Source organism: Duganella hordei (assembly GCF_040369125.1).
Classification (GTDB): Bacteria; Pseudomonadota; Gammaproteobacteria; order Burkholderiales; family Burkholderiaceae_D; genus Rugamonas; species Rugamonas hordei.
Genome location: NZ_BPWI01000010.1, coordinates 57672 through 112490, shown reverse-complemented (window position 1 = coordinate 112490; position 54819 = coordinate 57672). Strand labels below are relative to the sequence as shown.

The 54819-nt window shown below is 64.3% G+C and carries 55 protein-coding genes (2 of these 55 running past the window's edge); 34 read left to right on the top strand and 21 right to left on the bottom strand.

Translation table 11 applies throughout. The features are described from left to right. Positions 1 to 1979, top strand: the 3' portion of a protein-coding gene (locus tag ABWW33_RS21985; RefSeq protein WP_353403766.1) for a hybrid sensor histidine kinase/response regulator. Its footprint begins 898 nt before the window's first position; only the last 1979 of its 2877 coding nucleotides appear in the window; its start codon lies beyond the left edge, outside the window; the stop codon is at positions 1977 to 1979. A 74-nt stretch (positions 1980 to 2053) separates the two neighbouring features. Further along, positions 2054 to 3445 (top strand): MFS transporter, encoded by a 1392-nt coding sequence (locus ABWW33_RS21980; RefSeq protein ID WP_176651367.1) that lies wholly within the window; start codon positions 2054 to 2056, stop codon positions 3443 to 3445. A 1-nt stretch (position 3446) separates the two neighbouring features. Here the strand turns inward: ABWW33_RS21980 and ABWW33_RS21975 are convergent, their stop codons facing one another. Continuing rightward, positions 3447 to 4529, bottom strand: a complete 1083-nt coding sequence (locus ABWW33_RS21975) for a flavodoxin family protein (protein ID WP_176651368.1) — start codon at positions 4527 to 4529, stop codon at positions 3447 to 3449. Between the two features lie 143 nt (positions 4530 to 4672). Between ABWW33_RS21975 and ABWW33_RS21970 the strand changes: the two genes are divergently transcribed. Then, positions 4673 to 4876 (top strand): hypothetical protein, encoded by a 204-nt coding sequence (locus ABWW33_RS21970; RefSeq protein ID WP_353403764.1) that lies wholly within the window; start codon positions 4673 to 4675, stop codon positions 4874 to 4876. Positions 4877 to 4898: 22 nt separating this feature from the next. Here ABWW33_RS21970 and ABWW33_RS21965 read toward each other — a convergent pair whose 3' ends face one another. Further along, positions 4899 to 8024 carry an NAD(P)-binding protein gene (locus ABWW33_RS21965; protein ID WP_353403763.1) on the bottom strand — a complete coding sequence of 1042 codons (3126 nt, stop codon included), beginning with the start codon at positions 8022 to 8024 and terminating at the stop codon, positions 4899 to 4901. Between the two features lie 127 nt (positions 8025 to 8151). Here ABWW33_RS21965 and ABWW33_RS21960 point away from each other — a divergent pair, with 127 nt between their 5' ends. From ABWW33_RS21960 to ABWW33_RS21950, 3 genes are all read left to right on the top strand, one after another. Then, entirely contained in the window at positions 8152 to 8793 is a 642-nt protein-coding gene (locus ABWW33_RS21960) for a phosphohydrolase (RefSeq protein ID WP_353403762.1), read from the top strand. 101 nt (positions 8794 to 8894) lie between these two features. After that, on the top strand, positions 8895 to 9293 hold the full coding sequence (locus tag ABWW33_RS21955) for a hypothetical protein (RefSeq protein ID WP_176651372.1): 399 nt from the start codon (positions 8895 to 8897) through the stop codon (positions 9291 to 9293). 383 nt (positions 9294 to 9676) lie between these two features. Further along, complete coding sequence (locus ABWW33_RS21950) at positions 9677 to 10582, top strand: PAS domain S-box protein (protein WP_353403761.1); 906 nt, start codon at positions 9677 to 9679, stop codon at positions 10580 to 10582. 253 nt (positions 10583 to 10835) lie between these two features. On the opposite strand, the gene ABWW33_RS21945 is transcribed toward ABWW33_RS21950, so the two are convergent. After that, a complete protein-coding gene (locus ABWW33_RS21945; protein ID WP_353403760.1) occupies positions 10836 to 11054 on the bottom strand; it encodes a hypothetical protein in 219 nt (72 codons plus the stop codon). Positions 11055 to 11231: 177 nt separating this feature from the next. Between ABWW33_RS21945 and ABWW33_RS21940 the strand changes: the two genes are divergently transcribed. Together ABWW33_RS21940 and ABWW33_RS21935 are read left to right on the top strand one after the other, a co-directional pair. Continuing rightward, the gene (locus ABWW33_RS21940; protein WP_353403759.1) at positions 11232 to 11822 is read left to right on the top strand and encodes a chromate transporter; all 591 of its coding nucleotides are present in this window, start codon (positions 11232 to 11234) and stop codon (positions 11820 to 11822) included. Next, positions 11819 to 12406 carry a chromate transporter gene (locus ABWW33_RS21935; RefSeq protein ID WP_353403758.1) on the top strand — a complete coding sequence of 196 codons (588 nt, stop codon included), beginning with the start codon at positions 11819 to 11821 and terminating at the stop codon, positions 12404 to 12406. The genes ABWW33_RS21940 and ABWW33_RS21935 overlap by 4 nt, the downstream gene beginning before the upstream one ends. Here ABWW33_RS21935 and ABWW33_RS21930 read toward each other — a convergent pair whose 3' ends face one another. The 7 genes from ABWW33_RS21930 to ssuE form a co-directional block, all read right to left on the bottom strand. Beyond that, positions 12407 to 14182, bottom strand: coding sequence for an amidohydrolase (locus ABWW33_RS21930; protein WP_353403756.1), 1776 nt, complete (start codon positions 14180 to 14182; stop codon positions 12407 to 12409). Between the two features lie 89 nt (positions 14183 to 14271). Then, on the bottom strand, positions 14272 to 14838 hold the full coding sequence (locus ABWW33_RS21925) for a YceI family protein (RefSeq protein ID WP_176651377.1): 567 nt from the start codon (positions 14836 to 14838) through the stop codon (positions 14272 to 14274). A gap of 167 nt (positions 14839 to 15005) precedes the next feature. Further along, entirely contained in the window at positions 15006 to 15809 is an 804-nt protein-coding gene (locus ABWW33_RS21920; protein ID WP_353403755.1) for an ATP-binding cassette domain-containing protein, read from the bottom strand. Between the two features lie 14 nt (positions 15810 to 15823). Then, entirely contained in the window at positions 15824 to 16606 is a 783-nt protein-coding gene (gene ssuC / locus ABWW33_RS21915) for an aliphatic sulfonate ABC transporter permease SsuC (RefSeq protein WP_353403753.1), read from the bottom strand. Continuing rightward, complete coding sequence (ssuD, locus tag ABWW33_RS21910) at positions 16606 to 17748, bottom strand: FMNH2-dependent alkanesulfonate monooxygenase (RefSeq protein WP_353403824.1); 1143 nt, start codon at positions 17746 to 17748, stop codon at positions 16606 to 16608. Before ssuD ends, ssuC begins: the two co-directional genes overlap by 1 nt. A 16-nt stretch (positions 17749 to 17764) precedes the next feature. After that, a complete protein-coding gene (locus ABWW33_RS21905; protein WP_353403752.1) occupies positions 17765 to 18724 on the bottom strand; it encodes a sulfonate ABC transporter substrate-binding protein in 960 nt (319 codons plus the stop codon). A 21-nt stretch (positions 18725 to 18745) separates the two neighbouring features. Then, positions 18746 to 19333, bottom strand: a complete 588-nt coding sequence (gene ssuE, locus ABWW33_RS21900) for an NADPH-dependent FMN reductase (RefSeq protein ID WP_353403751.1) — start codon at positions 19331 to 19333, stop codon at positions 18746 to 18748. A 195-nt stretch (positions 19334 to 19528) separates the two neighbouring features. Between ssuE and ABWW33_RS21895 the strand changes: the two genes are divergently transcribed. The 5 genes from ABWW33_RS21895 to ABWW33_RS21875 are packed head-to-tail and all read left to right on the top strand — an operon-like array spanning position 19529 to position 24441. Further along, positions 19529 to 20731, top strand: a complete 1203-nt coding sequence (locus ABWW33_RS21895) for an acyl-CoA dehydrogenase family protein (protein ID WP_353403750.1) — start codon at positions 19529 to 19531, stop codon at positions 20729 to 20731. Next, positions 20731 to 21543 (top strand): methionine ABC transporter ATP-binding protein, encoded by an 813-nt coding sequence (locus ABWW33_RS21890; RefSeq protein WP_176651384.1) that lies wholly within the window; start codon positions 20731 to 20733, stop codon positions 21541 to 21543. The genes ABWW33_RS21895 and ABWW33_RS21890 overlap by 1 nt, the downstream gene beginning before the upstream one ends. Next, complete coding sequence (locus ABWW33_RS21885) at positions 21536 to 22216, top strand: methionine ABC transporter permease (protein WP_176651385.1); 681 nt, start codon at positions 21536 to 21538, stop codon at positions 22214 to 22216. Before ABWW33_RS21890 ends, ABWW33_RS21885 begins: the two co-directional genes overlap by 8 nt. 12 nt (positions 22217 to 22228) lie before the next feature. Next, positions 22229 to 23071: a MetQ/NlpA family ABC transporter substrate-binding protein gene (locus ABWW33_RS21880; protein WP_353403749.1), complete on the top strand. Its 843-nt coding sequence runs from the start codon at positions 22229 to 22231 to the stop codon at positions 23069 to 23071. Then, complete coding sequence (locus ABWW33_RS21875) at positions 23071 to 24441, top strand: LLM class flavin-dependent oxidoreductase (RefSeq protein ID WP_353403748.1); 1371 nt, start codon at positions 23071 to 23073, stop codon at positions 24439 to 24441. Before ABWW33_RS21880 ends, ABWW33_RS21875 begins: the two co-directional genes overlap by 1 nt. Before the next feature lie 114 nt (positions 24442 to 24555). Here ABWW33_RS21875 and ABWW33_RS21870 read toward each other — a convergent pair whose 3' ends face one another. Both ABWW33_RS21870 and epsC read right to left on the bottom strand, forming a co-directional pair. Continuing rightward, positions 24556 to 25206 carry a hypothetical protein gene (locus ABWW33_RS21870; protein WP_353403746.1) on the bottom strand — a complete coding sequence of 217 codons (651 nt, stop codon included), beginning with the start codon at positions 25204 to 25206 and terminating at the stop codon, positions 24556 to 24558. Between the two features lie 76 nt (positions 25207 to 25282). Further along, on the bottom strand, positions 25283 to 26206 hold the full coding sequence (epsC, locus tag ABWW33_RS21865) for a serine O-acetyltransferase EpsC (protein WP_176651389.1): 924 nt from the start codon (positions 26204 to 26206) through the stop codon (positions 25283 to 25285). A 136-nt stretch (positions 26207 to 26342) separates the two neighbouring features. Between epsC and ABWW33_RS21860 the strand changes: the two genes are divergently transcribed. Further along, on the top strand, positions 26343 to 27524 hold the full coding sequence (locus ABWW33_RS21860) for a multidrug effflux MFS transporter (RefSeq protein ID WP_176651390.1): 1182 nt from the start codon (positions 26343 to 26345) through the stop codon (positions 27522 to 27524). Positions 27525 to 27527: 3 nt separating this feature from the next. On the opposite strand, the gene ABWW33_RS21855 is transcribed toward ABWW33_RS21860, so the two are convergent. Further along, positions 27528 to 27779: a hypothetical protein gene (locus tag ABWW33_RS21855; RefSeq protein ID WP_353403745.1), complete on the bottom strand. Its 252-nt coding sequence runs from the start codon at positions 27777 to 27779 to the stop codon at positions 27528 to 27530. Between the two features lie 73 nt (positions 27780 to 27852). On the opposite strand from ABWW33_RS21855, the gene pdxR reads away from it, so the two are divergent. Next, positions 27853 to 29286 (top strand): MocR-like pyridoxine biosynthesis transcription factor PdxR, encoded by a 1434-nt coding sequence (pdxR, locus tag ABWW33_RS21850; protein WP_353403744.1) that lies wholly within the window; start codon positions 27853 to 27855, stop codon positions 29284 to 29286. A 59-nt stretch (positions 29287 to 29345) separates the two neighbouring features. After that, entirely contained in the window at positions 29346 to 29795 is a 450-nt protein-coding gene (locus ABWW33_RS21845; RefSeq protein WP_353403743.1) for an RrF2 family transcriptional regulator, read from the top strand. Positions 29796 to 29803: 8 nt separating this feature from the next. On the opposite strand, the gene ABWW33_RS21840 is transcribed toward ABWW33_RS21845, so the two are convergent. Then, entirely contained in the window at positions 29804 to 30466 is a 663-nt protein-coding gene (locus ABWW33_RS21840) for a GntR family transcriptional regulator (RefSeq protein ID WP_176651394.1), read from the bottom strand. Between the two features lie 130 nt (positions 30467 to 30596). Here ABWW33_RS21840 and ABWW33_RS21835 point away from each other — a divergent pair, with 130 nt between their 5' ends. Genes ABWW33_RS21835 through ABWW33_RS21790 form a run of 10 tightly spaced genes read left to right on the top strand, consistent with a single transcriptional unit; the run spans position 30597 to position 39656 of the window. Further along, a complete protein-coding gene (locus tag ABWW33_RS21835; RefSeq protein WP_176651395.1) occupies positions 30597 to 31613 on the top strand; it encodes a TRAP transporter substrate-binding protein in 1017 nt (338 codons plus the stop codon). Beyond that, positions 31610 to 32173, top strand: coding sequence for a TRAP transporter small permease (locus ABWW33_RS21830; protein WP_353403741.1), 564 nt, complete (start codon positions 31610 to 31612; stop codon positions 32171 to 32173). Before ABWW33_RS21835 ends, ABWW33_RS21830 begins: the two co-directional genes overlap by 4 nt. After that, the gene (locus ABWW33_RS21825) at positions 32170 to 33519 is read left to right on the top strand and encodes a TRAP transporter large permease (protein WP_176651397.1); all 1350 of its coding nucleotides are present in this window, start codon (positions 32170 to 32172) and stop codon (positions 33517 to 33519) included. The genes ABWW33_RS21830 and ABWW33_RS21825 overlap by 4 nt, the downstream gene beginning before the upstream one ends. Beyond that, positions 33519 to 35171: a malonate decarboxylase subunit alpha gene (mdcA, locus tag ABWW33_RS21820; protein ID WP_353403739.1), complete on the top strand. Its 1653-nt coding sequence runs from the start codon at positions 33519 to 33521 to the stop codon at positions 35169 to 35171. The genes ABWW33_RS21825 and mdcA overlap by 1 nt, the downstream gene beginning before the upstream one ends. A gap of 10 nt (positions 35172 to 35181) precedes the next feature. Beyond that, entirely contained in the window at positions 35182 to 35493 is a 312-nt protein-coding gene (gene mdcC, locus ABWW33_RS21815) for a malonate decarboxylase acyl carrier protein (RefSeq protein WP_176651399.1), read from the top strand. Continuing rightward, complete coding sequence (locus ABWW33_RS21810) at positions 35493 to 36395, top strand: biotin-independent malonate decarboxylase subunit beta (RefSeq protein ID WP_353403738.1); 903 nt, start codon at positions 35493 to 35495, stop codon at positions 36393 to 36395. Before mdcC ends, ABWW33_RS21810 begins: the two co-directional genes overlap by 1 nt. Positions 36396 to 36399: 4 nt before the next feature. Beyond that, positions 36400 to 37116, top strand: a complete 717-nt coding sequence (mdcE, locus tag ABWW33_RS21805; RefSeq protein ID WP_176651401.1) for a biotin-independent malonate decarboxylase subunit gamma — start codon at positions 36400 to 36402, stop codon at positions 37114 to 37116. Next, complete coding sequence (mdcG, locus tag ABWW33_RS21800) at positions 37100 to 37807, top strand: malonate decarboxylase holo-[acyl-carrier-protein] synthase (RefSeq protein ID WP_353403737.1); 708 nt, start codon at positions 37100 to 37102, stop codon at positions 37805 to 37807. Before mdcE ends, mdcG begins: the two co-directional genes overlap by 17 nt. Next, positions 37807 to 38733 (top strand): triphosphoribosyl-dephospho-CoA synthase MdcB, encoded by a 927-nt coding sequence (gene mdcB / locus ABWW33_RS21795; RefSeq protein WP_353403736.1) that lies wholly within the window; start codon positions 37807 to 37809, stop codon positions 38731 to 38733. Before mdcG ends, mdcB begins: the two co-directional genes overlap by 1 nt. A 2-nt stretch (positions 38734 to 38735) precedes the next feature. Continuing rightward, entirely contained in the window at positions 38736 to 39656 is a 921-nt protein-coding gene (locus ABWW33_RS21790) for an ACP S-malonyltransferase (RefSeq protein ID WP_353403735.1), read from the top strand. Here ABWW33_RS21790 and trxC read toward each other — a convergent pair whose 3' ends face one another. The 6 genes from trxC to ABWW33_RS21760 all read right to left on the bottom strand — a co-directional run bounded on the left by trxC (position 39657) and on the right by ABWW33_RS21760 (position 46196). Continuing rightward, positions 39657 to 40115 carry a thioredoxin TrxC gene (gene trxC / locus ABWW33_RS21785; RefSeq protein WP_353403734.1) on the bottom strand — a complete coding sequence of 153 codons (459 nt, stop codon included), beginning with the start codon at positions 40113 to 40115 and terminating at the stop codon, positions 39657 to 39659. A 116-nt stretch (positions 40116 to 40231) separates the two neighbouring features. Next, positions 40232 to 40819 (bottom strand): phasin family protein, encoded by a 588-nt coding sequence (locus tag ABWW33_RS21780; RefSeq protein ID WP_353403733.1) that lies wholly within the window; start codon positions 40817 to 40819, stop codon positions 40232 to 40234. 230 nt (positions 40820 to 41049) lie between these two features. Next, a complete protein-coding gene (locus ABWW33_RS21775; protein ID WP_353403732.1) occupies positions 41050 to 42630 on the bottom strand; it encodes an ABC transporter permease in 1581 nt (526 codons plus the stop codon). Next, complete coding sequence (locus tag ABWW33_RS21770; protein ID WP_353403731.1) at positions 42627 to 43505, bottom strand: ABC transporter ATP-binding protein; 879 nt, start codon at positions 43503 to 43505, stop codon at positions 42627 to 42629. Before ABWW33_RS21770 ends, ABWW33_RS21775 begins: the two co-directional genes overlap by 4 nt. 88 nt (positions 43506 to 43593) lie before the next feature. Next, positions 43594 to 45228 (bottom strand): OFA family MFS transporter, encoded by a 1635-nt coding sequence (locus ABWW33_RS21765; RefSeq protein WP_176651408.1) that lies wholly within the window; start codon positions 45226 to 45228, stop codon positions 43594 to 43596. 89 nt (positions 45229 to 45317) lie between these two features. Beyond that, positions 45318 to 46196, bottom strand: coding sequence for a transporter substrate-binding domain-containing protein (locus ABWW33_RS21760; RefSeq protein WP_353403729.1), 879 nt, complete (start codon positions 46194 to 46196; stop codon positions 45318 to 45320). 128 nt (positions 46197 to 46324) lie between these two features. Between ABWW33_RS21760 and ABWW33_RS21755 the strand changes: the two genes are divergently transcribed. The 8 genes from ABWW33_RS21755 (at position 46325) to ABWW33_RS21720 (ending at position 53813) form a co-directional block, all read left to right on the top strand. Then, positions 46325 to 46651 (top strand): flagellar basal body rod C-terminal domain-containing protein, encoded by a 327-nt coding sequence (locus ABWW33_RS21755; RefSeq protein WP_353403728.1) that lies wholly within the window; start codon positions 46325 to 46327, stop codon positions 46649 to 46651. A gap of 48 nt (positions 46652 to 46699) precedes the next feature. Beyond that, a complete protein-coding gene (locus tag ABWW33_RS21750; protein WP_353403727.1) occupies positions 46700 to 47857 on the top strand; it encodes an acyl-CoA dehydrogenase family protein in 1158 nt (385 codons plus the stop codon). After that, the gene (locus tag ABWW33_RS21745; RefSeq protein ID WP_353403726.1) at positions 47854 to 49386 is read left to right on the top strand and encodes a class I adenylate-forming enzyme family protein; all 1533 of its coding nucleotides are present in this window, start codon (positions 47854 to 47856) and stop codon (positions 49384 to 49386) included. Before ABWW33_RS21750 ends, ABWW33_RS21745 begins: the two co-directional genes overlap by 4 nt. Positions 49387 to 49417: 31 nt before the next feature. Further along, on the top strand, positions 49418 to 50557 hold the full coding sequence (locus ABWW33_RS21740) for an ABC transporter substrate-binding protein (protein WP_444551010.1): 1140 nt from the start codon (positions 49418 to 49420) through the stop codon (positions 50555 to 50557). A gap of 6 nt (positions 50558 to 50563) precedes the next feature. Next, positions 50564 to 51436, top strand: a complete 873-nt coding sequence (locus ABWW33_RS21735; RefSeq protein ID WP_353403724.1) for a branched-chain amino acid ABC transporter permease — start codon at positions 50564 to 50566, stop codon at positions 51434 to 51436. Between the two features lie 71 nt (positions 51437 to 51507). Next, entirely contained in the window at positions 51508 to 52419 is a 912-nt protein-coding gene (locus ABWW33_RS21730; protein ID WP_353403823.1) for a branched-chain amino acid ABC transporter permease, read from the top strand. Beyond that, a complete protein-coding gene (locus tag ABWW33_RS21725) occupies positions 52403 to 53116 on the top strand; it encodes an ABC transporter ATP-binding protein (protein WP_353403723.1) in 714 nt (237 codons plus the stop codon). The genes ABWW33_RS21730 and ABWW33_RS21725 overlap by 17 nt, the downstream gene beginning before the upstream one ends. Beyond that, entirely contained in the window at positions 53109 to 53813 is a 705-nt protein-coding gene (locus ABWW33_RS21720) for an ABC transporter ATP-binding protein (protein ID WP_353403722.1), read from the top strand. Before ABWW33_RS21725 ends, ABWW33_RS21720 begins: the two co-directional genes overlap by 8 nt. Positions 53814 to 53908: 95 nt before the next feature. On the opposite strand, the gene ABWW33_RS21715 is transcribed toward ABWW33_RS21720, so the two are convergent. Further along, on the bottom strand, positions 53909 to 54819 hold the final stretch of the coding sequence (locus tag ABWW33_RS21715) for a hypothetical protein (protein WP_353403721.1). The gene runs 1483 nt beyond the window's last position; the window shows 911 of its 2394 coding nt (coding positions 1484–2394); its start codon lies beyond the right edge, outside the window; it ends in the stop codon at positions 53909 to 53911.

Below are 54819 nucleotides of genomic sequence, written 5' to 3'. Positions count from 1 at the left end.
TCTTCCTCAGCTACGCGCACACCATCGCCACCATCGTCATCTCGATCTGGATGACGATGGCGCTGGTCAGCGGCATCGTCGTCTGGCGGCGCGGCTACTATCCGGCGCGCTTCTTCGTGCTGGGCTTCGTGGCGCTGATGGTGCCCGGCCTGTTCATCCTGCCGGCCAACGTCGGCCTGATCCCGGCGCTGGTCACCAACGCCCAGCTGTTCACGCTGCTGGGCGGCACCTTGGACGGCGTGCTGCTGGCCTTCGCGCTGGCCGACCAGATCCGCCTGCTGCGCAACACCCTGGAGCAGCGCGTGCAGGAGCGCACCGCCCAGCTGAGCGAAGCCAAGGAACATGCGGAAATCGTCAGCCGCCACCGCATCGATTTCCTGTCGGCGATGAGCCACGACATCCGCACGCCGCTGGCCGGCGTGATCGGCATGATCAAGTTCGCCATGCGCGACCAGTCGGTGAACGGCAGGACCGAGGAGTATCTGCGCATCGGCCTGCAGAACAGCGAGTCGCTGCTGGCCATCCTCAACGACATCCTCGATTTCTCCAAGATCGACGCCGGCCGCCTGTCGATAGAAACCGTGGACTTCGACCTGATCGCGCTGGTCGACGACGCCATCGGCATCCTGCAGGGCCAGGCCGACGCCAAGAGCCTGCTGCTGCGCTGCGACCTGGCGCTGGACCTGCCCCGCTACGTGCGCGGCGATCCGACCCGGCTGCGCCAGATCCTGCTTAACTTGATGGGCAACGCGATCAAGTTCACCGACCGCGGCGAAGTGCGGCTGGACGCCTCGTCGCTGCAATCCGTCGACGGCCGCACCAGCGTCAGCTTCGACATCAGCGACACCGGCCCCGGCATCCCGGCCGACTCGTTGCCGCGCCTGTTCCAGAAGTTCGAGCAGGCCGACCATTCGACCACCCGCCGCTACGGCGGCACCGGCCTGGGCCTGGCCATCTGCAAGGAGCTGGTGGAGCTGATGGGCGGTTCGATCGCGGCCGAAAGCCGGGTCGGCGTCGGCTCGACGTTCAGCTTCACGCTGCCGCTGGCGCCGGGCATCGCGCCGGTCATCGATCCGGCCAGCCTGCCGCGCAAGGACCATCACGCCTACCGCCTGCGGGTGCTGTGCGCCGAGGACGTGCGCACCAACCAGATCATCGTCAGCACGCTGCTGGAGAACATGGGCCACGATATCCGCGTGGTGGAAAACGGCCTGCAGGCGTTGCACGCGCTGAGCACCGCCGCCTACGACCTGGTGCTGATGGACGGCCGCATGCCGATGATGGACGGCGAACAGGCCGCGCGCCTGATCCGCAGCGGCGGCAGCGAGGACTACCGCGTGCTCGACCCGGGCATCCCGATCATCGCGCTGACCGCCAACGCCAGCGACCATGACCGCGCGCGCTACCTGGCGGTGGGCATGGACGGCTTCCTCAGCAAGCCGGTCGACGAGCGCCTGCTGTACGACCAGATCGAGAAGACCATCGCCCAGCACCTGAGCCGCGGGCGTCCGCTGCGCCCGACCGACGCCGCGCGGCTGGCGGCGGCGCGCAGCGAGGCGCTGGACCAGCAGTTCGGCGTGGCGCCGTCCGCCGACAAGCGCGCCGACCCGTCGACGGTGCAGATCATGCCGCTGGCCGGTCTGTCGTACGCGCACATGCAGCGCATCACGCAAGCCTTCCTGGACGAGGCCCCGCGCCGGCTGGAGACGGCGCGCGCCGCCATCGGCGCCGGCAACTCCAGCGCGGCGGCGGCGGCGATCCACGCGCTCAAGGGCAGCGCCGGCTACCTCAGTTCCACGCATCTGCACACGCTGTGCGCGGAACTGGAAAAGGCGGCGGCGGCCGGCGACCTGGCCGGCGTGGTCGACATGCTGCCGGGCGTGGAAGCGGCGCTGGACAAGGCCTGCAACGACCTGCGCCGCGCCGCCATCGATAACGGCGGGGACGGCGACGCGCCGCAGCGCGCATCGGCCGGCTGACCCGGGCCGCCGCCAGCAGACTCCGGCGGTTTACGGGACAATGACAGTCTAGGTCATCATCTCCCCGTAACCATATGTCGACAGCCAGCATCGCAGATACCGCAACCACCCTGGCCGAGCGCGACGGCTTGCCGCCCGCCGCGCGCCGCCTGGCCATGTTGTCGGTCGCCATCGGCGTCGGCATGACCGCGCTGGACACGTCCATCGCCAACACCGCCCTGCCCGCGATGGCCGAGCAACTGCGCGCCACGCCGGCGGCCTCGGTCTGGATCGTCAACGTATTCCAGCTGGCGATGGTGGCCACGCTGCTGCCCTTCGCCGCGCTGGGCGAGGCGCTGGGCTTCCGCCGCGTTTTCGTCTTCGGCCTGTGCCTGTTCACCGCCGCCTCGCTGGCGTGCGCGCTGGCCTGGTCGCTGCCGTCGCTGGTGGTGGCGCGCCTGCTGCAGGGCGTCGGCGGCGCCGCGCTGATGAGCGTCAACACCGCCATGCTGCGGGCGATTTATCCGGCCAGGCTGTTGGGACGCGGCTTCGGCGCCAATTCGCTGGTGGTGGCCGTGTCGTTCGCCGTCGGACCGACGGCGGCCTCACTGATCCTGTCGGTCGCGCCGTGGCCCTGGCTGTTCGCCATCAACGTGCCGCTGGGCGTGTTCGCCGTCTGGCTGGGCCGCAGCGCGCTGCCGCTGACGCCGCGCTCCGGCCACAAGATCGACGCCCTGACCGCCGTCTACAACGTGTTCGCCTTCGGCTTGCTGATCCTGACCTTCGGCGAAGGCGCGCACCTGGAGAGCTGGCAAAAGCTGGTGCCGGAGCTGGCCGCCACGCTGCTGTTCTTCTGGCTGCTGCTGCGCCGCCAGGCCGGCCACGCGGCGCCGATGCTGCCGGTCGACCTGTTCCGGCGGCCGCTGTTCACGCTGTCCGCGATGACGGCGGTGTGCACCTTCGCGGCGCAGGGGCTGGCCTTCGTCTCGCTGCCGTTTTATTTCGAGACCACGCTGGGCCGCTCGCCGATAGAAACCGGCTTCCTGATGACGCCGTGGGCGGCGCTGGTGGCGGTGATGGCGCCCATCGCCGGCCGCCTGAGCGACCGCTATTCGCCCGGTGCATTGGGCGGCATCGGCCTGGCCTTGCTGTCGTCGGGACTGGTGGCGCTGCTGACCATGTCCACCGGCGTCACCGCGTTCGACATCGCCTGGCGCATGGCCTGGTGCGGCATCGGCTTCGGCTTCTTCCAGGCGCCCAACCTGAAGGCCATCATGGGCAGCGCCCCGCCGCACCGCGCCGGCGGCGCCAGCGGCATCGTCGCCACGGCGCGGCTGATCGGCCAGGCCACCGGCGCCGCGCTGGTGGCCTACTGCTTCACGCTGTCGTCCACGCGCGGCACGAGCTATGCATTGATGCTGGCCGCCGCGTTTGCGGCCGCAGCCAGCATCGCCAGTTTTTCGCGGATGGCGGTCGGCGGCAAATGAGTTATTTTGGCCGCACCGGCCGCACCTCGGCGTCCGGCTTGCTCAGCCAGCCGCTGCGCAGCTGCCCGACCGCGATCGCCACCGACTGCGCCACGTTGCGCACCTCCTGCTGGAACGCCTGGTCGCGGTCCAGCACTTCGTGGCTTTCAGCATACGACTCGTAGTAGCCGACATAGCGGTCCAGCGCCGACTGCCTGCCCGCGTCGATCAATCCCATCCAGTCGAGCCAGTCGGCCAAGTTGCGCCGCACGCCTTCGATGCCGGCCACGTCGCCGTGCACCACCAGCCCGTAGGCGCGGCCCGCCAGATGCTTGGGATAGTCCCAGCCCGCCAGTTCCAGCGCCTTGGCTTCCTGCGCCTTCTTGCCGTGGGTGCTGCTCGGGTCGGGGTTGCCGCCGTCGGCGCACACCAGCCGGTCTATCATCAACTTCAGCACCGACGGCGCCTGGTACCAGTACACCGGCGTCAGGATGATGACGCCGTGCGCGGCCACCCACTTTTCGTAGATCTCCGCCATCCAGTCGTTGGTCTGGCGCTCGCCGTGGTTGGGATAGCAGCTGCAGGGCCAATGGCACAGCGGCATCGCGGTCGACACGCAGCCTTTGCAGGGATGGATGTGCAGGTCGTAGCTGGAGGTCAACAGGCTCAGGTCGAGCACGTCGGTTTCGATGCCGGCGCCGGCCAGCGTCTGCTCCGCCCAGCGCATCATGCGGAAGGTCTTGGATATCTCGCCGGGGCAGCTGCCGTCGTTGCGGGCGGCGCCGACGATCAGCAGCACGCGCGAGCGGCTGTTCGGATCCTTCTGGATTTTTTCGGCTGCCAGCAGGCGGTCGCGCGTGGCCTTCCATTCCACCGACAGCTCGTAGCCGGGATCGGCGAAGCCGGCGCCCGCCTTTTGCGTGACGGGCGCCTTGCGGCCGTCGCGGTAATTGGTCCAGGCGACCTCCTCGACTTGGGCCAGCGCCGTTTGCACCGGCCCGAAAGCCGGATCCTGGAACGAACGCATGAACTGCAGATGAAATTCGTCGCGGCCGAGCGGGGCCGGCGCCTGCCCTTCGCGTATCTGTGGCACGGTATCGGTCATGAAAGCCTCCATGGTAGCGCTCCAGATTGCCATGCATTCTTTACCCGCTCCGTACGCTGGCATACGGAACGCGCCGGCCTGCAAGCCTATCATGAGGTTCCGGCCACTCCCAGTGCCCGGAACGCCATCAAAGGAGAATCATCATGACCGAAGCAAGCAAATCCAGCGAAAAAGGCTTTAAACCCGGTGCCAACATGCCTGATGGAGACTACGACCCCGAGCAGGAGGGCATGAGCGAGAGCGGCAATCACGCCGCCGGCCATCCGGGCAACGACGCGCCGCCGCCGCAGCAGGGACGCATGCCTGCCCGTGCCGAGCAACCCTCGCGCGGCTACCGCCGCCCTTAACGCAGACGGCAGGCTGGCGGGATCAGAAGTCAGTCTCGCCTTCGATGACGGCCGGATGGCCGCTCATCGCGCGCGAGGTCTGCATGCCGGCCATGACCGCCGCCTCGACGCAGCCGGCGTTCAGGCCGGTCTTGATCCAGTCGCCGGTCAGGTACAGATTTGCGAACCCCGATTGATCCGTCGCCAGCCGGTACCTGGTGCTGTTCACCACCGACATCACGTAGCGCTCGGACGGATCGACATTGGCGCGCCAGTACTGGCTGTCGAAGCGCGCCACGCCGGTAGCCCCGCTGCCGTCGACCAGCCACTGCCACGGGAACGCGCCGACCGGCCCCGCCGCCGACCACAACGACGCGATCTGCTGACTCAACTGGTGCACCGCCCCCTCCTTTGCCACGGCCGCCATGCGCGCCGGGAAACCGCTGTCGCCGGCCGGCGGATAGCTCGCCACCGGCAGCGCGCTGCAGAAGTAGGACACGTTGCGCGGCTCCAGCCCGGCCGGCCAGTCTTCGCGGCACAGCAGCTGGTCCATCGGCGCCCAGGTATCGTAAGGCTCGGTGAACGCGCTCAGCACCGGTTGCTGGCCTTCGGGCTGATAACTCCAGCCCATCTGCGCCAGATCCTTGTCCAGCCAGACCTGGTAGGCCTGCGTGGCCACCGTCCGCACCTGCTCTGCGGTGGTGCGCAGCGCCGGGCTTTGCGCCAGCAACTGCGGACACAGGGCCGGCAGCGAACCGACCGAAATGCCGAACACCACCTGGTCGAAATCGACGCCGCGCCGCAAGGTCAGCACCGGCAGTTCCTTGTCGAACGCCTCGTGATAAACCTTCGGCCAGTCGCTCCAGTACGATTCCAGGTTGATGTCCTTCTGCTGCAGCAGCGCCGCCTGCGCGGGATCGATCTGTTCGTAATTGGGAACGCTCGGCCAGCACGCCAGGTCCTTCACGTCGACCAGCGGATCGTAGCCGGCGCCGGCCAGCTTGACCTGCTGCGTCATGCGGATGCTGCCGATCTGGCGCCCGTCCGGCACCAGCTCCTCGACCTTGTGGAAGAACTTGAACTTGACGCCGCGCGCCAGCAAGGCCTGGTACAGCGGCGTGAACACGGTATCGCCCATGCCCGCCTGCATCTTGAACATGATGCCGCCCTTGTAGGCCAGGCCGATGCGCGCCATCGCCCGCAGCAGCGTGCCGGCTTCGATATTCGGCTTGTCGAAGTCGCCGCCCTCGTAGGCGAACACCAGGTCGTAGAAGCCGCGCACCGGCGCCGAGTCAACGCAGTATTCCTGGTCGCCGCCGTGTTTCGTCAGCCAGGCGCGGAAATCGATGTCGTTGATGACGTCGAAGCCGTTGCGAATCACGCCGTCCTCGAACACGCCCTTCATCACCGTAATGCCCAAGTCCACGCAGATGAACAGGCGGCGGATATCGTCGCTGGCGTCGCCGTCGGCCTGCTCAACCAGGCCGCGATAGCGCGAACGCAGCTTGTGGCGCACACCCTCCATCACCCCGGCCAGCGCCAGGTGCTGGCCTTCGGTATGCGTTGCGGCGTCGGCCGACAGGTTGGCCACCATGCCGGACAAGCCGCTGGCCAGCAGCGACAGGTCTTCCAGCAGTTCGTGCGCGGATGAGCCGATGCCTTCGGCCACATGGCAGATCCAGTCCGGCAGCATGCCGGTATGGTGCGGATGCGGCGGCAGTTCCAGTTCGCTGGTCAGGTGGTCGAGGCTCTTGATCCATTGTTCGATCCAGCCGACCATCGCCACCGCCAGCTGCCACAAGGTGATCCGCTCGCCGCCCTCGCCCGGCTCCCCCGGCAGCGTCGGGAACACGATCGACCAGTTGTGCCACTGGTCGCCGACCTGCTCGGACAAGGCCACGTAGTCCTGCTGCTTGAAGGCGTCGCGCCATGTCGCCAGCGGCGCGCCGGGCGGGCGATCCAGGCTGGCGTAGGCGGCCTTGATCATCTTGAACGCGTTGCAGTAGAAACCGAACCAGATGTGCAGGCCGTGTTCCTCGATGCGCTGGCCGTACTGCGCGTTGCGCCCGCTGGCGCCCTTGCCGCCCAGCCGCCAGCCTTGCTGATAGACGGTGATGTCGTAGTTGTTCTGCCAGCCCGGCTGGTCGCTCAGATAGTAGGCGGCCGTCATCGAACCGACGCCGCCGCCGAGGATCACGACCTTCTGCGGCGACACGGAGGAATTGTCGATCAGTTCTTCGCCCGGCTGCGCGGTGAAATCGAAGTTCAGGTTGTACGGCAGGATGGCCGTTTGCGGTCCCAGTTGCAGACCCAGCGTCTCGTTGAGCTGGAAGCTGTCGAAGGCGTGCAGCACGCACTCGTATTCATAGCCCAGCAGTTTGCCGCTGTGGATGCGGTCGATGGTGGCCGGCGCGGCGAGGATGGCCTGGTACACCGCCTTCAGGCCGGCGCTGTCAGGGAACTGCTTGAGGAAGATCTGGTCGATGCGCGGGTTGCGCAGCAGCGAGATGATGTCGTCCCAGCCGGCGACGTCCATGTTGAAGAAGTCCGGGATCGACAGGAACAACTCGATCGCCTGCTCGATCAGATCGAGCACGCTGGTGACGGGCCTTTCAATGCCGGCCTTGCGCGTGGCGTTCACTTCCAGCAGCGGGTGCATGGCGATCCTGGTTTCCGGCGAAAACGGCTGGAATCCCTTGGCCGCGACCGAACAGCGCAGCGGCTCGGTGCCGGCCTGCGGAATCTCGTACTCGCACAGATACTTGGGGTAGCCGAACAATTCGCGGCCGTTAATCAGCGCCATCGCGTCGTCGACGAAGATGTGAGCCGGGTAGTAATAGAGGTGGGCCAGCTTGCCCTCGTCGTCCATGGCGCCGACCATGATCCAGGTGACGATGTCGATCTCGGTGATCCAGCCCTTGGCATGGTCGACCGGCGCCGCCGAATCGGCGTGGTTGACGCGGGTGAACGTCAGCAGCACATATGGCGAGATCGCGTTGAAGCGCATGCGCTGGCCGGCCACCTGGTTCAGCGTGCCGTCCAGCGTGGCCTGCAATTTGGCCAGATCGCCCTTGACGAAAAAGCCGTACATTTCGGAGTTTTTCAACTGCAGCGGCGAGTGCATCATCACCGAGCCGCCTTGATAGATGTATGAAGGTCTGGTTGCCATGCGCTGTGAGTCCCGGGAGTTCAACAGGATTATCAGTGTATGAGAAATCGGCGCCAAGTTGCTAAAAATAAATTGATTGACTTCGGTGTAGGATGGAGCCTGAGCCATAGATAAGGGGAAGTGACGCATGGGTCGCGATCATCATGAAATCCGCGCCTGGGTCCGCATGCCGTCGGAGCGCCGGCTGGACCTGCTCGACCCCACGCCCTTTGACTGGGAAGATTCGGACCTGGCGCTGGGACTGGCGCGCACCTACCGCTGGGGCGGCCACTCGGCATGGCCGCGTCCGTTGTCGGTGGCGCAGCATTCGCTGACGGTGATGCATTTGCGCGCGGCCGCCTGCACGGCGGTCGGCGTCGAACTGGCGCCGCTGGCCGCGCTGCGCGAGCTGCTGCACGATGCGGAGGAAGGCTTGCTGGGCTTCGATTGCGTCTCGCCGCTGAAGCCGTTCCTGGGCGAGGGTTTCAAGGCGCTGACGGTGCGGCTGGAGAACGCCGTCTTCCTGCGTTACGGCCTGCAGCACTGGACGCCGAAAGAGTATGCCGCCCACAAGATGGCCGACCGCCTGGCCGCCGCCAGCGAGGCCGTGCACGTGGTGGGATGGTCGGCGAAGGAAGTGCTGCAAACATTGAAGATCACGGTGCCGCCGCTGAACGACGATCCGCTGCAGGCGGTGTACGGCGGCTCGCCCTGGGAACCGTGGCCGCCGGCCCTGGCCAGCGAACGCTTCCTGGCAGAGCTCGACCGCCTGAAGGCGCTCAGCGCTTGAGTGTCCGATACTGCGGACCACGCCAACTGGACTTTTAGCGTGTAGGCAAGCGCATCGCTGGTGGGTACACTAGGCGCTCAAGCTAACCTTTGGAGTAACTCATGGCATTGCCCGATTCCGACCTGTCCGAACGCGCGAAACTGACGGCGCTGGCGCGCGCGCTGCGCGACTTGCACAAGCAGCTGATCCACGTGGAAACGCAGTACTTCGGCGCGGTCGGCAGCCCGCTGGAGCATTTGCAGCTGGTGGCCAACCATCCGCATTTCGCCTGGCTGCAGAAACTGTCCGGCCTGATGGCGCAGATGGACGAGCGCCTCGACGAACCGGAACCGATCTCCGCCGCCGATGCCGCCGCCTTCCGCAAAGCCATCGAAGCACTGATCGGCCCGTCCGAAGACGGCGACGCCGAGTTCCGCGCCAAGTACAACGCGCTGCTGCACGACGGACCGGATATCGTCATGGTGCATGCCGCGGTACGCAAATTACTGTCGACGCTATAAACCCGAACAAACCCTGTTTCTGAAGAAAAGCCGGTAAGCAACCGGATTTAAAGCGCTTTTTCCAGATATCCACATCAACTGTGGATAAGGTTGTGAATAACTGCCACTTGACAGCAGAGAACGCCTGTAACGGCGCGGGTTTGAACAAAATGCCTAATCCACAGGCAAAATATTTACCCAATAAAATCAAAGACTTACATCAAGGAAAATTCCAGCCCGGCGCATTTTTTCGAGACCTTGAAAAATATTTTTTTGTGCATAAGTAGGACTGGCGACACCTCGCACCGCCCAAGCAGGGAATCCTTTGACAAAAGTGCTGGCGAGGAATAGTGTCACTGTGAAGGTCCGCAATTCCCTTGTTCGACTTCTCGTGGGATCCATGCATGAACCAGAACGACGACGACACCGATTGGATGATAGAAGACGAGGCGCCGCCGGCCAGCCAGACCCAGGCCGGCAGCCCCAGCGCAACACCGGCGCCGCCGCCATGGCGGGTGCTGATCGTGGATGATGACGTCGATGTTCACGTGGTCACCAAATTCTCTCTCAGCAATGCCTGCTTCCAGGGACGCCGGCTCAGCTTCCTGCATGCCTACAGCGGCGAGGAAGCGCTGACCACGCTGCGCAATACGCCGGACATCGCGCTGGTGCTGTTGGACGTCATCATGGAAACCAGCGACGCCGGCCTGAACGTGGCGCGCCAGATCCGCGACACGCTGCACAACAACCTGGTGCGCATCGTGCTGCGCACCGGACAGCCGGGACAGGCGCTGGAACACAGCATCATCCTCGACTACGACATCAATGATTTCTGGTGCAAGACCGATCTGACCACGCGCAAGCTGTTCACCACGGTGATCTCGTCACTGCGCGCCTATTCCGGCCTGGAGGAGGCACACAAGCGCGAACTCAAGCTGCAGGCCGAACTGGACGAGGCACGCCAGTTGCTGGCCGCCGTCGACCAGCACGCGGTGATCATGACGCTCGACGCGCGCGGCAAGATCACCTCGGTCAACGACAAGTTCTGTGCAGTATTCCAGTACAGCCGGGAAGAATTGCAGGGCGCCGATCCGCGCCTGCTGCACGCGCCGCCCTACCCGCGCGACCAGTTGGCCGACGCGCTGAATGCGCTGAAGGAAGGTGAAGCGTGGACCGACGTGATCAACGCCTGGCGCCGCGACGGCACGGAAGTCAGGCTGCGCGCCACCGCCACCCGCAACGGCACGGGCACCCACGCCTCCTATATCATCGTCGCCAGCGTCCTGCAGGCGCTGAAAAAACCGCTCTAAGTAATGGATTGTTAAGCGTTTTTCCGGATATCCACAGACTTTGTGGATATCTATGTGGACAACCCCCTCTTGACAAGGCAGGAAGCCCGTACCTATGCGGGTTTCAACAAACTGCTCATGCAAAAGGCAATATCAAACCCCTTAAAAATCAAGGACTTAAGGTGTCTCACATTGTAGCAAGAAAACTTTTTAAAAGAATTCTTATCAACATGATTTGTGCATAAGTATACGTGGATCCCGTATGGAAGCAGGCTTAATGATGGATTTTTCGGCGCTGTTCGGGGTGTAATAGCACCCGTTCAATGACTTGCGGGTCGATGTTGTGCGACTTCATATATTCAATCGCGCACACGGTATTGAAACTGGACTGCACCAGGATGCCGCGGTCCACCACGGCACTGCATAGTTCATTGCTTCGTTGCTGAAGAAGTCCGGCTTGAGGGGAAACCTGGAGTAGCGAAACGTTCATCATGATCCTTGGCAAGAAGTTAAGGGCTTTGACCCTGATCAAATCACGTGCTAGTGGAGTATGAGCGAGACTAAAGCAAAGTCAATGTCAGCTTCCTATCATTTCAGGATTTAAATGTTTCCGGTCCCGTTACGAAGTCGTACGCATAGACACGCGGCAACACCAGCGCGATAATGCCGCATGACTTCCGCCCCGTCCCAGCCCCAGCCACGCCTCCGCCCCACCTCCCTGCTCGATCTGTTTCTTTCCTTCACCATTCTGGCGCTGCAGGGATTCGGCGGCGTGCTGGCCGTCGTCCAGCGTGAAATGGTCGAGCGCAAGCGCTGGCTGACGCAGGAAGAATTCATCGAGGAATGGGCGGTCGCGCAGATCATGCCCGGTCCCAACGTGGTCAACCTGTCGCTGATGATCGGCAGCCGCTACTACGGCTTGCGTGGCGGCCTGGTCGCGCTGGCCGGCATGCTGACCGTGCCGCTGCTGCTGGTATTGGTGCTGGCCGTGCTGCACTCCCATTTCGCCCACCACGTGGGCGTGGCCGGCGCCTTGCGCGGCATGGCGGCGGTGTCGGCCGGCATGATCGCGGCAACCGGACTCAAGCTTGCCTCCGCGCTGACCAGGCATCCGCTGCCGATGTGGCTGACCGGTGTCATGGCGCTGCTGTGCGTGGTGTTCGTGGTGCTGCTGCACTTGCCGCTGGCCTACACGCTGCTGATCCTTGGCGGCCTGGGCTACGCGCTGACCTACCGCAAGCTGAAGGGGAGCCAGCCATGAGCGACGCTCCGCTGCACCTGGTGCTGAGCCTGGGCGACTGGGTCAACCTGTTCGCGCATTACATGCTGCTGTCGCTGATGTCGATCGGCGGCGCGATTTCCACCACGTCCGAAATGCACCGCTTCCTGGTCGAGGAACATCACTGGCTGACGCAATCGCAGTTCAACGATTCGATCGCCATCGCCCAGGCGGCGCCGGGCCCCAACGTGCTGTTCGTCGCGCTGATGGGATGGAACGTCGGCCTCAACGCCGGCAGCTACACGGCGGCCCTGGCCGGCGTGGTGGTGACGATGACCGGCATCATGCTGCCCAGCACCACGCTGACCTACCTGGCGGCGCGCTGGGGCCATCAAAACCGTGAACTGCTGGGCGTGCGGGCCTTCAAGCAAGGCATGGCGCCCGTGGTGGTCGGGCTGATGGTATCGGTCGGCATCATCCTCGGCAGCGCGCACCGCGACTGGACCACCGACTGGCCGCTGTGGACCCTGTCGGTGGTGGCCGGCCTGATCATCTGGCGCACCCGCGTTCACCTGCTGTTGCTGCTGGCCGCGGGCGCGGTGCTGGGCTGGTTCCAGCTGGTCTAGTTACTTGTTCTGGTAGCCGCCGTAGTATTTCACGGGGCTCCAGTCCGGCTGCACTTCCGGCAGGGCCGGCGCGAGCTGCTTGAACTCCTGCGCCGCATACACCACCTTGCCGTTGACGATGGTCAGGCTGCTTTCGAGGTTCTTGATCTTTTCCACGTCCATCGAGAAATAATCCTGCGGCAGTATCGCCAGGTCGGCATACTGGCCCACGGCCAGCGTTCCCTTCAGCTTTTCCTCGCCGCTCATCCACGCGCTGCCCTGCGTCATCAGCTTCAGCGCCTGATAGCGGCTGAGCACGTCCTTGCGCTGCCACACGCTCAGGCCGCCGGCCGTCTTGCCGGTCACCGCCCAGTAGATCGACGGCCACGGCCCGTAGCTGCTGACGCGCGTGCCGTCCGTGCCCAGGCCGACCGGAATCTTCATCTCCAGCATCTTCTTAATCGGCGGCATCTGGCGCGTCTGCGCGCCGTAGCGCTTCCAGTACAGCTCGCCCTGGAAGTACATGCGGTTCTGCACCGCGATGCCGCCGCCCAGCGCTTTGACGCGCGCCAGTTGTCCGTCGCTGATGGTCTCGGCATGGTCGAAGAACCAGCGCAGGCCGTTCAGCGGCGTGTCTTTATTGACTTTTTCGATCACAGCCAGGTCGCGGTCTATGCTCTCGTCATAGGTCGCGTGGATGCGGAACGGCCAGCGGTTCTTGATCAGCAGCCGCAGCACAGGCTCCAGCTCGCTTTCCATCTGCGGCGGCATGTCCGGACGCGGCTCGAGGAAGTTCTCGAAGTCGGCCGCGCTCCACACCAGGTTCTCGCCGCCGCCCTCGGTGTTGTAGCCGTTGGCGTAGAACAGGTGGTCGTTCTTGTCCAGCTTGGTCAGCGTGAGCCAGCGCTGATAGTCTTCCAGCTCCTTGCCCGGCTTTTGCGCGAACAGGTAATACGAGGTGCGCACCGTCAACTTGCCGCTCTTGGCCAGCTCCAGGCTGACCGCGTAATCGTCCGGATAGGCCTGCCCGCCGCCGCCGGCGTCGATGACGCTGGTCAGGCCGAGGCGGTTCAGCTCGGTGTAATACTGCTGCGTCGAATTGAGTTGCTGCTCGCGCGGCAGCACGTTGGTCTTGCCCAGCGTGGTGTACAGGATCATCGCGTTCGGCTTGGCGATCAGCAGGCCGGTCGGCTTGCCGTCCGCGCCCAGCTCGACCACGCCGTCCTTGAACTTGGTGTCGGCATCGTAGCCCAGCGTGGCGATGCCCTTCTGGTTCAGGAAGCCCAGGCCGTACAGGTACAGCAGGAACACCGGCTTGTCCGGCACCGCCTCGTTGATTTCGGCCAGCGTCGGCAGGCGTTTTTCCTCGAACTGGAATTCGTTCCAGCCGCCGACCACCTTGACCCAGGCGCCGTCCGGCGTGCGCGCGGCCTGCTCCTTGAGCATCTGCAGCGCCTTCTTCAGCGAGGTCACGCCATCCCAGCGCAGTTCGGCGTTGTAGTTCAAGCCTTCGCGGATGACGTGCAGGTGGGAGTCGTTAAGGCCGGGGATGACGGTTTTGCCGCCGGCGTCGATCAGCTGGGTGCTGGCGGACTTGAGTTTGAGGATCTGGGCATTGCTGCCGACGGCCTCGATCTTGCCGTCCTTGATGGCGAGCGCTTGCGCGAAGGCGCCCTCCCTGGTCATCGTGGCGATCTTGCCGTTGGTGATGATCAGGTCGGGTGCGGCTTGAGCCTGCACCGGGACTTGAGCGGCGCAGACCAATGCCGCCGCGAATGCGAGCTGGTTCAATTTCATGACTACTCCTAAAAATAAACGGGCCGGCGCGATGCTTGCACCGCGCCGGCCCACATCAGAGGCGAACGAATTGAGCCAGGCTCAGTTCATCACTCTTTGATGGATTCGACTGCGAAAGTCAGGGTGACGTCGTCGCCGACGTACGGTGCGTATTTACCGGCGTTGAATTCGCTACGCTTGATGCTGGCGGTGGCGTTGGCGCCGCAAGCCAGTTTCTTCAGCATAGGGTGATCCATGCACTGGAAATGGGTGATGACCAGCTTGACCGGCTTGGTGACGCCCTTGATGGTCAGGTTGCCGTCGATCGATGCCAGCTTGTCGCCATCGAAGTTGAACTTGGTCGACTTGTAGGTGATGGTCGGGAACTTGGCGGTGTCCAGGAAGTCTTCGCCCTGGATGTGACCGTCGAACAGCTTCGAGCCGGTATCGACCGATTTGGTGTCGATGGTGGCGTCGACCGAACCGGTCTTGGCGGCGCGATCCAGCACGATCTTGGCGCTGGTGTTGTTGAAGCGGCTTTGCTGCGTGTTGTAGCCGAAGTGGCTGTATTCGAAACGCGCGAAGGTGTGGTTAGGATCGGTGTTGAAGGTTTCCGGTGCAGCGAAGGCGGACAGGGAGATGCCGGCGGCGATCAGCAGTGCGAAGATTTTTTTCATTAAGAACTCCAGATGTTTGGAACAATTGATAAGAATGAGTGGCACCGATTATGCTCGTGACATCTAAAGTTGTAAAACGAAAAATTTACCGCGTTACTATCGATAAAATCGATGATAACGCCGGTGGCTTTGGAAGGGAACCTGCCAAAAGATAGGGAGGGAAGCGCTTACGCGGCGGCCGCGACGGCCGGGGAATGATGCAGGATGCGGCCCAGCAAACGCTGTTCCAAAGCGGCAAATGCCGCACTGCCCCGCGCGCGCGGACGCGGCAGGTCGACTTTCAGGTCCAGCGTGATGCGGCCGTCCTCGATCAGCACCACGCGGTCGGCCAGGGCCAGCGCCTCCTGCACGTCGTGCGTCACCAGCACGGCGGTGAAGCCGCGCGCCTGCCACAGCGCTTCGATCAGCTGCTGCATCTCGATGCGGGTCAATGCATCGAGCGCGCCCAGCGGTTCATCAAGCAGCAGCAACTGCGGCTCGTGCAGCAGCGCGCGCGCCAGCGCGACCCGCTGCCGCTGGCCGCCGGACAATTCCGCCGGCCAATCCTCGGCGCGTTCGGCCAGGCCGACGGTGGACAGCGTCGCCGCGGCCGCGTTCAACGAGCGCGGCAAGCCCAGCGCCACGTTCTCCAGCACCGTCTTCCACGGCAGCAGCCGCGCCTCCTGGAACATGATGCGGATGCTGGCGCCTATGCCGGATTTGCCGACGGCGATATGGCCGGCGTCGGTGGTCTCCAGTCCGGCGATGGCGCGCAGCAGCGTGCTTTTACCGCAGCCGCTGCGGCCGATCACGGCGACGAATTCGCCGGCCCGCAATTCCAGCTGCACGTCGCTGAGCACCTTGCGGGCGCCGAACGATTTGCTGACGCCGTCCAGCGCAAGCGTAACGCCCTGGCGCCTGGCCGGCGCCGGCGCGGGCTCCAGTGTCCGCGCCGGCGGCGCCACGTCGAATAAAGCGGTCGAAATATGCATGATCAGGTCCTCTATCAGCGGTAGGCGGGATTCCAGCGCAGGAAGTGCTTCTCCATCCCGCGCGACAGCAGGTCGGCCAGCTTGCCCAGCAAGGCGTACAGCAGGATGCCGACCAACACCACGTCCGTCTGCAGGAATTCGCGGGCGTTCATCGTCATATAGCCGATGCCCGCCTGCGCCGAGATGGTTTCGGCGACGATCAGCAGCACCCACACGAGGCCCAGCGAAAAGCGCACGCCGACCAGTATCGACGGCAGCGCCGCCGGCAGGATCACGTCGCGGTACAGCGGCCAGCCGGACAGCCCGTAGCTGCGGGCCATCTCGATCAGTCCCTGGTCGGCCGAGCGGATGCCGTGGAAGGTGTTCAGGTACACCGGGAAGAACACGCCCACCGCCAGCAGGAACAGTTTCGCCGTCTCGTCGATGCCGAACCAAAGTATCACCAGCGGGATCAGCGCCAACGCCGGAATGTTGCGCACCATTTGCAGCGTGGTGTCGAGCAGCGTTTCGGCGCGCCGGAAGCTGCCGGTCAACAGGCCAAGCAGCAAGCCAAGACCGGCGCCGACAGCGAAGCCGCTCACCGCGCGCCACAAGCTGGTGCGCAGGTGGACCCACAGCTCGCCGGAGGCGGCCAGCGTCCAGAAGGCTTTGGCCACCGCCCACGGTTCCGGCAGGATGCGGCTGGACAGAATGCCCAGCTGCGACGCCGCCTGCCAGCCGGCGATCAGCAGCACCGGCAGTATCCACGGCGCCCAGGCACTTTGGCGTTGGCCGTTGGGACGCTTGGCCGTCGCCATTACGCGGCCTTCTTCGGCAGGATGTCGCTGGCCATCACCTCGCCGAACGGACCGCTCAGCGATTGCTCGCCGGCCGCCTTGCCCTTGCCGAGCAATGGGAACACCAATTCGGCGAAGCGGTACGATTCCTCCAGGTGCGGGTAGCCCGAGAAGATGAAGGTCTCGATGCCCAGGTCGGCGTACTCCTGGATGCGCGCCACCACCGTCTCCGGATCGCCCACCAGCGCCGTGCCGGCGCCGCCGCGCACCAGCCCCACGCCGGCCCACAGGTTGGGCGACACTTCCAGCTTGTCGCGGCTGCCGCCGTGCAGGGCCGCCATGCGCTGCTGGCCGACCGAATCCATTTTACTGAACGCCGCCTGCGCCTTGGCGATGATGTCGTCGTCCAGGTGGCTGATCAATTCATCGGCCGCGCGCCACGCCGCCTCGTTGGTCTCGCGGACGATCACGTGCAGGCGTATGCCGAACTTCACGGTGCGGCCATGCCTGGCGGCGCGCGCGCGGATGTCGGCGATCTTCTCGACCACGGCGGCCGGCGGCTCGCCCCAGGTCAGGTACACATCCATCTGCTCGGCCGCCAGCGCATGCGCCGGCTCGGAGGAGCCGCCGAAGTACAGCGGCGGATATGGCTTCTGCACCGCCGGGTACAGCGTCCTGGCGCCCTTGACCTTGATATGCTTGCCCTCGAAATCGTAGCCCGCGTCGCCGCCCTCGCCGGACAGCGAGGCGCGCCACACGCGGATGAATTCATCGGAGATCTCGTAGCGCTTGGCGTGGTCGGCATACAGGCCGTCCGCCTCAAGCTCGCCCTGGTCGCCGCCGGTGACGACGTTGATCAACAGGCGGCCGTTGGACAAGCGGTCGAAGGTGGACGCCATGCGCACCGCCAGTCCCGGCGTGGTCAGGCCAGGACGGATCGCGACCAGGAACTTAAGCTTTTGCGTCACGCTGATCAGCGACGATGCCACCACCCATGCGTCCTCGCAGGAACGGCCGGTCGGCAGCAGCACGCCGTCGTAGCCCAGCGTATCGGCGGCCACCGCGCACTGTTTCAGATAATCGGCATCGACCGGACGCGAGCCCTTGGAAGTGCCGAGGTAGCGGCTGTCGCCGTGGGTAGGGATAAACCAGAAAATATTCAGGGACATGATCAATTCCTTATTGCGCCGCCAGTTTGACCGAGATCGGCTTGGGTATCAGCTTCAGGTTGGAGAACGCGTCGGCGACTTTCTGCTGCTGCACCAGCACGTCAGCGCTGATCGGCTTGACGCCGTAGGCATAGCGCGACGCGGCCAGCGCCACCACGTCGACCGGCAGCCCGGTCTGCGCGGACAATATGGCCGCGACTTCTTTCGGATTCTTCTCGCCCCACTCGTCCACCTTGGCGATTTCCTCCAGCACGATGCGGACGATCTCCGGATTCTTCTCGGCGTAGGTGCGCGAGGCCAGGTAGAACTGGTGATTGGCGACCAGGCCCTTGCCGTCGGCCAGCACGCGGGCGCCGAGCTGCTTCTCGGCGGCGGCCAGGAACGGATCCCAGATCACCCACGCGTCGACGCTGCCACGTTCGAACGCCGCGCGCGCATCGGCCGGCGGCAAGTAGATCGCCTCGATGTCCTTGTAGCCGACGCCGGCCTTCTCCAGTGCCTTCACCAGCAGGTAGTGCACGTTCGAGCCTTTGTTCAGCACGACCTTCTTGCCCTTCAAATCGGCCAGGTTGCGGATTTTCGAATCCTTGGGCACGACAATCGCCTCGCTGCCCGGCGATGGAGGCTCATTGCCGACATAAACCAGGTTGGCCCCGGCGGCCTGCGCAAAGATGGGCGGCGCTTCGCCGACGGTGCCGAAGTCGATGCTGCCGACGTTCAGGCCTTCCAGCAGTACCGGACCAGCCGGGAACTCGGTCCATTTGACGACGATGTTTTGAGCGGCGAGGCGCTGCTCCAGTGTGCCGCGCCCTTTCAGCAAAGTCAGCGTGCCGTACTTCTGGTAGCCGATGCGAACTTCCTGTTTGGCCTGCGCCGACACGGTGGCCGGCGCTCCGGCCGCGAACACGCCGGCGGCAAACAGCCATCCCAATGTATGACGGCGCGCGGCGCGTTTTTGTTCGATGCTCATGGATACTCCTTATGGATATGGTTAACGGGCCAGGCGCACAGGCTGCGCCGGCGCCACGTAGATTTCGTCGACGGCCGCGCTCGAGACCTGCAGGCCGGACGATAGCGCCGCCACGCCCGCGTCGACGCGCCATGCGATGGCCTGGTCCAGCGTCAGGCCGCTGCTTTCGCTCCACGCCAGCTGCTGAGATGTGGCGTAGATACTAGTCAGCACATGCCGCGCCTCCAGCGCATGCAGCACCGGGCGCAGCGCATAGTCCAGCGCCAGCATGTGCGACTGGCTGCCGCCGGTGGCGATCGGCAGCACCAGCTTGCCGGCCAGGCCGTCCTGCGGCAGCAGGTCGAGAAACGCTTTCAGGATGCCGGTGAAGGATGCCTTGTAGACCGGCGTGGCGATCACGATGGCCTCGGCTGCGGCAACGGCGGCCAGCGCGCGCTTGATCGCCAGGTCCGCCGTATCCACATGCAGCAGGGCCCTGGCCGGCAGGTCGCGTACCTGCAGCGCGCTGTGGCGATGGCCGAGCGCAGCCAGCTTGCCGCCCACGTGGTCCAGCAAACGGCCGGTGCTTGAAGGTAGTGCCGGGCTGCCGCCGATCAGAAGAATGGTCATGGTGCTGGTCCCCATTGTTGTTGGTGGCAGCCAGAATAAGTCCGCACCCTTGAAATCAAAACGAATAGTTTTACGTTTTGATATGCGGTTTTCCTCGCATGATTTTTCCGCATATGGAAAGCTGGATTTCTTCGTGTACGGCATGAGGAGCCGGATGCAATACTAAAAACACCGATACCTTCATACGGACATACCATGTCTACAGCACTACTCAAAACGCGTTCAGCACAGGACGCGGCACCAGACCCGTTGGACGTTGCGGCCGAACTGGCCGGGCGTCTTGCGGAAACCGCCAATGCCCGCGACCAGGCCGGCGGCCATGCGGCGCAGGAGCGTGAATGGATACGCGACTCCGGCCTGCTCACGCTGTCGATCCCCACCGAATATGGCGGCCAGGGCGCGGACTGGCCCACGGTCTGCCACGTCATCCGTATACTGGCCCGCGCCGACAGCGCTCTGGCCCACGTCTTCGGCTTCCATCATCTGCAGCTCGCCGGCATACAGTTGTACGGCACGCCGCAACAGCAGCGCCGCTTCCTGACGCAGACCGTCGAACAGCGCCTGTTCTGGGGCAATGCGCTCAATCCGCTGGACCGCCGCACCATCGCCGCCGACGCCGACTACGGCTTCGTGCTTGACGGCGTCAAGAGTTTCTCATCCGGCTCGGTGGGCTCGGACTGGCTGACCATCTCCGCCTGGCACGAGGAATCGCAGAGCGCCCTGATCGGCGTGGTGCCCACACGCCAGCAAGGCGTGGAAGTACAGGCCGACTGGGACGCCTTCGGCCAGCGCCAGACCGACAGCGGCAATGTGCATTTCACGCAGGTGCCGCTGCCGTCCACGCAGGTGCTGCAGACGCCCGGCCATGCGCCCACGCCGCTGGCCACGCTGCGTTCGCAAGTGGCGCAGCTGATCATGGCCAATCTCTACCTCGGCATAGGCGAAGGTGCGTTTGAGGCGGCGCGGGCCTACACCGTCGACGAGGCGCGGCCGTGGTTCGCATCCGGCGTGGCCAGCGCCGCTGCCGATCCGCTGATCCAGCATCGCTACGGACAGTTGTGGCTCAAGCTGCGTCCCGCCGCCGTGCTGGCCGACCACGCCGCGCAGGAACTGGAGCGCTTGTTCCGCCTTGGCGCCGCCGTCACGGCACGGCAGCGCGGCGAGCTGGCGATTGCGGTGGCCGAGGCCAAGGTGTTGGCCCACACGGCCGGCGTCGATGTCAGCAACCAGATCTTCGAACTGACCGGCGCCCGTTCCACGTCCGCCAAATACGGCTACGACCGTTTCTGGCGCAACGTCCGCGTGCACACGCTGCACGACCCGGTCGACTACAAACTGCGCGACCTCGGACGCTACGCGCTCGACGGCACGCTGCCTGAACCAACCGCATATTCATAATGACTACTCCCCTGATCCGCATCGAACATGCGAGCAAAACCTTTGCGCTGCCCGGCGGCGGCGAGTTCCACGCCGTGCGCGACGTGTCGCTGGACGTGCACGAAGGCGAAATCTTCGGCCTGATCGGCAAGAGCGGTGCCGGCAAGTCCACCTTGCTGCGCCTGATTAACCTGCTGGAGCAGCCTGACAGCGGCTCCGTGGCCGTCGACGGCCGCGAGCTGACCGCCCTGTCGCGGCGTGACCTGCGCGATGCGCGGCGCAATATCGGCATGATCTTCCAGCAGTTCAACCTGCTGCAGAACGCGACAGTGTTCGACAACGTCGCCTTCCCGTTGCGCATCCACGGCGGCTTGACGGCGCAGCAGATCGCCGCCCGCGTCAACGATTGCCTGGAGCTGGTTGAACTGAGCGGCAAGACGGCCAGCTATCCGGCGCAACTGTCGGGCGGCCAGAAGCAGCGCGTCGCCATCGCGCGGGCGCTGGCCAGCGGGCCGGCCGTGCTTCTGTGCGACGAGCCGACATCCGCGCTGGATGCCGAGACCACGCGCGCGCTGCTGGCCACGCTGCGCGACATCAACCAGCGCCTGGCGGTGACCATCGTCATCGTCAGCCACGAGCTGTCGGTGCTGGGCGAGATCTGCAATCGCGTGGCCGTGATCGAAGACGGCGCCATCGCCGAACAATTCGGCCTCGACGACGCCGCCGACCTGGCCGCGCCGCGCAAGACCGCGCTGGGACGGGAGCTGGCCGCCACGCGCACCGCCAACTCGCTGGCCGCCAGCGACGCCAACCCGGAGGCGGCCTATGTCTGAACTTGCCATCTCGCTGACCAACATCATCGCCATGCTGCCGGAAATGTGGACCGCCCTGGGCCAGACGCTGGCGATGCTAGGCATCGGCCTGTCCGCCGCGGTGCTGATCGGCGGCCCGCTCGGCATCGTGCTGTTTTTGGTCGCCGACGGCCAATCGCTGCAAAACCGTCCCGCCGCGCTGGTGCTGGGCTGGCTGGTGAACACCGTCCGCTCGTTCCCGTTCATCATCCTGCTGGTGGCGCTGGTGCCGTTCACCCGCGTCATCGCCGGCACCTCGATCGGTCCGCTGGCCGCCGCCGTGCCGCTGTCGTTTGCCGCCGTGCCCTACTTCGCCCGCATGGTCGAACAGAACCTGCGCGAAGTGCCGCGCGGCGTCATCGAAGCGGCGCACGCGATGGGCGCGTCGGAACTGCAGATCGTGCTGCGCGTGCTGCTGGTGGAAGCGCGCTCCGGCCTGGTGCTGGCGCTGACCGTGCTGTCGATCAGCTTCCTATCCTATTCCGCCGTGGCCGGCGTGGTGGGCGGCGGCGGCATCGGCGACCTCGCCATCCGCTACGGCTACTACCGCTTCGAGACCGACATCATGGTCGCCACCGTCGCCATCCTCATCGCCATGGTGCAACTGATCCAGTTCACCGGCAACCGCATCGCCAAACGTATCGACAAACGCTAACAAGGAAAAATCATGAACACTCGCCGTAACCTGCTGCTGGCAGCATTGACCATCGCCTTCGGCATCGCCGCTCCGGCCAACGCCAAGGATCCGAAAGAACTGGTGATCGGCACCAGCGCCGGGCCGTATGCCGACCAGGTCAAGCTGGGCATCAAGCCTATCCTGGAAAAGCAGGGCTACAAGGTCAAGCTGGTCGAGTTCAACGACTACATCCAGCCCAACTTCGCGCTGGCCGAAGGCTCGCTGGACGCCAACGTCTTCCAGCACATCATCTACCTGAACAAATTCGCCACCGAGCACAAACTGGCGCTGACCGACCTGGTGAAGATCCCCACCGCGCCGATCGCCATCTACAGCAAGAAGCACACGACGCTGAACGACGTCAAGGAAGGCACCACCGTCGCGCTGCCGAACGACCCGACCAACCAGGCGCGCGCGCTGGTGCTGCTGGATCAACTGGGCTGGATCAAGCTGCGCGACAAGATCGATCCGATCCGCGCATCGGAAAAGGACATCGCCGTCAACACGAAGAAGATCAAGCTGATCGCGCTGGAGGCCGCGCAGCTGCCGCGCTCCCTGCAGGACACCGACTACTCCTTCGTCAACGGTAACTACGCGCTGGCCTCGGGACTGAAGCTGAAGGACGCGCTGATCACCGAGAAAATCTCGTCCAACTACGTCAACCTGGTGGCGATCCGCACCGCCGACAAGGACAAGCCGTTCGCCAGGGACATCGCCGCAGCCTACCGTTCGCGCGAGTTCCTGGCCGTGACCAACAAGCACTTCGCCGACTATGCCAAGACCGACGACCAACTGGCGCTGGAAGCCAGCGACAAGAAAACCGCGTCCAAATAATGCCCAAGCAAATACGCTTCAACGCCTTCCAGATGCCGACGGTGAGCCACCAGTCGCCGGGACTGTGGACGCACCCGCGCGACAACAGCCACCGCTACAAGGATCCCGACCACTGGACCGAACTGGCGCGGCTGCTGGAAGCCGGCCGCTTCGACGCGATATTCCTGGCCGATGTGTTGGGCGTCTACGACGTCTATCAAGGCAGCGCGGATGCGGCGCTGCGCCACGGCGTGCAGGCGCCGCTGAACGACCCGCTGGCGCTGGTGCCGCTGATGGCGCAAGCCACCACGCACCTGGGCTTCGGCGTGACGTGCGCGCTGACGTACGAGCATCCGTACACCTTTGCCCGCCGCATCTCGACGCTGGACCATCTGACGCGCGGACGCATCGGCTGGAATATCGTCACCGGTTATCTGGACAGCGCGGCGCGCAACCTCGGCCTGGACCGACAGTTGAGCCACGACGAGCGCTACGATCTCGCCGACGAATACATGGATGTGGTCTACAAGCTGTGGGAGAAAAGCTGGAACGACGACGCGGTGGTCAACGACAAGGAGCGCGGCGTGTATGCCGAGCCGTCCCGCGTGCACCCGATCAATCACGAAGGCCGCTACTACAAGGTACCCGGCTTCCACCTGTGCGAACCGTCGCCGCAGCGCACGCCGCTGCTGTACCAGGCAGGCACCTCGCCGCGCGGCACGGCCTTTGCGGCCAAGCATGCTGAATGCACCTTCGTCAGCGGGCCGAGCAAGCAGGTCGTCAGAAAGTATGTGAACGACTTGCGTTCGGCGGTGTGCGCCGCCGGCCGCGATGGCGACGATTTGAAGATCTACGCGCAGGCGCTGATCATCACCGCGCCAACCGAAGCCGAGGCGCGCGCCAAGCACGAAGAATACCGCCGCCACATCAACATCGAAGCCTCTCTGACCCTGCTGTCCGGCTGGACCGGCGTCGACTTCGGCAAGTTCCCGCTGGACGCGACGATCGAGTACATCGACTCCGACGCCGGCAGGTCAGCGCTGGCTTCGTTCAGCCAGGCCGACCCGAACCGCAAATGGACGGTGCGCGAAGCCGCCGAATTCATAGGCCTGGGCGGACGCGGCCCGGTACTGGTTGGCGATCCGCAGCAGGTGGCGGACCAGCTGGAAGCCTGGCAGGAAGAGACCGACATCGACGGCTTCAACCTGGCCTTCGCCATCGCCCACGAGAGCATGCGCGACGTGGTGGAGCTGATCGTCCCCGAATTACAGCGACGCGGGCGCTATCAAGTGAAATACAGCGAGGGTACGCTACGTCAAAAGGTCTTCGGGCAGGGTCCTTGCCTGTCGGCGCTTCACGCCGGCAGGCAGATAAGAATCCCGCTACCATGACCGCCCATGGCGGACCTTGCTTAGGGGTGCGTCAGGCGATAACCTGAGAGACATCACATCCGGCAAGTATCTCGCGCAGCGAAATCGCAAAAGCAGGTTGGGCTACGCGAAACCTCATTGATTCTTCCATCCCGATTTCAGCCTGGTCAGCTTTATGCCATCCTTGCTCTGCCTGGACTCTGTGAGATAGTAGTAATCGTCCCTGGGAACGAAAGGCGTGGCGGCCTCGATCGCTTGCAGGCGTGTAATGAAAGATGAAGTCTGTTCAGGCACTTCAAAAAGAAATGTGGGTTGCATGAAAAGGCGGTGCCCTCCCACCGACAGGCCAAGCGAATTACGCCCTTTGCGGGCGACTTTACGAGCCTCATCTGGAGAGGGATTGGGCAGATCCTTCCACGAAAAGGCATATGAAAGATGCAGGCTCACGGAATCGACTTCCTGCCTGGGCCGGTGCTCATCCGACAACGCAAATTCCAGCGCATCGCTCAATCGGTCGCCCGGCAAGTCCCAGTTGTGAAAGATCCCCCAAACCGAGGTTGACGGTCCGAACGCGTCGAGCGCTTGCTGAAGTATGGATTCAACAATCGCCGGGTCGGTAAACTTGGTGGCGCCCAGCACGGTCAAGCGCAGTTGGGGCCGCAACTCGGAAACCGTATGGTCGCGTAAAAATGCCTGCGTCGCATCCCATGCCTGGCGAGGGTTCTGGACGCGCGGAGAGTGACCATGGGACACAGATTTGGGCGGATGATAGTACAGTAAAGGCATCAGACAGTTGCAAGTTGAACAAGTTGTCTAGAGTACCATATTACATCCATGCCAAATTCCGCGAATTGTCACTACCCTAGTCGTTGCGCATCTGCGCTTGCGAGACGTTGCTGCCCGGCGCCACGCTCTGCGTCAGCCACACATTGCCGCCGATGGTGGAGCCGGCGCCGATGGTGATGCGGCCCAGGATGGTCGCGCCGGCGTAGATCACCACGTCGTCCTCCACCACCGGATGGCGCGGCACGCCCTTGATCAACACGCCTTTTTCATCCGCCGGGAAGCGCTTGGCGCCCAGCGTCACGTGCTGGTACAGGCGCACGCGCTGGCCGATGATGGCGGTCTCGCCGATCACCACGCCCGTGCCATGGTCGATGAAGAAGCTGGCGCCGATGTGCGCGCCGGGATGGATGTCGATGCCGGTCAGCGAATGGCCGATGTCCGAGATCAGCCGCGCCAGGAACGGCGAGCCCAGGCAGTGCAGGCTGTGCGCCAGCCGGTAGTACAGTATCGCGATCGTGCCCGGATAGCACAGCATGATCTCGGCCACCGAGGTCGCCGCCGGATCGCCCGAGAACGCCGCCAACACGTCGGACACCAGCAGCCCGCGTATCGCCGGCAAGCCCGCGGCGAACTCGCGCGTGATGGCGTTGGCCTGCGCGGTCAGCGCCTCCTCGTCCGGCGTCGCCTCCTCCGAAGAAAACTGCAGGCCGCGTCGCACCTGCTCGGTCAGGCGGTTCAGGGTCGTGGTCAGCGTGTCGCCGACAAAATAATCGATGCTCTCGTCGGTCAGGTTGGGCCTGCCGTAATGGGTCGGGAACAGCGCCGCCGACAGGCCGTTGACGATGATCGTCAGCGCCTCGCGCGACGGCAGCTCGCGCACCTTGCCGTGATGACGGATGTTGTGCGTCGCTTCGCGCGACACGCGCAGCTGCTCGATCACGCTGGCCAGGTTCCAGTGCGACGGCTTGACGCCGGTCCCATCAAATGTATCGATAGTCATAATGTCTCGAATAAAAAGCGCCCATCAAAGCAGCTTAATTGCTCTCACGGCGCAAACGAAGGAAGGAATTCGTCGTTGCATATGCGCACAGCGCATATCGCGTAAAATGCCGCGTCTACCGAACAATACAACTTTAATGAATATTCTGCTGACGCTACTCCTGGCCGGCCTGACGATGGTCGGCCCGCTGGCCATCGACACCTATTTGCCGTCGTTCCCGGCCATCGCCCAGACCTTCGACGCCAGCCCGCTGCTGATCCAGCAAACGCTGAGCATGTTCCTGTTCTGCTTTGCCTTCATGATGCTGTTCTACGGCACCCTGTCCGACTCGTTCGGCCGTCGCCCGGTGATCCTGGTATCGCTGGTGCTGTATATCGTCGCGTCCATCGTCGGTGCGATGGCGCCGTCGATCGGCGTGCTGCTGGCGTGCCGCATCGTCCAGGGCCTGGCGGCTGGCGCCGGCTCGGTGGTCGGCCGCGCGATCGTGCAGGATCGCTTCTCCGGCGCCGAGGCGCAGAAGATCCTGTCGCATATCATGATGGTGTTCGGCCTGGCTCCGGCCATCGCGCCGGTGCTGGGCGGCTGGCTGCAGGTCAGTTTCGGCTGGCGCTCGATCTTCTGGTTCCTCAGCGGCTTCGGCATCCTGATGTTCGTCGCCGTGCAGCGCTCGCTGCCGGAAAGCCTGGCCGTCAAGGACCGCCATCCCTTCCATCTCGGCGCCATTGCGGCCAATTACTGGAAGGTGCTGTGCCACCACCACTTCCTGCTGCTGGCGATCGCGGTGGGCATGTGCTTCGCGGGCGTGGCGCTGTATATCGGCTCGGCTGCCTACTTCGTGATGAACATCTTGCACCTGCCGGAGACGGCATTCGCCTGGATGTTCGTGCCGCTGATCAGCGGCATGGTGATCGGCTCGGCGCTGTCGGGCAAATTCGCCCACAAGTACTCGCGCAACGCGCAGGTGTGGATGGGCTTTGCGATCATGATCTCCGCCGGCGTCATCAACGTCGCCTACAATTCTTTCTACGTCGCGGCCGTGCCGTATGCCGTGATGCCGCTGTTTATCTACTCCTTCGGCCTGGCGCTGGCGATGACGCCGCTGTCGCTGATCGCGCTGGAGTACTTCCCGAACAACAGCGGCCTGGCGGCGTCGATGCAGTCCTTCATCCAGATGCTGCTGTTCGCGCTGGTGTCCGGCCTGGTGGCGCCGCTGCTATTCGACAGCGCCCTGAAGCTGGCCTGGGGCGTGCTGGCCAGCCTGGTGATCAGCATGATCGCCTGGCTGCTGGCGTTGACCGGCAAGCCGAAAACACATTAACGATCAAGGCCAGGGCGTGGGATTCATATCGACATACTGCGCCCCGCCCTGCTCCGGCTCGCGGCCCGCCGGCAACCCGGCCGGCGCCTGAGCCGGATCGCGCAGGCCCAGTATCTCCTTGCGGCTTTCGACGAAATCCGCGCTGGACAAGGGATGCTCCTGATCCGGCCAATTCTCCATCGCCCACTGCTGCAACTGCTCGAAGCGCTGCCATAGCTCGTTGATGAACTGGCGGCGCGGGTCTTCGTTGTTCATGCTTCCTCCTGTGATCTGCTCCAGTATGTGGCAAACTCGCGCTATCGTCCGTTCGGCGCCGCACTAAAATAACATGGAACTCCACATCGTCATCGAAGGCAGGAAGGACCTGGGCGGGCAACTGTACCGCCAGCTCAGCGATTCGATCCGCAGCGGCAGGCTGGCGGACAAGCAGCAGCTGCCGCCTTCGCGCCTGCTGGCCGAGCAGCTCGGACTCTCGCGCAAGACCGTCTCGGACGTCTACACCCGGCTGACGCAGGAGCGGCTGGTGATCGGCCAGGTCGGCAAGGGCAGCTTCGTCAACGCGCCGGCGGAGGCCAAACCGCGCCGCCAGATCGCCGGCAACCTCGCCAGTTCCGCCATCGTCGCCAAATGGGATGCGATGCATACGCCGCTGCGCATCCCCTTCCCCGAAGGCCGCTCGCGCTATGAATTCATCGGCGGCTGCGTCACGCCCGGCCAGTTCCCCAACGACGAATGGCGCCGCTGCGTGCTGCACGGCCTGCGCCAGGACATCAAGGGCAGCGGCATGTACCGCCAGGCGGAGGGCATCGCCGAACTGCGCGCCGCCATCGCCCATCACGCGGCCTATGCGCGCGGCGTGGTCTGCACCGCGGCCAACGTGGTGGTCACCAACGGCGCCCAGCAGGCGCTGGACCTGCTGGGCCGCGTGCTGCTGGAACCCGGCTGCGTGGTCGCGGTCGAGGAACCGGGCTACCCCGCCGCACGGATGCTGTTCGCCAGCCAGGGAGCGCAGGTGGTCGGCATCGGCGTCGATGACCAGGGCATGCTGGTGGACCGGATCCCCGACGGCACGCGGCTGATCTACACCACGCCGGCGCACCAGTTCCCGCTGGGGATGCCGATGAGCGTGGCCCGCCGCGAGGCACTGCTGGCGCGCGCGCTGCAGATCGGCGCCATCATCATCGAAGACGACTACGACAGCGAGTTCCGTTACGAAGGCCGACCCACCGATTCGCTGCAAAGCATGGACAGGCACGGCGTGGTGGCCTTCGTCGGCACCTTCTCGAAGGTGATGCTGCCGGAACTGCGGCTGGGCTACGCGGTGCTGCCGGAGGCGGTGCTGAACGCGGTCCTCACCGTCAAGCACCTGAACGACTGGCACACCGCCACCGCCAGCCAGCACGCGCTGGCCAAGTTCATCGGCGACGGCAGCCTGTCGCGCCACATCCGCCGCTGCGGCGCGGTCTACGCCACCCGGCGCGAGCGGCTGCAATCGCTGTTTGCCACCGAACTGTCGCCATGGTTCGAACTGGTGCCGGCCAGCGCCGGCTTCCACCTCGCGGCGCTGTGCAAGCGCCCTATCGACCTGGACCTGCTGCTGCGGCTGGCCCGGCGCGCCGATGTCGGCCTGTACCCCTTGTCGAATTTTTACGCCACGACGCCGCCGAAGGCCGGCCTGTTCCTCGGTTACGGCGGCATCGAGACGCTCGACATCGACACCGCGCTGCTGCGCGTGCGCGACATTTTGCAGCAGATGGAATAAGCCTTTTCCCATGTAGCCCATGTAGAATACGGGACGAACCGTAACCAAGACTCATCACAATGCGCCTGACCTCTTTTACCGACTATTCGCTGCGCACGCTGCTCTACCTGAGCGCCAATCGGGACCGCCTGGTTACCATCCAGGACATCGCCGACCTGCATGTGATCTCGAAGAACCACCTGATGAAGGTGGTCTACCAGCTGGGCCAGTCCGGCCTGGTGGAGACTGTACGCGGCCGCAACGGCGGGCTACGCCTGGGCAAGGAGCCCAAGGACATCAATATCGGCGCCCTGGTGCGCGCCACGGAGACGGATTTCTTCATGGCCGAGTGCTTCGACCGCGCCAACGACACCTGTCCGCTGACGCCGGACTGCAAGCTGAAACACACGCTGAACGATGCCACCAAGGCCTTCCTGGCGGTGCTCGATCAGCAAACGCTGGCCGACATGCTGCCCTCCGACCCGGCCACCGCCAAGCCTGTGCGCATCATGCGTGGCGCCGCGCGCTAAGGGATGCTTTAAGCCGCATCCTGGCGCAGCTGCGGCAGCGACGCCATCAAATCCGAGAAGCGCTGCCCCTGTATCATCACATGCTCGCGCAGCAGCTGCGCGGCCAGCTCGCCATCGCCGTCGATGATGGCCTGCACCACGCCGTCATGCTCGTGATAGGACGTGGCCAGGCGGTTGCGCACCCGTAGCTGCAAACGGCGGTAAGGCCGCAGGCGCCGGTACAGATTGCGCGTCTGCTCGATCAGGAACTGGTTATGGCTGCCGGCGTAGATCGCCTCGTGGAATACCTCGTTCTTGTAATAGTAGGCATCCGTCTCCTGCGCATCGAGCGCCTCCTGGCAGGCCTGGTGCGCCGCCAGCAAGGCCTGCTGCTCTTCGCGCGTCATGCGGCGCGCGGCCAGCCGGCCACAGGTCGCCTCCAGTTCCGACATCACCTCGAACATCTCCAGCAGCTGCTGCGGCCCCAGTTCGGCGACGATGGCGCCGCGGCGCGGACGTATCACCACCAGTCCCATCGACGCCAGCTGGATCAGCGTTTCCCGGATCGGCGTGCGCGAGACGCCGAAGCGCGTCGCCAGTTCGGTCTCGTCCAGATGCTGGCCGGGCTTCAGCTGGCCGACGGCGATCATCTCTTCTATTTCTTCACGCAGCGTTGCCGAATGGGTGCTCATGGGATCTTTCAAACCTGTGTATAACATGCCTCATTATAAATGCTGAATTTCACTTGACAATGTATTCGAACGATATATTCTTGTATACACAAAAAAGATCGTTGCATATTTAGCCCACCTTGGAGGAATTATGAGCGCAGTCACCCGTAGGTCCGTCTTGGCCGCCCTGGCCGCCAGCCCGTTGTTGTTGCAACCTGCCTGGGCGCAGAACACAACGTTAAAGATTTCGCATCAGTTTCCCGGTGGCACCGTCACCGAGGGCGACTTCCGTGACCGTCTGACCCGCATGTTCGCCGCCGAGGTGGAAAAGCGTTCCAAGGGCAGCCTCAAGTTCGAGATCTATCCCGGCTCCTCGCTGATGAAGACCAACGCCCAGTTCTCGGCCATGCGCAAGGGCGCGCTGGACATGTCGCTGGTGCCGCTGTCGTACGCCGGCGGCGAAGTCCCGGAAGTGAACATCGGCCTGATGCCCGGCCTGGTCACCTCCTACGAGCAGGCCTACGGCTGGAAGAACGCGGAAGTGGGCAAGGAATTGAACCGCATCCTGCTGGAGAAAGGCGTCGTGCTGGTAAGCTGGATCTGGCAGGCTGGCGGCGTCGCTTCGCGCACCAAGCCGATCATCGATCCGGAAGACGCCAAGGGCATGAAGATACGCGGCGGCTCGCGCGAGATGGACCTGATCCTCAAGGCAGCCGGTGCCGCCGTGGTGTCTCTGCCGTCGAATGAAATCTACGCCGCCATGCAGACTGGCGCGATGGAAGCGGCGCTGACCTCCTCCACCTCGCTGATTTCGTTCCGCCTGGAAGAAGTGTCGAAGGCGCTGACCACCGGCCGCGCGGGCGCCTACTGGTTCATGTTCGAACCGCTGATGATGTCCAAGGCCGTGTTCGACCGCCTGACCAAGGAACAGCAAGCCACCATCATGGCCGTCGGCGCCGAGATGGAAGCCTTCGCGCTGACCTCCGCCAAGGCCGACGACCAGGCGGTGGCCAACGTCTACGCCAAGGCCAAGGCCAAGGTGGTAGACCTGAACCCGGCGGCGCTGAAAAAATGGCAGGCGATCGCCCGCACCACCGCCTGGAAGGACTACGGCGAGAAGAACGAAAACTGCGCCAAACTGCTGAAACTGGCGGAGAAGACGCTATGAGCCATGGAATTGAACTGGAGCCGGCCCGCGCCGCGGCGCCGCCGGACAACGCCGTCATAGCCGGCGCCACGGCGCTGCTGGCCAAGCTCAATCAGGGACTGATGGCCCTGTCCATGGTGGCGCTGGTGCTGACGGCGTGCATCCTGACCTACTCGGTGGTGTCGCGCTACTTCTTCTCCGCGCCCACCGACTGGCAGGACGAAGCCTCCGTGTTCATGCTGGTCGGCGTGACCTTCTTCTGCACCGCCTACGTGCAGTCGCATCGCGGCCATATCGGCATCGAAGCGCTGGCCGGGCTGCTGCCGGCGCGCGTGAACGCGGTCCGGCTGTTCTTCGTCGACCTTGTGTCCGCGCTGTTCTGCGCCTTCTTCTCGTGGAAATCGTGGACGCTGTTCCATGAAGCCTATGTCGACGGCCAGACCACATCGTCGACCTTCGCGCCGCCGCTGTGGATACCCTACGCGATGATGGCCGCCGGGATGACCATCCTGACGCTGCAAATCGTGCTGCAAACGCTGGCGCGCATGACCAACAAACCCCACTCGGAGCGCGCAGCATGAGCGACCTGTCCCTTGGCGCCCTTTACGGCGCCGTTACCCTGGTAGTGATGTTCTCGGGGATGCCGATCGCCTTCGCGCTGGGCGTGGTGGCCACCGGCTTCATGTACTTCTGCATGCCGCCCTCCTCGCTCGACACGATCACGCAGAACGTCTACGAGGAAATGGCGTCGATCACGCTGCTGTCGATTCCCCTGTTTATCCTGAAGGGCGCGGCAATCGGCAAATCACCCGCCGGCAAGGACCTGTACTCCGCCATCCACACCTGGATGCACAAGATACCGGGCGGCCTGGGCATCGCCAACGTCTTCGCCTGCGCGCTGTTCGCCGCGATGGCGGGTTCCTCGCCGGCGACCTGCTCGGCCATCGGTTCGGCCGGCATACCGGAAATGCGCCGCCGCGGCTACTCGCCCGGCTTCGCGGCCGGCATCATCGCCGCCGGTGGCACGCTGGGCATCCTGCTGCCGCCGTCGATCACGATGATCCTGTACGCTGTGGCCGCCGAGCAGTCGCTGGGACGCCTGTTCCTGGCCGGAATAGGTCCCGGCGTGCTGCTGGTGGTGCTGTTTGCCGGCTACGCGATGTACCGCGCCCACAAGGAATACAAGGCCGCGCTGGTCATCTACGAAAAAGGCGGCGAGAAGTCGGCCTATCTGGAAGACGAGCACTTCACGCTGGCGCAAAAGGTCGAGATGCTGCCGCGCGTGCTGCCCTTCGTCGTGCTGCTGATTGGCGTGATGATCGCGCTGTATGGCGGCTTCGCCACGCCGTCGGAAACGGCGGGCCTGGGTGCGCTGCTGGCGCTGGTGCTGCTGGCCGTTATCTACGGCGTATGGCGGCCGAAGGACTTGTCGCCCATCCTCAGCTCTTCGATCAAGGAATCGACGATGCTGCTGCTGATCATCGGCATGTCGCTGTTCTATTCGTATGTGATGAGCTATCTGCACATCAGCCAGTCGGCCGCCGCGTGGGTGGTCAGCCTGCACCTGTCGAAATGGCTGCTGCTGTCGGTGATCCTGCTGATGGTGATCGTGTTCGGTTTCTTCCTGCCGCCGGTGTCGATCATCCTGATGACGGCGCCCATCATCCTGCCGCCGCTGAAGGCCGCCGGCTTCGATCTGATCTGGTTCGGCATCGTCATGACGGTGGTGATGGAGATGGGCCTGATCCATCCGCCGGTGGGATTGAACATCTTCGTCATCAAAAACATCGCGCCGGACATCCCGCTCAAGGATGTGGTGTGGGGCGTGTTCCCGTTCCTGGCGCTGATGTTCGTGGCGGTGCTGCTGTTGTGCGTGATGCCGTCGATCGCCACCGGCCTGCCTGACATGATCATGGGAGCAAAATAATGAACTGGAATACCCTTCAACAGAACCGCGCCGCGCGATTGCAGCGCGCCGGCGCGGCGCTGGGCAGCGAGCTGGATGGCAAGAGCCTGCCGGCCGCCCGCATTGCCGACCTGCTGCATGCGGTGATCGAATGCGGCGACCGCGTTTGCCTTGAGGGGAACAACCAGAAACAGGCGGACTTTCTCGGCCACGCGCTGGCGCATTTGAATCCGGAATGCGTCAACGACCTGCACATGCTGCAGTCGGTGCTGGCGCTGCCGGAGCACCTGGACGTGTTCGAGCGCGGCGTCGCTTCGAAGCTGGACTTCTCCTTCTCCGGCCCGCAATCGGCGCGCGTGGCGCGGCTGGCGGCCGCAGGCAAGCTCAACATCGGCGCCATCCACACCTATCTGGAGCTGTTCAGCCGCTACTTCATCGACCTGCCGCCGCGCATCTGCCTGGTCGCGGCGGAAGCTGCGGACCGCCAGGGCAACCTGTACACCGGCCCGAACACCGAGGATACGCCGGCCATCGTCGAAGCCACGGCCTTCAAGCAGGGCATCGTCATCGTGCAGGTCAACCGCATCGTCGACAAGGTGCCGCGCGTGGACATACCGGGCGACTGGGTGGACTTCGTCGTGCAGTCGCCGCGCCCCTACTACATCGAGCCGCTGTTCACGCGCGACCCGGCGCAGATCTCGGAAATCCAGGTGCTGATGGCGATGATGGCGATCAAGGGCATCTACGCGGAATACGAAGTGCAGCGCCTGAACCACGGCATCGGCTTCGACACCGCCGCCATCGAACTGCTGTTGCCGACCTATGCCGAGTCGCTGGGTCTGCGCGGCAAGATCGGCAAGCACTGGGCGCTCAATCCGCACCCGGCGCTGATCCCGGCGATCGAGGCGGGCTTCGTGCAGTCGGTCCACTCCTTCGGCTCTGAATTGGGCATGGAGGACTACATCCATGCGCGGCCGGACGTTTTCGCCATCGGCCCGGACGGCACCATGCGCAGCAACCGCGCCATGTGCCAGGCGGCCGGGCACTATGCCTGCGACATGTTCATCGGCTCTACGCTGCAGGTCGATTTGCAGGGCAATTCGTCGACCGCCACCGCCGGCCGCATCGCCGGCTTCGGCGGCGCCTCCAACATGGGGGCGGACGCGCGCGGCCGGCGTCACGCCAGCCCGGCGTGGCTCAAGGCGGGACAACAGGCGCGCGAAGGCCGCAACACCATCCCGCGCGGCCAGAAGCTGGTGGTGCAGATGGTGGAGACCTTCCGCGAGCATATGCAGCCGGCCTTCGTCGAGAAGCTCGACGCGTGGGAGTTGATGGAACAGGCGAAGATGGCGATCCCGCCGGTGATGATCTACGGCGACGACGTCAGCCACATCCTGACCGAGGAAGGCATCGCCAACCTGCTGATGTGCCGCACCGACGAGGAGCGCGAGCAGGCCATACGCGGCGTGGCCGGCTACACCCCGGTCGGCCTCGCGCGCGATCACCGGATGGTGGAAAACCTGCGCGATCGCGGCATCATCCAGCGCGCCGAGGACCTGGGCATCGACAAGCGCATGGCCACGCGCGACCTGCTGGCCGCCCGCAATATGAAAGACCTGGTGCGCGCATCGGGCGGTTTGTACAATCCGCCCAAGCGTTTCCGCAACTGGTAAGGAGTCTGACATGGAAACCCTGAACTACCGATTCGAACAAGGCACGCAGCACCTGAAGGCCTCGCCGCAAGTGGTGGGCGTGGTCGGCTCCGGCAACCTGGAAGTACTGATCGAACCCGCCGAACTGAATGGCGCCTGCACCATCGAGATCACCACCGCCGCCGTCGGCTTCGGCCCGATCTGGGAGGCGGTGATGCGCGACTTCCACCAGCGCTGGCTGCTGGCCGACACCCGCATCTCCATCAACGACATGGGCGCCACGCCCGCAGTCGTCAGCCTGCGGCTGGACCAGGCGGTGCAAACCATGCTGGGAGGTTCGTGATGAGCCGCGGCGCAAGCTACCAGGAAGCGACCGCCCGCGAACGGCTGCAGCAGCTGTTCGATGCGGACAGCTTTGAGGAATTCCTGCCGCCGTCCCAGCGCGTCGTCAGCCCCCACCTGGGGCAGTTGAATGCGCCGGTGGCGTTCGACGACGGCGTTGCCGTCGGCCGGGCGAAGCTGGGCGGCGTGGCCGTCTATGCGGCGGCGCAGGAAGGTGGATTCATGGGCGGCGCGGTCGGCGAGGTGCATGGCGCCAAGCTGGTCGGACTGCTGCGGCGCGCCGTCAACGACAAGGCCGCCGCCGTGGTACTGCTGGTGGAGTCGGGCGGAGTGCGCCTGCACGAGGCCAACGCCGGCCTGATCGCCGTGTCGGAAGTGATGCGAGCCCTGCTCGATGCGCGCGCCGCCGGCATCCCCGTGATCGCGCTGGTCGGCGGTTCCAACGGCGCCTTTGGGGGCATGGGCATCGTCACGCGCTGCGCGAACGTGGTGGTGATGTCGGAGGAAGGACGGCTGGCGATGTCCGGCCCCGAGGTCATCGAAACCGCCAACGGCGTCGAGGAATTCGATTCGCGCGACCGCGCGCTGGTATGGCGCAGCACTGGCGGCAAGCACCGCTACCTGATGGGCGATTGCCAGCGCATCGTGGCCGACGACATCGCCGCCTTCCGTGGCGCCGCGCTTGATGCCGTCTCCGCACTGACCGGCGCAACTGTGGAGTTGACGCTGGAAGCGCTGGAAGCGGAGCAGCAGATGCTGGAGCAGCGCATCGCCCGCTTCGGCACCCTGCCCGATCCGGTCGACATCTGGAGCGCGATGCAGATCGCGAACGCCGCCAACATTCCGATGCTGGATGTGGATAGTTTTATCGCCGCGGCCGATCCGCGCCGCATGGGAGCATAAGCACATGGACTGGAAAAAACTGGCGGACACGCTGTTCCCGCAAGGGCATACGATCGTCGAGCACAACGATTTCCTCAGCGGCGGCGCGCAAGTGGACGGACAAGCGGTGGCGGTGATCGGCACCACCGGCCATACGCCCATCGGCGTGGAGATCGCGCTGGCGCAAGCGCAGGCCATCCTGCGCACGGTTCGCGAACATCCCGGCATGCCGATACTGATGCTGATTGATACGCAGGGCCAGCGTCTGCGTCATCGCGACGAAATGCTAGGCATCAACAGCTATATGGCGCACTTGGGCAAATGCGTGGATCTGGCACGACGCAAGGGACACAAGATCATCGGACTGGTGTACGACCAGGCGCTGTCCGGCGGCTTTATCACCAGCGGCTTGATGGCCGACGCCTGCTACGCCCTGCCCGATGCGACCATCCGCGTGATGGGATTGCCGGCGATGGCGCGCATCACCAAGGTGCCGGAGGAGCGGCTGACGGAGCTGGCGCAAAGTAATCCCGTGTTTGCGCCGGGGCCGGAGAACTATCTGCGGATGGGCGGCCTGGAAGCGATTTGGGCCGGCGACCTGGCGGCGCATCTGCGCACCGCGCTGGCGCAGCCGGCAAGCGGCGACCAGCGCAGCGCGCTAGGCCTGCAGCGCGGCGGGCGACGCCTGGCGCAACCCGTGATCGACGCTGTGATGGGCGACGGCCATGTACGCGCCGCCTGAGTCCGAGAGCCTGGCCTTGGCCACTGCGGCCTCGCAAGGGCTGGAGCGGCACATGCTGTGCTGGCTGTGCAAGGATGGCTGGCGCGACGTGCTGCGCGCGGCACAGCCGCAACATCGCATCGCCTTGAAGCTGTGGCAGGACCAGGATTGGCCGGCCGTGGTGCGGCGGCTGGACATCGGCGCGCAGCCGGACGAGGTTTGCCTCGGCCTGCCCCTGCCGCCCGATGAAGATACCGGCGAAAAGGTACGGATAGCCTTGCGCGTGCAGGTGGCGCATATCGCCAGGATGTCGCCCGCCGTACAGCTGCAGGCGGCGATACGCTCGTCGGGCCCGTGGAAGCAAGCGCTGACGGCGATGGAGCGCGATGCCGAAGCGTTGGACCTGCGCGTGTATGGCTCACTGGCGATGCAGGCCTTGACCGGGCTGCTGTATCTGTCGCCGACTTCCGATATCGATATATTGTTCCATCCGCGCGGCCGGCGGCAATTGGACGAGGGTGTGACGCTGCTGTCGCGGCATGGCGAGCGGCTGCCGTTGGATGGCGAGATCGTTTTTCCTGGCGGGCAGGCGGTGTCGTGGAAGGAATGGGGTATGGCGATGGCGCATCCGGCCAAGGTGATGGTCAAGCATCTGCATTCGGTCCGGCTGGCGGACACCGGTTCGCTGCTGGCGACGCTGGAGGATGTGTGATGGGCGCCGTCTCGCTTCGTTCCCGATCGCGCGCCGCGGCGCCGGTTGTCGCCTGCACGCGGCTTGGCCGCAGGGCCCAGGTCCGCTTCGCGCGCGAGGTCGCGCGGCTGGCAGTGGGCAGCCTGCACGTGGAGTTGTGTCTTTATCCCAAGCCCGGACTGGTGTCATTGGTAGACAATGGCAGCCATGACGACATGAATGCCGCCACCTTCATGCGCAGCCTGTTCTCGCTGCGTCACTACTTTAAAAAAATCTGCCTGGCGGGATTGAACGATGCGCCGTTTTCGCAGTTAAAGCAGTTGGGCATCGCGGCCGAAGCGGCGATGCTGAAGGCGACGCACGGCGTCAACACGCATCGCGGCGCGATCTTCAGCCTCGGCATGCTGTGCGCGACCGCCGGCCGCGCCCGGGCGCAAGGCACGCCGATGACACCCGCCGCCCTGCGCGCCGCCATGTTGATACGCTGGGGCGAGGAGCTGGCGATGCACGCCGCGCCGGCCGCGCTACCGGCGCTGAGCAACGGCCTGCGGGTCGCCGCGCAGTATTCGGTGAGTGGGGCGCGCGAGGAAGGCGCGCTTGGCCTGCCCTCCGTTTTTGAAATCGGCGTACCGGCGATGCTGGCCGCGCGCGCGCGTGGCGCCAGCATGACGATGGCGCGCATCGATACGCTGTTCGTGCTGATGGCCCACATCAGCGACAGCAACGTCTACCACCGCGCCGGACCGCAGGGCGCGCACATTGTGCGCACCAGCGCGCAACGCTTCATCGACCTGGGCGGCACCGCCTATCCCGGCTGGCATGACGAAGCGCTGGCCAGCCACCGGCTGTTTGTCCAGCAGCGGCTGTCGCCGGGCGGCGCGGCCGACCTGCTGGCCGCAAGCTGCCTGGTACTCGCCATCGCCGCACTGGACGCCGGCCAGCAATGACCATGTCCTACGGCGCTCAAGCCCGGCTGCTGCTGCTGTGCCCCGGACAAGGCGGCCAGCATCCGGCGATGTTCGACCTGGCCCGCACCAGCCCCGCCGCCAGTGCGCTGCTGGACCGCCTGGCCACGACCGGCGCATTGGACGGCGTGGACATCTACGCCAACCGCAACGCACAACCGCTGATCGTCGCCGCCACGCTGTCCATGTGGGAAGCGATCCGTGAATTCACGCCGCCGCCGGCGCTGATCGCCGGCTACAGCATCGGCGAACTGGCGGCATACGGCGTCGCCGGCGCGCTGGCGCCGGAGGCGGCGGCAGGACTGGCCGCCGAGCGCGCGCGGCTGATGGACAACTGCGCGCTGGCCCTGCCCGGTCAGGCGTTAATGGCGATCTCGGGCCTGGCGCTGCCGCGCATTCAAGCCATCCTTGCCGAACACGCCTTTTACATGAGCATAGAAAACGGCGATGACGCCTGCGTCGCCGGCGGCCCCGCGTCCGCCGCTGAGAAACTGGAACAAGCGATAGCACAAGCGGGCGGACACACCACCCGCCTGCAAGTGGAAGTCGCCTCGCACACGCCCTACATGCAGGCGGCGGTGGCGCCGTTTGCCGAGGCCTTGCGGCAAAGCGGATTCGGCCACATGACGGCACCGGTATTGGCGGGCGTCAGCGCCACCGCCGTCAGCGGCAAGACGCAAGCCGTCGATCAGCTGTCGCGCCAGCTGGCCGAAACCATCCACTGGGCCGCCTGCATGGATGCCGCCGCCGAAGCCGGCATCACCTACGCGCTGGAACTGGGCCCCGATGCCGCGCTCACGCGCATGATGCAGAACCGCCACCCGCACATCAATACCCGCTCGGCGGCCGACTTCCGCACGCTGGACGGCATCCGCAAATGGCTGGAACGTGCGGCGGAGGATTGATCAACGATTGTTTTGCGTCGCCCAAGCGACGATGTTGGACGCATCCATTGCCCCCGGCTGGCGCGCCATCTCGCGGCCGCCCTTGAACAGGGCCAGCGTCGGGATGCTGCGGATCGCATAACGCGCCGCCAGGTCCTGCGCCTGCTCGGTATCCACCTTTACCACGCGGAATTGCGGCTCCAGCCGCTGCGTGGCTTGCGCATAAAACGGCGCCATGGTCCGGCACGGCCCGCACCACGGCGCCCAGAAGTCCACCAGCACAGGAACATCGCTGCGCTCGATATGCTTGAGGAAGCGCGCGCTGGACAACTCCACCGGCTGGCCGGTGAACAGCTCCTTCTGGCATTTTCCGCAGACCGGCTGCTGCGCCAGCTTGGCGGCGGGCACGCGGTTGACGGCGTCGCAATGGGGGCAAACTATGTGCAGCGACTCAGGCTGCGCGGCGGTGGCATTCGTCATCTTCATCTCCAGACAGCAACAAGCCGACCATGATAAAGCATGGGCAAAAAAAATGCCGCGCACGGCGATATTGCATCGCGTGCGCGGCTAGGGGTTAATTCTTATCTGAATCTACATCAGGTTTCCTTGCGGGCGCCGGTCTGTTTGCTGGATTGAGCAGCTTGAGCGGCAGTCTGGGCTTGGGAAGCTTGCCCACCTTGCATGCTGCCTTCGCGGCCTTCGGTGCCGTTGTGGCCGGCGCTTTGCAGCGTCGAGCTGCTGCTGCGCATTTCATTGCCGCGCGACTGGCGCATGCCATCGGTAAAAGGGTCGGTGAATTTCTGCACGGCGTCCTGATGGCTGCGCAGGGTTTTTTCCGTTTCCTCGGACGTGACACGCGCTACCTCGTCGGCCAGGGCCTTGGCGGTACGGCTGGTTTCCTGCACGCGCTCTTCGGCGACTTTGGACAGGTCAACCTGGGTGTCCGCGGCGATGCGCGACAGGTGCTGCTGGTAGGCGCGCAGCTTTTCGGCGGTAGGCTGGGCGTGGGCGGCGACGGCGGCGATTGCTTCCGTCGGACGGTGTGCGGTGATCACTTGCTGGCTGACGTTGGTGCCTTCTTCCAGCAGGGTTTGTGCCAGTTGGATGTTCAGGTCGCTATATTGTTGGACGGTACGGAACAGGGACTTGGAAATGTCGTTAAAGAACGACAACTGAGCTTCCATATGGTTTTTAGCGGCGGGGGTGACAGTTTGGGAAAATGGATACATGTGATTGCCTCGAAAAGAAGTAAAAAAGTGGCCTGGGGAATGTCGAACCGGTTTCGACGACGCGTTTTGCAGCGCGAATGCCAAGGCTACGTTAGACCGTTCCGTGACATATGATCTAGATCAAACGTACACTGACGCAGCCTGAGGAACTTCCCAAACCGGATTAATCCTAAGCTGCCCCTTCCCTAGTTCCTCGCGTAGCGCCACTTTTCATGCCACAGGGCTAGGACAAACACGAGAGTACCTGTCAGCAATTGCCCCACTACCGACAGCGCATTCGCGGCGCCGTTGAAGCCGACCACGTCCAATGCGGGCGCCTTGGCGGTCTGGACCGCCACGTATATGCCGAACAGGAACAACGCCAGGAAGGTCCTGCCGCCGCCGCTAAGCCGGCCCAGCAAGCTGGCGGCGCATGACATCGAGAATACGCCGGTCGCCAGCGCGGCGGCGCGCAGCGGTTCGGCGATCAGCCAGCGCAACAGCACCGGCGCCGTGAACACCAGCGCCAGCAGGCAAGCGGCCAGCAGTTGGGCCACGAACCGCCGCTGGGCGCCGCCGGGCGCCGCCGCGCTCATGCCGTCGACATCGTTGCGCAGGTCGCGCACGCTCAGCTCGCTGACCAGCACGCCCCATATGACGATGCCGGCGGTCAGCCAGCCGCCAAGCGCGGTGCCCTCCACCACGCAGCCGCCGGCCAGCAACACCGCCGCCGCCACGATGGCCGCGGGACTCGACACCAGCGCCAGCGCCACCACGGCCAAGGCCTCACCCCACACGCCCGGCAGGCGCGCGGCCAATCCGAACAAGGGGCGTACCGCCGCCGACAATGGCCGCAGCCAGCGATTGGCCAGCGCCAGCGGCGACCAGCGCGCGCCGCCGCCGGACGCGACGCGCACGCGGTCCGGCGAATAGCGATGGAACAGCGGCACCGCCAGCAGCAGGGGCAGCATGCCGATCAGCGCGCAACCGGCACGGCTCAGCAACAACTCCCTGCTCCATAAGGATTCCGGCAAGACCACCGGCGCCAGCGCCGGATTGAAGCTGGCGGCGCCGATCGAGAAATGCTGGCTGTGGACCACGCTTTGAAAAGCCTGCACCGCGCTGGAGACGCCGGAGAAGTCCACCAGCAGCGCCGGCGCCCAGCCCGCGTGGCCCGCTGTGGCGACGGCCGGCACGGAAAGCTGCGCGAGGAAGAAAATGAAATACAGCACGTCGCCGCCCTTGCCCATCAACGGCGGCCACGATTCGAACAGCGACGCCAGGCTGGCGGTCAGGAACACCACCGGCAGCAACAGCAAGGCAAAGGTCTGCAGATACACGCCCAGCTGGATCGGCCCGGTGCCGCGCAGCAGATGCAGCACCAGCATGGTCGCCAGGAAGACCAGCAGCAGCGCGCTCAGGTACACCACGCTGCCCAGCCAGCGCCCCAGCACGAACACCGTGTTGCCGACCGGCGTGGCGGCCAGCACGGCGGCGACGCCGCTGCGGATTTCCTCGCTCACGCGTCCGCGCACCAGGTAGAAGCCGGCCAATCCGAACAGCAACCCGGCCATCAGCGCGCCGCCCAGCGCCAGGCAGGTGCTGGTGTACAGCACGCGCGTCTCGTCGATGGCGACCAGCGTGTATCCCAGCGACGGATCGCCGACCATCGCCCAGCTCAAGCCGATCAGCGCCAGCACCGCCACCATGGTGCCGGGGCGGCGCATGCGCATGCGGACTTCGGCCAGCAGCAGCGCCTTCAGCACCGGCAGGGACGCCGCCCTCATGCCGCCAGTTCCCCGGATTCCTGCATCGCGTAGCGCCGCGTCATCAGCGCCTCCTCCAGCGTCGGCTCGACCAGCACCGCGCCGGCGCACGGCGACGACGGATGGGCGATGCGCAGGTTGACCGCGTCCGCGCTGCGCTGCGCCTGCAGCACCTGTACCCGCGCGCGCAAGGCGTCATAGTCCCGCTGCGCCACGGTGGCGGACCACACCTGGCTGCGCGCGTCCCGCACGAAACTGTCCGGCGTGTCGTAGGCGACCAGCCTGCCCTTGCGCATGATGGCCAGATGGGACGCCATGTTCTCCACGTCTGACACGATATGCGTCGACACGATCACCAGCTTGCGGAAGCCGATTTCCGCCAGCAGATGGCGGAAGCGCAGCCGCTCCTCCGGATCGAGGCCGGCGGTCGGCTCGTCGACGATCAGCACGTCAGGATCGTTGAGCAGCGCCTGCGCGATACCGAGCCGGCGCCGCATGCCGCCCGAGAATCCGGACGCCTGCCGGTTCGCGTGCTCGTGCAGGTTGACCGTCTCCAGCAAGTGCCGCAAGCGCGCCGGATCGCGCACGCCCTTCAGTGCCGCGAAGTACTGCAGGAATTCCAGCGCGGTCAAGTTCGGATAGACGCCGAAATCCTGCGGCAGGAAGCCGAGGCGCCCGCGTATCGCATCGGGCTTGCTCACGATGTCGGTGCCGTCGAACAGGATCTGGCCGCTGGTCGGCCGGGTCAGCGTGGCGATCATCTGCATCAGCGACGTCTTGCCGGCGCCGTTGTGGCCGATCAGACCGACCACGCCGGCGGGCAGCTGCAAACTGACGTCGTCGACCGCACGGACGTTGTTCGCGTAGGTTTTCACGACGTTGCGTAGTTCAAGCATGCACAAGGTACTCCTGAAAATGAAAGCGGGGCCGGCCCAGCGCAATGCTGGAGCCGGCCCCGCGGGTCGGTGCGATTATTCTACAGTCTTATTTAAATAGCACTGCCGCTTTTTGCACCGTCAGCGACACGCCGATCGCCAGCGGAATGCCGACGGCCAGCCAGCCGAAAGCCACCGCCGCCGGGCTGGTCACGCCGTTCGACGCCACCACCGCGCCGGTCGACGCGGCCGCGTCGCGCTCGTGAGCCAGCTTCTTCTCGGCGGCCAGTTCGGCCTCGGTCATGAAGTGCTTGTCGGCCACCGGACGCACCACCAGGTTGCACAGCAGGCCAAGCACCAGCAGGCTCGCCAGCACGTACATGGTGATGTCGTACGCCTGCGCCTTCGGCACGCCGTGGGCGATCTGGTATTCGCGGATGTAGGTCACCAGCAGGGGACCGAACACGCCGGCCATCGACCATGCGGTCAGCAGGCGGCCGTGGATCGCGCCCACCATCTGGGTGCCGAACAAATCGGCCAGGTAGGCCGGCACGGTGGCGAAGCCGCCGCCGTACATCGACAGGATGATGCAGAAGAAGCCGACGAACAGCGCCAGCTGCGCGCCGTGCGCCATCGATGGAATCAGGCCGTACAGCGTGATGCCCAGCACGAAGAAGACGCCGTAGGTCACCTTGCGGCCCAGGAAGTCCGAGCACGAAGCCCAGACGAAACGGCCGCCGATGTTAAACAGCGACAGCAAGCCGGTAAAGCCGGCGGCGATGGCGGCGATCTGGCCTTTCTGCGCCAGCGTCAGATCGTTGAACGCGACGCTCACGCCCAGCAACTGGCCGGCGAAGATCTCCTGCAGCAGCGGCGAAGCCATGCCGAGGATGCCGATGCCCGCCGTCACGTTCAGGCACAGCACCAGCCACACCAGCCAGAATTGCGGAATGCCCCACACCTTGCTGGCGTGGACGTGGCGGTTGGTGATCATGGTGTTGGCCGCGGCCTTGGCCGGCGGCGTCCAGCCGGCGGGCGTCCAGCCGCTTGGCGGCACGCGGTACGACAGCGCGCCGGCCATCATGAAGACGAAGTAGATCGCCGCCATCACCAGGAAGGTTTGCCACACGCCGACCGAGTCGGGCGTGGCGAAGAATTTCATCAGCTTGTCGGCCAGCGGCGCACCGATCATCGCGCCGCCGCCGAAGCCCATGATGGCCATGCCGGTCGCCATGCCGCGCCGGTCCGGGAACCATTTGATCAGCGTCGATACCGGCGAGATGTAGCCGAGACCCAGGCCGATGCCGCCGATCACGCCGGAGCCCAGCCACATCAGCCAGATCTGGTGCTGGTACACGCCCAGCGCCGAAATCACCAGGCCGCCGCACCAGCACAGCGCGGACACCACGCCCGCCTTGCGCGGACCGGCATGTTCCAGCCAGCCGCCGAACAGCCAGGCGGCCAGGCCGAGGAAGACGAAGAACATCGTGTACATCCAGCCCAGCATCGATATCTGCCAGTCGCAGGTGGACGACATGATCTTGGCCATCACGTCCATGTCGGCCGGACAGGCCAGCGATTCCTTGATGCCGATCGCGCGCGACAGCGGCAGCCAGAACACGGAAAAGCCGTAGGCCATGCCGATGCACAAGTGGATGGCCAGCGCGGCCGGCGGCACCAGCCAGCGATTAAAGCCGGTCCCCGCGACCGTACGATCCTTTTCCAAAAAATCAAAAATTGCCATGCAAAATCTCCTGTGTTTTCATGTAACGAAAGTACATGTTTCCCTAAAACAACTACGGTCGGAGGTTAGCATATAGCCAGCAATTTGTCTCATTGCCTATGTTTCAAATCGTCCGCCGAGAGCCACAATTCCTTGCGTTCCAGCGGCGTTTGCGGCGTCAGCAGCGGATTGGGCAATTCGATGACCAGGCGCTGATCGAGCCTGGCGCGCTGGATCAGCGGGCCGTAATGCGTATAGAACAGCTGCGAGAAAGAACCGTCGGCCAGCGCCGCCTCCAGGCCCTGGCGCACGTTCTCGGCCAGCTCCGGATTGTTACGGTTGACGAAGAAGTAGTCGGCGGTCGGATAGTGCAAGACGATGTACGGGTCGATCGCCAGTCCGGGATGGCGCTCGGCCTCGGCCCAGATCTCGTTGACCGAGCGCGGCACCCAATCCATGCGACCCGCTTTCAGCATGCCGAACAGACCGTTGTAGACCGCCACCGGGTACACGGTCAGCCCGCTGTGCCGCAGTATTTGCAGGTCCGGCCAGTCGTGCCCCTGCGCAGCGGAAAAGCGCTTCAGGTCTTCCAGGCTGCGCACCTCGCGCAACATATCTTTATGGTCTGCCCGCAGCAGGCCGATGCGCCAGCCGATCAGGCCGCGCGACATCGGTATCCGCACCGGCAGCAGCTTGCTTTCGCGCTCGGCGGACGTCATGGTGCCGATGATGTCGACGCGGCCGGCGCCCGACTGTATTTCTGCGATCGCCCGGTTCTGCTGCATGCGCGTGGGCGACAGCTCGACCCGGTACTTGTCGCCCGCCTTGGCCAGCGCCAGCTGCAGCAGCGCCACGCCGTATTCGCTGCGCTTGTCGTCGTCGGCCTCGGCGCGCGGATACAGCACCGTGATCGGTTCGGCGGCCGCCGCCAGGCAGGCGCAGGCCAGACAGGCAAACAGCAGTCGGCGCAGCAGAGGCATCGCTTTCATCCTGATACTATCTTTAACAATACTCACCCAAGCCGGGCGCGCCGTCAAGCGTGCTACATTTTTAAGCAAATACGTGCATTCGGCCGCGCATCGGTGTACACTTCGATAAATTGCCGAAGGGAAATAACATGGCCATCGCCGCACTAAGTTCAGGAGTTACCGGTCTCAATGCCGCCGAGCGCGCATTGGGCAACAGCGCGCACGCGATCGCCAACATCGGCACCCAGGGCTTCCAGCCGTCGCGGGCCAATTTCCAGGAAAACGCCCCGGCCGGCACCGGCGTCTCGATCTCGTTCCAGGCGCAGCAACTGCTGGCGGTGGACGCCCCCAGCGCCACCAACCTCGCCACCGAAACCACCAATTCGCTGATCTACAAGACCCAATTCGACCTGTCGGCCAAGGTAATCCAGGCCGCCGACCAGAATCTGGGCACCCTGATCGATACCAAAGCTTGACAGGGTGTGATCGAATCGGCACATTGAAGTCTTCCGGAGAGGGAGACCATGATAAGAGACCAGGAAACGCTGAACATCCTGTTGGACAGCATCCGCCGCTTCGTGCGCGAACAACTGGTGCCGCACGAGCAGCACGTCGCCGACACCGATGAAATCCCTCCCGCGCTGGTGGCGCAGATGCGTGAACTGGGCCTGTTCGGCCTCTCCATCCCCGAAGAATATGGCGGCCTTGGGCTGACCATGGAAGAAGAAGTGCTGGCGGCGTTCGAGATCGCCCGCACCTCGCCCGCCTTCCGCTCGCTGTTCGGCACCAACAACGGCATCGGCTCGCAAGGCATCTTGATCGACGGCACCGAAGAACAGAAGAACGCCTGGCTGCCGCGCATGGCGTCGGGCGAAGTCATCGGCTCGTTCGCGCTGACCGAACCGGGCTACGGCTCCGACGCCGGCTCGCTGACCACCTCCGCCGTGCGCGACGGCGACCATTACGTCATCAACGGCACCAAACGCTATATCACCAACGCGCCGGAGGCCGGCGTGTTCACCGTGATGGCGCGCACCGAGGCCGACCGCAAAGGCGCCAGCGGCGTATCCGCCTTCATCGTCGAACGCGACACGCCCGGCCTCTCGCTCGGCAAGACCGACAAGAAAATGGGCCAGCGCGGCGCCCACACCAGCGACGTGATCTTTGAAAACTGCCGCGTGCCGGCCAGCAGCATCATCGGCGGCACGCCGGGCATGGGTTTCAAGACCGCGATGAAGGTGCTCGACAAGGGCCGCCTGCATATCTCGGCGGTCTGCATCGGCGTGGCCGAGCGCATGCTGGAGGACGCGTTGCGCTACGCGATGGAGCGCCAGCAGTTCGGCCAGCCGATCGCCGAGTTCCAGCTGGTGCAGGCCATGCTGGCCGACAGCAAGACCGAAATCTACGCCGCCCGCAGCATGGTGCTGGACGCCGCCCGCCGCCGCGACAACAACGAGGACATCACCACCGAGGCCTCGTGCTGCAAGCTGTTCGCCTCCGAAATGTGCGGCCGGGTGGCCGACCGCTCGGTGCAGATCCATGGCGGCGCCGGCTACGTGTCCGACTACGCGGCCGAGCGCTTCTACCGCGACGTGCGGCTGTTCCGCATCTACGAAGGCACGTCGCAGATCCAGCAGCTGGTCATCGCCCGCCACATGATCAAGGCGGCGGAAAGCCGATGAACACCGACCAGCTACTGGCGGCGCTGCCGGCACGCATCAGCGCCATACCGCGCCGCTGGGCCGAGCGCGCGCCGCACACCAACGCGCTGCATGACGGCCGCCGCCACTGGACCTATGCGGAGCTGGCGGCAGCGGTCGACGAGACCGCCGTGCTGCTGCGCGCGCTGAAGCTGCGGCCCGGCGACCGCCTGATGGTGGTTGGCGAGAACTGCGTCGCGCAAGTGGTGCTCACGCTGGCCGCAGCGGCGGTCGATGCGTGGATCGTCCACGTCAACGGACGCCTGTCGGCGCGCGAAGTCGACGCGATCATGCAGCATTGCGGTGCGCGGCGCGTGATCTATACCTCGTCCGTTTCCGCCGAGGCGGCCGCACATGGCCTGAGCCACGGCGCTTCGGCCGCCGACTCGCCATACGGCGAATGGATGGTCGGCCGGCTGAACATGAATTGCGCTGCGGAGCCGGCGCACGAGGCGTCGGCGGAACAGGTGGCCGCGCTGATCTACACCACCGGCACCACCGGCCAGCCCAAGGGCGTGATGCTCACGCACCGCAACCTGCTGTTCATCGCCGCCGTCTCCAGCACGCTGCGTGGCCTGACGCCATCGGACCGTGCCTACGGCGTGCTGCCCATCAGCCACGTCTACGGCCTGGCCTCGGTCATGCTGGGCACCTTGTACGCCGGTGCCTGCCTGTACCTGTGTCCGCGCTTCACGCCGGACGCAGTCCTGAAGGCGATCCGCGACGACCACCTGACCATCCTGCAGGGTGTGCCCGCCATGTACGCGCGCCTGCTGGAAACGCTGGGCGGCTCCGGGCAGCGCCTGGCGTCGCAACTGCGTTTTATGTACGCGGGAGGCTCGCCGCTGTCGCCGACGCTGAAGACACAGGCCGAGCAGCTGTTCGGGCTGCCGCTGCACAACGGCTATGGCATGACTGAAACCTCGCCCACGATCAGCCAGACCCGCCTCGACCAGCCGCGCAGCGACACGTCGGTGGGCCAGGCGATACCAGGCGTCGAAGTGCGCCTGGTCGATGCCGGCGGCGTCGACGTGCCTCACGGTGCGGACGGAGAACTGTGGGTGCGCGGCCCCAACATCATGCTGGGCTACTACCGCGAGCCGGAACTGACGGCGACGGCGATGCGGCCCGGCGGCTGGCTCAACACCGGCGACGTCGCCCGCCAGGACGCCGACGGCGCCCTGTTCATCGTCGGCCGCACCAAGGAACTGATTATCCGTTCGGGCTTCAACGTCTATCCGCTGGAGGTGGAGACGGTATTGAACGCCCATCCGGCGGTGACGCAATCGGCGGTGGTCGGCCGCAACGCCGCCGACGGCAACGAGGAAGTGGTAGCCTTCGTCGAAATCGATCCGCGCCACCGCGTCACCTCCGAAGAATTGCAGCAGTACCTGGCGACGCAACTGTCGCCCTATAAATGTCCGACCGAGATCATCGAAATGCAAACCCTGCCCGCAGCGGCAACCGGAAAAATATTGAAAGGACAGTTGCGACAACTGGCACAAAAATAACCACTAACGGGAGACAAGCGTGAAAAAAATAATGATGGCCACACTGATGGCCGCAGCACTGGCAAATTTGCATGCAGAGGAATTCGTGGTCGGCGCGGAACTGCCGCTGACCGGCACGCTGGCCCGCGTCGGCGCCGGCATGCAGGAAGGCGTGATGGTCGCCGCCGAGGTATTCAACAAGACCAACGGCAAGCACAAAATCAAAATCATCACCGTCGACGACGAATCGGCGCCGGCCAAGGCCGTGGCGGCGGTGGAAAAGCTGGCCAACCAGGGCGCGGTCGCGATCACCGGCGGCTACGGCTCCAACAATATCTCCCCGGCCTCCGACGCCGCCAACAAGCTGGGCCTGGTCTACATGACTTCCGGCGGCGTCGACGACAGCCTGGTCAACAGCGGCCGCAAGAACTTCTTCCGCATCAATAACACCGCCGGCTACGAGCGCGCCGTGCAAGGGCTGCTGGCGGACATGGGCGCCAAATCGGTGTCGATCATTTTCTCCACCAAGGAAGCCACGTCCGACCTCGCCAACTCGGTGCAGAAGGTGCTGACGTCCAAGGGCGTCAAGGCCACCACGCATTCCTTCGACCCCGCCATCACCGACTTCAAGCCGATCATCAACAAGATCAAGCTGCAGGACAAATCGGAAGTGATACTGATGGTGGGCTACGAGAACGATTACGTCGGCATCCTTCGCGCGGCGCGGGTGCTGAAGCCGCCGGTCAAGGCGATGATCGGCGTGTGGTCGCTGGCGACGCCGAAGATGGCAACCGAATTCCCCGACCTGATGCCGAACGTGTACGGCACCGCGCTGCTACCCTTCCCCGCCACCTTCGAAACGGCCGACGGCAAGACCTTCGCCGACACCTACAAAACCTTGTACAAGAAAGAGCCTGACTACCTCGGCCAGTTCGGCTACGTGCAGTCGATGCTGCTGTTCGAAGCCATCGCCCGCGCGGCCGACAAGGGCACGGTGAAGAAAGGCGGCGTGGCCGAAGAGCTGCGCAAGACCGACCGCGACACGCTGATCGGCCGCGTGCAGTTTGCCGCCAACGGCGACAATCTCAACTTCGTGCACCGCATGGGCCAGCACCAGGGCAAGAACATCGCCATCGTCTGGCCCAAGGAATCGGCGACCGCCAAGATGGTGTATCCCGGCCTGCCCTGGTAGGCGCATATGACTGAACTGATACTGCAGGCGCTGTATTCCGGCCTGCTGCAAGGCGGTTCCTACGCGCTGATCGCGCTGGGCCTGGCGCTGGTGTTCGGCACCATGCGGGTCATCAACCTCGCGCACGGTGAGCTGGTGCTGCTGGCCGCGTACATCGCTTACACGGTGGAGTCCAAGCTGGGGTTGAATCCCGCGTGGGCGATACCGGTCGCGCTGGTCGTGGTCAGCGCGACGTCGGCCGGGGTGTACGGCATCGTCAGCCGGATCAGGAAGGACCGCGAGATCAATTCACTGATACTCACCTTCGGCATCGGCGTCATCCTGACCAATCTGATCCTGCTGATCTGGAAGGCCGACGTGCGCTCGACCAGTTCCAGCTGGCTGCAGGAAGCGTTCGTGGTCGGGCCGCTGTACAGCATGCGCAGCGAGCTGATTTTCTTTGTCGTCAGCCTGCTGCTGATGGGCGGCTTGTGGTGGTGGCTGTCGCGCAGCTGGTATGGACGGGCGCTGCGCGCCGTCTCCAGCAACCGCGACGCCGCCAAATTGATGGGCATCGCACCGGGGCGCACCGAACTGGTGTCGTTCATCGTCGCCGGTATGCTGGCCGGATTCGCCGGCGTGGCGCTGTACAGCTACGGCGTGATCCAGCCGGCCTATGGCGGCGCATTGACGGTCAAAGCCTTCATCATCACGGTGCTGGCGGGCGTCGGTTCGATACCGGGCGTGCTGCTGGGCGCCGTACTGCTGGGCGTGGCCGAAGCGCTGACCGTCACGCTGGCCAGTTCGGCGCTGCAGGAACTGGCCGGCATGACGCTGTTCCTGCTGGTGCTGTTCGTCATGCCGAACGGCCTGCTAGGCGCAACCCGGAGGCGCGGATGACCCCGACCACCCCGTCGTCCTCGCGCAAGCGGGGCCCCATAGAACGCTGGCTAACGCCACTAGCGGGCGCAATGACCTGCATCGCCATCCCCCTGCTCTTCGGCACCGACAACTACGTCATGAGCCTCATCGTAGCGGCCTTGGTAATCGGCTGCGTCGCCATGTCCTGGGCCTTGCTGGGCAACCTGGGCGGCATGGTCAGCTTCGGCCACAGCGCCTTCTTCGGCATAGGCGCCTACACCTCGGCCATCCTCACCATCAAGTTGGGCGTACCGGTACTCGCCGGCATGGCGCTGGGCGGCCTTGGAGCGCTGCTGGCCGCCATCGTCATGCTGCCGGTGCTCCGCCTGCGCGGCCCCTACTTCGCACTGGCCATCCTCGCCTACGCCCACATCTTCCGCATCCTCGCCACCGAATGGACTACGCTCACCGGCGGCTCGGGCGGCATCGCCAACATCCCCGTGCTGCCGACGCTCGTCGGCTATGACCTGAGCAGCAAAGCCGGTGCCTACGCCGTGATCCTGTTGATCGTGCTGATATTCGCCGCGATCTATCGCGCCATCCGCGCCAGCCACTACGGCCTGGCCCTGCGCGCCATGCACGACAGCGAAGACGCCACCCGCGTGGTCGGCGTCAACAGCACGCTGCTGAAAGGCCTGATGCTGCTGGTCTCCGCCTTCATGGCCGGCGTGGCGGGCGCTTTCAACGCCCACTACATCAACTTCCTCGAACCGGACTACGCCTTCAACGGCTCGTGGGTAACCATTCCCATCGTCGCCGCCATCTTCGGCGGCTACCGCACCATCACCGGGCCGGTGATCGGCGCGCTGGTGGTGTACCTGCTCGATCAACTGGTATTCAAATCGCTGATCCCGACCGGGCATCAACTGGTATTGGGCGGCCTGCTGGTGGCGATGATCGTTTTCAGCCCCAGCGGACTGCTCTCCCTACTGCGAAGGAAAGATCATGCTGGAGCTGAATAACCTCTCGGTCCGCTTCGGCGGGCTGACGGCGGTCAACGCCGTCACGCTGGCCATCGGCACCCACGACGTGGTCGGCCTGGTCGGCCCCAACGGCGCCGGCAAGACCACGCTGTTCAACGCCATCTCCGGCCTGGTGCGGCCGACCGGCGGCAGCATCCACTTCGACCGCCGCGACGTCATGCGCACGCCCATGTACCGCCGCGCGCGGCTCGGCATCGGCCGCACCTTCCAGATTCCGCAGCCGATGCACGAATTGACGGTGCGCGAAAACCTTGTGGTCGCGCAGCGCTTCGGGACCGGCAAGGTCGACGACGACAAGATCGCTGAGATCCTCGAATTCACCAGCCTCACCGACAAAGCCCATCGCGACGCCGCCACCGAACTGGCGCTGACCGAGTTGAAGGCGCTGGAAGTGGCCAAGGCGCTGGCCACCACGCCCAAGCTGCTGTTGCTGGACGAAGTGCTGGCCGGCCTGGAGACCAACGGCAAGCGGCGCTTCATGGGCATGCTGAAGGAGATGCATGAGCGTTTCGGCGTGGGCATCGTCATCATCGAGCACGACATCGAGACCATCAACACGCTGTGCCAGCGCGTGGTGGTGCTCAACTTCGGCCAGCTGATCGCGGACGGCACGCCGGAGGCTGTGTTCAACGATCCGGAAGTCATCCGCAGCTACACGGGAGCGGCGCATGCTTGAAGTGGACCAGATACGCGCAGGCTACGGCGCCATCAACGTGTTGTGGGATGTGTCGCTGAAGGCGGAAGCGGGCAAGCTCACGACCATCATCGGACCGAACGGCGCCGGCAAGACCACACTGCTGCGCGCGATCATGGGACTGGTGCCGGTGACCGCCGGCGAGATCCGCCTGAACGGCCAACGCCTGAACGGCACGCCGACGTGGGAGATGGCGGACCACGGCATCGCCATGATCCCCGAAGGCCGCATGGTCTTCCGAGACATGGGCGTGGAAGAAAATCTGATCATGGGCGCCTTCCACAAGTCGCACCGCCCGCATGTGAAGCGGCGGCTGGAAGAAGCCTACGACATGTTCCCCCGCCTGCGCGAGCGCCGCACGCAGCTGGCTGGATCGCTGTCCGGCGGCGAAGCGCAAATGCTGGCGATGGCGCGCGGGCTGATGTCCGATCCGCGCCTGCTGATTATCGATGAGCCATCACTCGGCTTGGCGCCATTGATGGCTAATGAGCTGTTCGAAATTCTGAGGCGTCTCAAGCAAGGCAATCGCTCCATCATCCTGGTTGAACAAAATACCGAACGCGCAATAAATGTAGCTGAACATGTACTTATGATACTAAGCGGGAAAATTTGCATTTCCCAGAATGCCGCAGATACGAATATCCAACACATCCATAAACTCTTTTTTCACGGTAACTAGCCCCCAAATTTTCTTAAAAAATTGTCTCTCCAATCTAGAAATCATATTTTCCAATAACAATGAAAACAATAGGGATTAATACGCAAGGTCCAGGATTATCCATATAAATAATGTTGATGATTAATTTCCTGCCCTCCTACAATTATGACACCATCGATGCTAAGGAGCGTTGTTATGCTGTCATATCCATTTAGATCTGTTCGCACATTTGAAACATGCTCAACCAATTCTTCAAAGCCGCCACCGGACTCTTCGTTTTTCACAACAAAATCATGCACATCCATTTGCTCATCTATTATTCCTACATGATCTGATTTTATAGTACTTTCACGAATAATTTTTTCGCCGTTACCAAAAATCAAGGTATCGCGACGCGATGTCTCGGTATAACCTTTACTATCGGTTGTCCAATACGAATAATCGCCGTCAGCTTCCACGCCTTGACCATACCCGCTACCGTCTTTATAGGTTACACTATCGAAGTGCTCTTCGTTAGGATTGCTTACTGAATTTCCATAATTATGGCGCGTCTTGTCCAGGTCATATGTTTCAAATAGAATAGAATCAGTTGCAACGTCATATGTTTCCTTCTCAAACGTTCCATCATCATGAGTTGTTAGTTTGGTGTAATCGCCATTTTCCTTATAAACATTATCATGAATAGCGTGATCGCTATCTATAAGGCGCTGTGTAAGTGTGTTCTCGTTATCCGTGGTTTCGGAACCCGATGTGCCATCGCTATTCCTCCAGATATGGATATCTGTCTTATCCGCTAGAATTAGATGTGTATCTTCATCGCCAACACCGTCACCGACCGTAGTAGAAGTCTCGCCATTAGCTAATGTATATGAGGTCTCGTACGCACCATCATTGTGATAACTACCTATATAGACCGATCCATCTGGAGAAATACTTTTGCTGTAACTAGAAGAGTCAGCATATGTGATGTTCAAACTATAATAATGACTCGCGGACAAACTTTCGTATGACGAAGAACCATCTGCTC

What these genes read in the sequence shown, in the direction of transcription:
- ABWW33_RS21980 (WP_176651367.1), top strand. Translation starts at nt 2,054, where the DNA reads ATGTCGACAGCCAGCATCGCAGATACCGCAACCACCCTGGCCGAGCGC.
- ABWW33_RS21975 (WP_176651368.1), bottom strand. Translation starts at nt 4,529, where the DNA reads ATGACCGATACCGTGCCACAGATACGCGAAGGGCAGGCGCCGGCCCCG.
- ABWW33_RS21970 (WP_353403764.1), top strand. Translation starts at nt 4,673, where the DNA reads ATGACCGAAGCAAGCAAATCCAGCGAAAAAGGCTTTAAACCCGGTGCC.
- ABWW33_RS21965 (WP_353403763.1), bottom strand. Translation starts at nt 8,024, where the DNA reads ATGGCAACCAGACCTTCATACATCTATCAAGGCGGCTCGGTGATGATG.
- ABWW33_RS21960 (WP_353403762.1), top strand. Translation starts at nt 8,152, where the DNA reads ATGGGTCGCGATCATCATGAAATCCGCGCCTGGGTCCGCATGCCGTCG.
- ABWW33_RS21955 (WP_176651372.1), top strand. Translation starts at nt 8,895, where the DNA reads ATGGCATTGCCCGATTCCGACCTGTCCGAACGCGCGAAACTGACGGCG.
- ABWW33_RS21950 (WP_353403761.1), top strand. Translation starts at nt 9,677, where the DNA reads ATGAACCAGAACGACGACGACACCGATTGGATGATAGAAGACGAGGCG.
- ABWW33_RS21945 (WP_353403760.1), bottom strand. Translation starts at nt 11,054, where the DNA reads ATGATGAACGTTTCGCTACTCCAGGTTTCCCCTCAAGCCGGACTTCTT.
- ABWW33_RS21940 (WP_353403759.1), top strand. Translation starts at nt 11,232, where the DNA reads ATGACTTCCGCCCCGTCCCAGCCCCAGCCACGCCTCCGCCCCACCTCC.
- ABWW33_RS21935 (WP_353403758.1), top strand. Translation starts at nt 11,819, where the DNA reads ATGAGCGACGCTCCGCTGCACCTGGTGCTGAGCCTGGGCGACTGGGTC.
- ABWW33_RS21930 (WP_353403756.1), bottom strand. Translation starts at nt 14,182, where the DNA reads ATGAAATTGAACCAGCTCGCATTCGCGGCGGCATTGGTCTGCGCCGCT.
- ABWW33_RS21925 (WP_176651377.1), bottom strand. Translation starts at nt 14,838, where the DNA reads ATGAAAAAAATCTTCGCACTGCTGATCGCCGCCGGCATCTCCCTGTCC.
- ABWW33_RS21920 (WP_353403755.1), bottom strand. Translation starts at nt 15,809, where the DNA reads ATGCATATTTCGACCGCTTTATTCGACGTGGCGCCGCCGGCGCGGACA.
- ssuC (WP_353403753.1), bottom strand. Translation starts at nt 16,606, where the DNA reads ATGGCGACGGCCAAGCGTCCCAACGGCCAACGCCAAAGTGCCTGGGCG.
- ABWW33_RS21905 (WP_353403752.1), bottom strand. Translation starts at nt 18,724, where the DNA reads ATGAGCATCGAACAAAAACGCGCCGCGCGCCGTCATACATTGGGATGG.
- ssuE (WP_353403751.1), bottom strand. Translation starts at nt 19,333, where the DNA reads ATGACCATTCTTCTGATCGGCGGCAGCCCGGCACTACCTTCAAGCACC.
- ABWW33_RS21895 (WP_353403750.1), top strand. Translation starts at nt 19,529, where the DNA reads ATGTCTACAGCACTACTCAAAACGCGTTCAGCACAGGACGCGGCACCA.
- ABWW33_RS21890 (WP_176651384.1), top strand. Translation starts at nt 20,731, where the DNA reads ATGACTACTCCCCTGATCCGCATCGAACATGCGAGCAAAACCTTTGCG.
- ABWW33_RS21885 (WP_176651385.1), top strand. Translation starts at nt 21,536, where the DNA reads ATGTCTGAACTTGCCATCTCGCTGACCAACATCATCGCCATGCTGCCG.
- ABWW33_RS21880 (WP_353403749.1), top strand. Translation starts at nt 22,229, where the DNA reads ATGAACACTCGCCGTAACCTGCTGCTGGCAGCATTGACCATCGCCTTC.
- ABWW33_RS21875 (WP_353403748.1), top strand. Translation starts at nt 23,071, where the DNA reads ATGCCCAAGCAAATACGCTTCAACGCCTTCCAGATGCCGACGGTGAGC.
- ABWW33_RS21870 (WP_353403746.1), bottom strand. Translation starts at nt 25,206, where the DNA reads ATGCCTTTACTGTACTATCATCCGCCCAAATCTGTGTCCCATGGTCAC.
- epsC (WP_176651389.1), bottom strand. Translation starts at nt 26,206, where the DNA reads ATGACTATCGATACATTTGATGGGACCGGCGTCAAGCCGTCGCACTGG.
- ABWW33_RS21860 (WP_176651390.1), top strand. Translation starts at nt 26,343, where the DNA reads ATGAATATTCTGCTGACGCTACTCCTGGCCGGCCTGACGATGGTCGGC.
- ABWW33_RS21855 (WP_353403745.1), bottom strand. Translation starts at nt 27,779, where the DNA reads ATGAACAACGAAGACCCGCGCCGCCAGTTCATCAACGAGCTATGGCAG.
- pdxR (WP_353403744.1), top strand. Translation starts at nt 27,853, where the DNA reads ATGGAACTCCACATCGTCATCGAAGGCAGGAAGGACCTGGGCGGGCAA.
- ABWW33_RS21845 (WP_353403743.1), top strand. Translation starts at nt 29,346, where the DNA reads ATGCGCCTGACCTCTTTTACCGACTATTCGCTGCGCACGCTGCTCTAC.
- ABWW33_RS21840 (WP_176651394.1), bottom strand. Translation starts at nt 30,466, where the DNA reads ATGAGCACCCATTCGGCAACGCTGCGTGAAGAAATAGAAGAGATGATC.
- ABWW33_RS21835 (WP_176651395.1), top strand. Translation starts at nt 30,597, where the DNA reads ATGAGCGCAGTCACCCGTAGGTCCGTCTTGGCCGCCCTGGCCGCCAGC.
- ABWW33_RS21830 (WP_353403741.1), top strand. Translation starts at nt 31,610, where the DNA reads ATGAGCCATGGAATTGAACTGGAGCCGGCCCGCGCCGCGGCGCCGCCG.
- ABWW33_RS21825 (WP_176651397.1), top strand. Translation starts at nt 32,170, where the DNA reads ATGAGCGACCTGTCCCTTGGCGCCCTTTACGGCGCCGTTACCCTGGTA.
- mdcA (WP_353403739.1), top strand. Translation starts at nt 33,519, where the DNA reads ATGAACTGGAATACCCTTCAACAGAACCGCGCCGCGCGATTGCAGCGC.
- mdcC (WP_176651399.1), top strand. Translation starts at nt 35,182, where the DNA reads ATGGAAACCCTGAACTACCGATTCGAACAAGGCACGCAGCACCTGAAG.
- ABWW33_RS21810 (WP_353403738.1), top strand. Translation starts at nt 35,493, where the DNA reads ATGAGCCGCGGCGCAAGCTACCAGGAAGCGACCGCCCGCGAACGGCTG.
- mdcE (WP_176651401.1), top strand. Translation starts at nt 36,400, where the DNA reads ATGGACTGGAAAAAACTGGCGGACACGCTGTTCCCGCAAGGGCATACG.
- mdcG (WP_353403737.1), top strand. Translation starts at nt 37,100, where the DNA reads ATGTACGCGCCGCCTGAGTCCGAGAGCCTGGCCTTGGCCACTGCGGCC.
- mdcB (WP_353403736.1), top strand. Translation starts at nt 37,807, where the DNA reads ATGGGCGCCGTCTCGCTTCGTTCCCGATCGCGCGCCGCGGCGCCGGTT.
- ABWW33_RS21790 (WP_353403735.1), top strand. Translation starts at nt 38,736, where the DNA reads ATGTCCTACGGCGCTCAAGCCCGGCTGCTGCTGCTGTGCCCCGGACAA.
- trxC (WP_353403734.1), bottom strand. Translation starts at nt 40,115, where the DNA reads ATGACGAATGCCACCGCCGCGCAGCCTGAGTCGCTGCACATAGTTTGC.
- ABWW33_RS21780 (WP_353403733.1), bottom strand. Translation starts at nt 40,819, where the DNA reads ATGGAAGCTCAGTTGTCGTTCTTTAACGACATTTCCAAGTCCCTGTTC.
- ABWW33_RS21775 (WP_353403732.1), bottom strand. Translation starts at nt 42,630, where the DNA reads ATGAGGGCGGCGTCCCTGCCGGTGCTGAAGGCGCTGCTGCTGGCCGAA.
- ABWW33_RS21770 (WP_353403731.1), bottom strand. Translation starts at nt 43,505, where the DNA reads ATGCTTGAACTACGCAACGTCGTGAAAACCTACGCGAACAACGTCCGT.
- ABWW33_RS21765 (WP_176651408.1), bottom strand. Translation starts at nt 45,228, where the DNA reads ATGGCAATTTTTGATTTTTTGGAAAAGGATCGTACGGTCGCGGGGACC.
- ABWW33_RS21760 (WP_353403729.1), bottom strand. Translation starts at nt 46,196, where the DNA reads ATGAAAGCGATGCCTCTGCTGCGCCGACTGCTGTTTGCCTGTCTGGCC.
- ABWW33_RS21755 (WP_353403728.1), top strand. Translation starts at nt 46,325, where the DNA reads ATGGCCATCGCCGCACTAAGTTCAGGAGTTACCGGTCTCAATGCCGCC.
- ABWW33_RS21750 (WP_353403727.1), top strand. Translation starts at nt 46,700, where the DNA reads ATGATAAGAGACCAGGAAACGCTGAACATCCTGTTGGACAGCATCCGC.
- ABWW33_RS21745 (WP_353403726.1), top strand. Translation starts at nt 47,854, where the DNA reads ATGAACACCGACCAGCTACTGGCGGCGCTGCCGGCACGCATCAGCGCC.
- ABWW33_RS21740 (WP_444551010.1), top strand. Translation starts at nt 49,418, where the DNA reads ATGATGGCCACACTGATGGCCGCAGCACTGGCAAATTTGCATGCAGAG.
- ABWW33_RS21735 (WP_353403724.1), top strand. Translation starts at nt 50,564, where the DNA reads ATGACTGAACTGATACTGCAGGCGCTGTATTCCGGCCTGCTGCAAGGC.
- ABWW33_RS21730 (WP_353403823.1), top strand. Translation starts at nt 51,508, where the DNA reads ATGACCTGCATCGCCATCCCCCTGCTCTTCGGCACCGACAACTACGTC.
- ABWW33_RS21725 (WP_353403723.1), top strand. Translation starts at nt 52,403, where the DNA reads ATGCTGGAGCTGAATAACCTCTCGGTCCGCTTCGGCGGGCTGACGGCG.
- ABWW33_RS21720 (WP_353403722.1), top strand. Translation starts at nt 53,109, where the DNA reads ATGCTTGAAGTGGACCAGATACGCGCAGGCTACGGCGCCATCAACGTG.